Genomic DNA, 57,671 nt, shown 5'->3' with positions numbered 1-57,671 from the left:
CCAATCAGAGACATCCACGCCGTTAACTTGACGAGCTGTCATAAGAAAACTCCCTTTCGGAGGCACTGTCGCCCAGGATCTCATGACCCATCTACCTTGATCATTCACATCGGCGCGACTGTAAACAGTTTGACCATCGCCATGCTGGTGCAATTGGATTGAAGCGCCAGGCAGACCGCCTCTACCAGAGATTGCGGGTGGCGATCCCACTGTTCCACCTTGCTGAGGAAGTTCAATAACAGGTTTGGACAAAGGACTAACGTAACAATAGACAGGAGTCGAATAACCAGAAGCTAGACTGTTCAAAACTTGATCTGCCGTGAGTGGAAAATACTTGGTCGGCAGAGCTACATCCGGCACACACTCCCAATTTCCGTCGACTCCCACCGTGGCAGAGCCGTATAGAATCGCACCGCTGCCGGCTTCATACAGGCGAACTGTAGCCCCAGGAGTGCCCCTACCGGATATCTTTGATCTTGGGGATAGTGAAGAATCGTTTTTTGGAAAGATAATGTCTGGTGCGGCCATGCCCATCACCAAATCGCCAGAATATGTCCACTTGCTCCAGGCAGGCCAAATGTAATAGTCGAGCATAAAATAAAAGCCTGTTCCCGCCGGAATGAGATTCGCGGGGACATCATACGAAAACTCACGACCCGACTGCCCCTTGTTTTGGAGTATCACAGTAGAGCCGATGAGTATTTTCAGCTCCCAGTCATCCGGATTCGCGATACCTGTACGCCCGACAATTTGAAAACCAGGGGAAACCACTCCAGGCTTGGGCTTAATAATATCAGGGCCTTCAAACCACAAAGGAGCGTTCCCTCGTGCGATAGTCAAAAACCCTCTATGCTTGCTTGCCCAAGGTGAGCGGCCTTTAAAAGTACCACTCCCGGTTATTTTAATGCGGGTCTCACTGGCACTTTCTTTTACCAGAATTTCGAATGCAATGATTACAGTCTCAGGCTTATTGACTGTCACTTTAATAACGCCTTCTTCAACCTCCCCATACAGCCGTCCTCCGACCTCATAAAAAGCCTTGGCTAAACTGCCTGGATGCAAACTGTATTTTTCACTCTCGTACTTTGGAACGTAAAGAACAAATCCCCTTTCAGAATTTGCCCCTTGCAATAGAAAATCAGGGTCATCGTCTGAACCAATGAATTCCACTTCTTTAGTCGTGAACTCACCAAACCCCTCGATAGAAGCATTGAGCTCGCCAGTGGTAATTACCTTATATTGCTCGGGCATGTCGTCGGCTTCCTTTGCTGATGCATTGTGTAAAACGAACACGTGAATGCATCAACTTATAAGCTGCGCAATAAAAAACCGTCTACTGTCAGAGTTGACAGTAGACGGCCTCTATCGCTGACAACTGGACGAGCGGTATTGAGCCGATAAAAATTCGGAGCCGGGCTTCAACTCCTTTGTCTGGGACTACTTGGGCTTTAGGCCCCTTCATCTTCGTCGCCGCTGTCTGGCTCGTCAGTGGTCGAGTCATCATCGTCCGAACTACCGCCCTGCCCTTTGTCTCCGCCTTCAGATTCGGATTTGGCGATCATCATGCCTGTTTGAACGGCCTGGCCGCTGGAGGCGTGCTCACCTTGTTCCGGGCACTCTGCCCATGCCGCCGACATGCCGACAGACAGCATCACCAAAACTTTAAGCAACAGCACAATGCGTTGAAAAATGTTCATAGCCGATTCCATCCTTTCTTGGGTGAAGCCTGGGGGGCCTGCGTGGCGCTAAGTGAAATCTAGTTCCGATTGAAGCGGTTCTCCAGATAGGACGCTAACGAATGGACGGAATGCCGTTGGTGGGGAGATTGGTTTGGAATAGGGTTTATGGCGAAAAATTATTTTGAATTTTAAGAAGACTCCCTGTGGGAGCCAGCCTGCTGGCGATGGCAATCTTTCATTCAAAGGATGTGCTGAATGGGGGGGTAGCCATTTCATTAGGGGGCTGTGTCGGGCACAAAAAACCCCGGTGCTTTCGCGACCGGGGCTTTTGGGTTTGCAGCTCAGCGCTTAGTGATGCTCACGCGTCGCGCGGAATTTCACGTCTGGCCAGCGCTCTTCCATCAGCGCCAGGTTGACCCGCGTCGGGGCCAGGTAGGTCAGGTGCCCGCCGCCGTCGAGTGCGAGGTTTTCCACGGCCTTGACCCGGAATTCCTCGAGCTTTTTCTTATCGTCGCAATCGATCCAGCGCGCGGAGTACACGGTGATCGGCTCGTACGAGCACTCGACCTTGTATTCCTCTTTCAAGCGGCTGGCGACCACGTCGAACTGCAGCACACCAACCGCACCAAGGATGATGTCGTTGCTGCGCTCGGGGAAGAACACCTGGGTCGCGCCCTCTTCCGCCAGTTGCTGCAAGCCTTGGCGCAGTTGCTTGGATTTCAATGGATCACGCAGGCGTACGCGACGGAACAGTTCCGGGGCGAAGTGCGGGATGCCGGTGAAGCCCAGGACTTCGCCTTCGGTGAAGGTGTCGCCGATCTGGATGGTGCCGTGGTTGTGCAGGCCGATGATGTCGCCGGCGAAGGCTTCTTCCAGTTGCTCACGCTCGGAGGAGAAGAACGTCAGGGCGTCGCCGATGCGAACGTCCTTACCGGTGCGCACGTGGCGCATCTTCATGCCTTTCTCGTATTTGCCGGAGCAAATACGCATGAACGCGATGCGGTCGCGGTGCTTCGGGTCCATGTTCGCCTGGATCTTGAACACGAAGCCGCTGAATTTCTCTTCGACCGGTTCCACGGTGCGCTCGTTGGCGACACGGGCCAGCGGTTTCGGCGCCCAGTTGACCACGGCGTCGAGCACGTGATCGACACCGAAGTTGCCCAGTGCAGTACCGAAGAACACCGGGGTCAGCTGACCGTCGAGGAATTCCTGCTGGTTGAATTCGTGGCAGGCGCCCTGCACCAGTTCCAGCTGTTCGATGAAGCGGTCGTACTCGTCGCCCAAGTGCGCGCGGGCTTCATCGGAATCGAGCTTCTCGATGATTTTCACATCAGTACGCTCGTGGCCGTGGCCGGCGGTGTACACGATGATGTAGTCGTCGGCGAGGTGGTACACGCCCTTGAAGTCGCGGTAGCAGCCAATCGGCCAGGTGATCGGTGCCGCCTTGATCTTCAGGACCGCTTCGATTTCGTCGAGCAGTTCGATCGGGTCGCGGATGTCACGGTCGAGTTTGTTGATGAAGCTGACAATCGGCGTGTCTCGCAGACGGCAAACGTCCATCAGCGCGATGGTCCGTGGCTCTACACCCTTACCGCCGTCGAGGACCATCAAGGCCGAGTCCACCGCCGTCAGGGTACGGTAGGTATCTTCGGAGAAGTCTTCGTGGCCTGGGGTGTCGAGCAGGTTGATCATGTGATCGCGATACGGGAACTGCATGACCGACGTGGTAATCGAGATACCCCGCTGCTTTTCCATTTCCATCCAGTCGGAGGTGGCATGGCGGTCGGATTTGCGAGACTTCACCGTGCCAGCAACCGCAATCGCCTTGCCCATCAGCAGGAGCTTCTCGGTGATGGTGGTTTTACCGGCATCGGGGTGGGAAATAATGGCGAAAGTGCGGCGTTTCGCGACTTCGGCGGCCTGTTTGGTCATGGGAAATCGCCTGGCGGTGATTCAAAAAAGGGCGGCGAGTATAGCGCAAACCGAGCCTTACAGACCACCGTTCGCCCGTAGCAGCTGCCGAGCTTGCGAGGCTGCGTTCGGCGGCGCAGCCGTCGTAAAACCAGACGCTGCGGTGTATCAGGTAGACGGCGTTTGTAGACTCTACGACGGCTGCGCCGCCGAACGCAGCCTCGCAAGCTCGGCAGCTGCTACAGGGGAAAACGAGCAGCGTGATGGCTAATTGCTGATAAAAAATGGAACCTTTTAAAACCCGCAGGCGTCCACTCCCCTGTTACTGCACTCGTACCAGGCGCTGAAAAATCAGCACGTTAGCCTGGCGAGGCTGCGCTTATGGCTCGATAAGCCGTTCGCCTTCCCCCTGTAGGAGCGAGCTTGCTCGCGATGAACGTCAACGAAAACGCGGGCTGTCTGGATGAACGCGTTGTCTGGACGTTTTTCGCGAGCAGGCTCCTCCTACAGTGGAACGCGCTCGGCTGAGCTGCTTCTCGCGAACACTGTCTTCGGCAGCCAGGAATGGCGTTGCCACACGAAGCAGTGTTCGCCGACAAAGAAAAAAGGAGTCCGCCTGTGGCTATTCGCTATGGCAAAGGGCTGACAGGAGGTGCGGTTGTCGTCGCCCTTCTGGCCCTGCTGGTCCATTGGATCGGCATCAAAACGATCGAACATTACCGCGACGATTTGTTGTTTTACCTTCAGGCTCACCTGTTTCTCGTCCTTGTTTCCATGCTGGCCGCCCTCGTTGTGGGCATCCCCGCCGGCATTTTCCTCAGCCGCCCGACCCGGGTAGACCGCGCTGAGCGCTTCATGCAGATCTTCAACATCGGCAACACCGTGCCGCCGCTCGCCGTACTGGCCATCGCCCTGGGCGTCCTCGGCATCGGCAGCGGCCCCGCGATCTTTGCCCTGTTCCTCGCCTCGTTGTTGCCGATTGTGCGCAACACCTATGAAGGCCTGAAAAACGTTCAGGGCTCGCTCAAGGAAGCGGCCGTTGGCATCGGCATGACGCCGGCACAAGTGCTGTGGCGGGTCGAACTGCCGAACGCAGTGCCGATCATCATCGGCGGCGTGCGCGTGGCGCTAGCGATCAACGTCGGGACGGCGCCGCTGGCGTTCCTGATCGGCGCCAACAGTCTGGGCAGCCTGATTTTCCCCGGCATCGCCCTGAACAATCAGCCGCAACTGCTGCTCGGCGCGGCTTGCACCGCCCTGCTGGCCTTGCTGCTCGACGGCCTGGTGACACTCGCCAGCCGCCTTTGGCTCGAACGTGGCTTGCGCCCGTCTTAAGCCTCGGCGAAGGAAAAATCATGAAAAAAATTAGCTTATTCATTGGCTGCGCCCTGCTGCTGGCAGGATTGGCCCAAGCCGCTGAAAAACCGGTGATCCGCATCGGCGCCCGGGTATTCACCGAGCAAACCCTGCTCGCGGAAATCACCGCCCAATACCTGCGGACCAAGGGTTACGACACCCAGGTGACTGGCGGCCTGGGCAGCAACCTGGCCCGTAGTGCTCAAGAAAGTGGCCAGCTGGACTTGATGTGGGAATACACCGGTGTCTCGCTGGTGGCTTACAACCACATCACTGAAAAACTCGACAGTGCAAAGTCCTACGCCAAGGTGAAAGAAGTCGACGGAAAAAAAGGCCTGATCTGGCTCACACCGTCGAAATTCAGCAACACCTATGCGCTGGCACTGCCGGAAAAAACCGCCAAGGCTTACCCGCAAATCAACACCATCAGTGAACTGAACACGGTGATGCAGGCCGAGCAAAAACAGAATCACCTGGTGGCGCTGGACACTGAGTTCGCCAACCGTTCCGACGGTCTGGACGGCATGGTCGACCTCTACGGCATGAACCTGACCCGCAAGAACATCCGCCAGATGGACGCCGGCCTGGTCTACACCGCCCTGCGCAACAGCCAGGTGTTCGCCGGTCTGGTCTACACCACCGACGGCCGATTGAACGCCTTCAAGCTGAAACTGCTTGAAGACGACAAGCATTACTTCCCGGACTACACCGCCGCGCCGGTGGTGCGTCAGGTCTACCTCGACGCGCATCCGAAACTGGCAGAAGAACTCAAGCCCCTGGCCGAACTGTTCGATGACGCCACCATGCGCCAGCTCAACGCACGGGTCGATGTCGACCACGAAAGCCCTTCCTCCGTTGCCGCCGATTTCCTGCGCCAGCATCCACTCAACTAAAGAGGAAAAGACATGGAATTTCTGAACGCCTTTTCCCATCTCGACTGGCCACTTGTGCTGCACCTGACCTGGCAGCACATCACGCTGGTTGGCATCGCCGTGACCCTGGCGATTCTGGTCGGCGTGCCGCTGGGCATCCTGATGACGCGCTTCCCGACACTCGCCGGTCCGCTGCAGGCCAGCGCCACGGTGCTGCTGACCGTGCCGTCGATTGCGCTGTTCGGCCTGCTGCTGCCGTTCTACTCCAAATTCGGCCAAGGCCTCGGTCCGATGCCGGCGATCACGGCGGTGTTTCTGTACTCGCTGCTGCCGATCATGCGCAACACCTACCTCGCCCTGACCGGCGTTGAACCGGGCATTCGCGAAGCCGCGCGCGGCATCGGCATGACCTTCGGCCAGCGCCTGCGCATGGTCGAACTGCCCATCGCCGTGCCGGTGATTCTCGCCGGCGTGCGCACCGCCGTGGTCATGAACATCGGTGTCATGACCATTGCCGCGACCATCGGCGCCGGTGGCCTCGGTGTACTCATTCTCGCTTCCATCAGCCGCAGCGACATGTCGATGCTGATCGTCGGCGCCGTGCTGGTCAGTCTCCTGGCCATCTTCGCCGACCTGCTTCTGCAATGGCTGCAACGCACGCTGACTCCAAAAGGACTCCTGAAATGATCGAACTTCAAAACCTCAGCAAGACTTTCCAGAGCAACGGCAAAGATGTGAAAGCCGTGGACGCGGTAAGCCTGACCGTCAATGAAGGCGAAATCTGTGTGTTCCTCGGGCCATCGGGTTGCGGCAAAAGCACCACGCTGAAGATGATCAATCGCCTGATCAAGCCGACCTCGGGCAAGATTTTGATCAACGGCGAAGACACCACGGACCTCGATGAAGTGACCCTTCGCCGCAACATCGGGTATGTGATCCAGCAGATCGGTCTGTTCCCGAACATGACCATCGAGGAAAACATCACCATCGTTCCGCGCCTGCTGGGCTGGGACAAACAGAAATGCCACGACCGCGCCCGCGAGTTGATGAGCATGATCAAGCTCGAGCCCAAGCAGTATTTGAATCGCTACCCGCGTGAACTGTCCGGCGGGCAGCAGCAACGGATCGGCGTGATTCGCGCATTGGCGGCCGATGCGCCGCTGCTATTAATGGATGAGCCGTTTGGCGCGGTGGACCCGATCAACCGCGAGATGATCCAGAACGAGTTCTTCGAGATGCAGCGCGCGCTGAACAAGACCGTGATCATGGTGAGCCACGACATCGACGAAGCCATCAAGCTGGGCGACAAGATTGCGATCTTCCGCGCCGGCAAGCTGTTGCAGATCGACCACCCGGACACCCTGCTGGCGCACCCGGCGGACGAGTTTGTCAGCAATTTCGTCGGCCAGGACAGCACCCTCAAACGCCTGTTGCTGGTGAAGGCCGAAGACGCGGCGGACAACGCGCCGTCCGTCAGCCCGGAAACGCCGGTGGCCGAGGCCCTGGAGTCGATGGACGAACTGGATCGCCGTTATGTGGTAGTCACGGATGGCGAGAACAAGGCGCTCGGTTATGTACGACGTCGCGACTTGCACCGTCAGACCGGCACGTGCGCGCAGTATTTGCGTCAGTTCAATGCCACGGCGGCGTATGACGAGCATTTGCGCATCCTGCTGTCGCGGATGTACGAGTTCAACCGCTCGTGGTTGCCGGTGATGGATGCCGAGCGGGTGTTCCTCGGGGAAGTGACGCAGGAATCGATTGCCGAGTATTTGAGCTCCGGCAAGTCCCGTGGCGGCAAGACCAGCATTGTTTCGCCGGCCGAGGCTGTCGTCTGATCAATAAAAGTGGCAATTGAGTCAAACACTGAACCTGTGGCGAGGGAGCTTGCTCCCGCTGGGGCGCGAAGCGGCCCTCTTTTCAAAAAAGAAGGGGACTGCTGCGCAGTCCAGCGGGAGCAAGCTCCCTCGCCACAGAGATTTTTAACAAGCTCATACACCGGAAAAAAATATCAACACCTACGCTTGTAAGGAACCGCCGAAAAGGACTGGCTAAACGACCAAAACCCCGCCCACTCCCACTTTTCGCTGCCATCGTCGCCGATGTTGACGCCATCACAGTTATCTTTGAGTTAGCAGGCAAAAGCGTCGAACGTGCAGGTATTTTTAACACTGCAGAATTCTTCGGGAACATCCTTCTGTCATCTGGGTCGGTTACAACAAGTGATGCCCGCGACGTGCGTCAGACAAGTGCAAAAACGCGACATTTTTTGTTGATCTCAAGCCCCTCACGCCCTAAAGTTCGCGCCGAACGTCCATGCTGGAAACGATCCATCCGGCTCAAGTACTGACGACGAGACAGCAAGGCCAAGGGAAAGCACCGCTCTTCCCATGGCCTTTTTGCTTTCGGCGACATGCCTTGGGAAGTAGGCGAACCAAAGTGGGGATACGGAGGACGTTCATTTGCACCCATTGTTAATTTCAGTTTGCCAGTAGGAGTTCCCAGCATGTCGATCAACGTCGAAGACTATTTCGCGCGCGATACCTTTCAGAAAATGAAGGCGTTCGCCGACAAACAAGAAACCCCGTTCGTGGTGATCGACACCGCGATGATCAGCCAGGCCTATGATGACCTGCGCGCCGGTTTCGAATTCGCCAAGGTCTACTACGCGGTCAAGGCCAACCCGGCTGTCGAAATCATCGACCTGCTCAAAGAGAAAGGCTCGAACTTCGACATCGCCTCGATCTACGAGCTCGACAAAGTGATGAACCAGGGCGTTGGCCCGGATCGCATCAGCTACGGCAACACCATCAAGAAATCCAAGGACATTCGCTACTTCTACGACAAGGGCGTGCGTCTGTATGCCACCGACTCCGAAGCCGACCTGCGCAACATCGCCAAGGCTGCACCGGGTTCGAAAGTTTATGTGCGCATCCTCACCGAAGGCTCGACCACCGCTGACTGGCCGTTGTCGCGCAAATTCGGCTGCCAGACCGACATGGCCATGGACCTGCTGATCCTCGCCCGTGACCTGGGCCTGGTGCCTTACGGCATCTCGTTCCACGTCGGCTCGCAACAGCGCGACATCAGCGTCTGGGACGCAGCGATCGCCAAGGTCAAAGTGATCTTCGAGCGCCTGAAAGAAGAAGACGGCATCCACCTCAAGCTGATCAACATGGGCGGCGGCTTCCCGGCCAACTACATCACCCGCACCAACAGCCTGGAAACCTACGCTGAAGAAATCATCCGTTTCCTCAAGGAAGACTTCGGTGACGACCTGCCGGAAATCATTCTGGAACCCGGCCGTTCGCTGATCGCCAACGCCGGCATCCTGGTCAGTGAAGTCGTGCTGGTTGCGCGCAAATCCCGTACCGCTGTTGAGCGATGGGTGTACACGGATGTGGGCAAGTTCTCCGGTCTGATCGAAACCATGGACGAAGCCATCAAGTTCCCGATCTGGACCGAGAAGAAAGGCGAGATGGAAGAAGTGGTCATCGCCGGCCCGACGTGCGACAGCGCCGACATCATGTACGAAAACTACAAGTACGGTTTGCCGCTGAACCTGGCGATCGGTGATCGTTTGTACTGGTTGTCGACCGGTGCGTACACCACCAGCTACAGCGCCGTTGAATTCAATGGCTTTCCGCCGCTGAAGTCGTTCTACGTGTAATCCGGCTCGCCGTAACAACAAAAGGTCCATGACATGTCATGGACCTTTTTTTATGCCCGGGACCATTGCCGCATTCGGTCAGTCATCGACTTGACCTCACTCATCACATGCTCGATCTGCGCCAAGGCACAGTTCAATTGGGAGAGTTTGATGGTCGGCCTGACGTTTCGTAACTCACGCTCTGCCGTCGACAGAAAATGTTCCAGTGCGAAGAGGAAGTCGCTCAAATTGTGAATGGCTGAACAAGCGTCTGTCTTGATCGTAAACAGCTCGCGCAGATGCTCGTTCGCCAGGGCCTGACGCGCGTGCGCAGACTGATCCAGGCTGACAATACCATTCAAGCCAGGCAGCCCGGATCCGCCGTCCATATACCAGGTTTCAAGTCGGGAATAACGTGCGTGGCACTCACAGACATTCAACGTCAATGAGCGGAAAAACCGCTCAAACACGTTCTCGATATCGTTGTGCAACTCCTTCGGTACCGCCTTGAAGTCCACCAGCGCAGACTGGGCACGACCCAAGCGCAGAGAAAGCTCGAAAGCCAGACCCGCGACATTCTTGGGAGGAAACCAGATCCACCCCTGCGATCGGGACAGGCTGAACAGTTTGTAATTCATGGTACTGATACTGAAAGAGCGGCCGTGTTTGTGCGACAGTTTGGCGATTACACGGCACTCAGAGGTAAACAGCGCGATGGCGTGCAAGTGTTCATCAAAGACTTTACCCAATGCAGAAATATCCGCCTCAAGCCGTTCCAGATAACCGGTGCTGAATGAAGCCAGCACTTTAAGTCGCTCAGCATCAGGGGTTGTCGTCGGCACATGCCCCTGACGCTGCACATTGTCTGAGTGGCTTTTCAGCTGATCCAGCGTGGCGGGAAGTACCCGCAGAAAATTGAAATATTTTTTCAGCGCAACGAAATGCGTTTGCGCAAGCAGAAACTCATACATGGCAAGTAATCCGATGACACTGACGAAGGCCAGCGTAGAAAACCGTCACGTCGGCAAGGGCAGCGATGCTCGATGAAAGCCGCCCCGGCCTCCGCGAAGGGTGGCGTTACGGCATGGACACCGGCTTCAGAAAGCCCAGAAACCGATTCACTTCGTCTATAGCCCGGGCACTGCGCGCTCTGCCATCACCCCCCTGGTTGCCCTCCATGATCGCCAGGAATTGATCGAATGCAACGACAGCCTGCTTGTACTCGCCCACATATCGCTGACGTTGGTCCTCCAGCGCATGAATCAGCTGAATAAACTCGATCTTGCGCACCGCCTGATCAACATCCTTGTCTTTGAGCGCAATCTTTCGCCCCAGCTCATTGACCTTATCCTGAAGCGTATTGCTTTCCTGGACCATGTTGATAAAGGTGATGCCGGCATTGATATCGGCCATGGCCTTCTTCAGTTCGTCGATCGCAAACATCACGATCTGAGCTTGCGGTGGCGCCATGCCCAGTTCTTTGAGCTTATCGATGGTCAACGCAATGTCTTTGCCGATTTTCTCGATGCCGGCCTTTTCAATAGCGCCGATTGCGTCGGACAAAAACGTGAGCTCACGCTGAAGCCTGGCCTGAGTCTCGACCAACGCTTGCTTGGACTCCTTGGCATCGATTTGGTCTTTTTCCAGGCCAGCGATATAGCCCAATGTGGTGCGTCGGTCATACCCGTCGCTGATGTTATCCAGGCGAATACTCACTTTGCTCGCCTCGTTGCGCGTGATGGCGAGCATTTTTTTCAATGCGGCGATGAGATCTTCTTCAATCTCGTCAAACTCCTCGGAACCCTGCACCGCACCGGACAGTTCCTTCTCAAGCGCCACTAACTTACGAACCTTGGACTCCAGGTCCATCTTGCTGTTGAGGCTCGACTCACGCAGATCCCGGGCGGCGGCATTGACATTGCCGAGCAATCGATGGAAACGATCAAACACGCCCGGCAAGTAATTGAGCCGGATAAAAAGGGCTTCGGCCGAGACAGCACTGTCACGCATCGCGTGATGACTGTCCTTCAGGACCTGAAGATTCGGCGCCGGGTAGTTCTGTCTGATAGAAAAAGTTGTCATTCTGGGTTTCGCCCTTCCTTGGTCCTGGTTGTATTCCCGATCGGCTTCCCTGAAGACTTCAATCAAGAGGTCTGCATCTTGGTGGATTTGCACCCAAGGGCCGACGACCTCTCGAAATGACGACATGAAGCGCCTCAAGCTCAGCGCATCGTCGATACCCAACATGGCGGTCGACGACTCCTCGACATACCGATGCATCACATTCCAGACGTGCATGAGATTCTGCGTGGCCATATCAGCGTCGATGGCAATGACCGTCAGATTTTGCAAGCGCTGCTCGACACGCTTCAACGAACCGAGTGTCTGGTTCATATTGCTCAGGACTTCAATATCCTTGTCCTGCGCCGCGTTCAGCTCCTTGCGCACCGCTCGTACGGCCTCCGCTTCCACTCCGTAGTAAACAGCCATTCCCAAGCCAAAAAGATTCAAACCGGCGGCCGAACCCAGCGCTTTGTCGACCAGCGCCTGGTACTGGGTATTTTTTTCTACGATCTCTGCGGCACGCCGGGCGATGACTTCATCGAGTTTCCTGACTTCGGCGGGATAGGCATTGGTTTGAATCAATGCCACTCGCAACTTGATACCCGGAATTACTTTTTCGCGCAGGTCGTAGCCAAACTTGTCCAGATCGGTTTTTATATCCCGAACACTCACCTGATTGGATGCAACTCTATCGAGTATTTTACCCAGATAATATTTCATGTCCGGAATTGTATCGACGTCAAGTTCTATACCGGGAAACTTGCCACCCAGTTCAAGCTGCAACTTTTTCAGTTGCTCCAGAGTTTTGACATTGTGCTTTTCAAGCAATGGACCGGACTTGAGATCGAGGTAAACCTCTTCCATGTCTTCGCCGTAGCGCTGCATGCTAGCGCCGAACAGCTTGAGTTCGGTGCCGGTGATCATGATGCGCTCGCGTAGCGGTGACCAGCGCCGGGCGTGATCACGAGTTTCGACGAACGTCTTCAGAAAATCGGCGGCCCTGAGACCGTCTCCGCCATCCTGGCCGGCACCGAAGCGCAGGTAGTCGTTCACATCCTTCAAGGTATACGGAAGGGCCAAGCCGGCGGCTTCGTACTTGCGCAGATCAATGACCTGGCTTTTTGTCAGCAACAAACCGGTTTCACGCGCCACTTTGTCCGCATCTGCTTTGGATGCATCGGACAGGGTCTTTGGAACTTCGGTTGCAAACCTGGTTATCGTCTCGTAGTCAGCCCCCTGTAAAGAGTGCTCCCACAACGTGTTATTGCTCATAATTACTCCATTAATTACAGGCAGGAATTTAATTTAAATAACTTAAAGCAGATTGTAACGACGCATTCAATTTAATAGCGCCGAACAAAAGACTAAATCAATTGCAAAAACGCTGTCAAAGAAACCCTGGCAGGGATATATATTAAAAGAATACAAACCTGCAAAGCCAACCACTTCATTTTCATATGAAGCGTCGTTCAGGCTTAACCGAAAAGTGTTTGTTCGTGACGCGCATATTCTTCTGCCAAACACTTGAGCGCGGGGTCAGACGCTTCGCGCAAGCGTTGAGCACTGACCTGCAGGAAGCGCTGATTGCCATTGACCATCGCCAGGCGCAACCAGACCAGCCCTTCGTCAAGCCGGCCCTGCTCCACCAATACAGCGCCATGACTGAACTGCCCGCGAAAATCGCCGGCCTCGGCCGAACGTCGATACCACTCACGCGCAGCTTGCGGATCTGCCGGGCAAAACTGCCCTTCTTCCAGGTACCGTCCCAGCAGGTTCATCGATTTCGCATGGCCGAGCCCTGCAGCGAGGCGATAGAGGTCCAGCGCTTGCGACTGGTCCGCGACGACTCCGCGCCCGGTGGCCAGCAGATTGGCATAGTTGTACATCGCCCAATCCAGCCCGGCGTCGGCGGCGATACGATAGTGATGAGCGGCGACTGAAGTATCGGCCTCGCACCCCCAACCATGTTCATGACAGCGGCCGAGCATGTTGCGCGCCATCAGGTGCCCGCCCCGTGCCGCGATTTCGAACCAGCGCAAGGCCAGCGGCTGATCCTGTTCGATGCCCTGCCCATCCAGCAGGATTTGCCCCAGCAAGGCCTGTGCGTCGAGCAGGCCTTCGCGGGCGGCGATCAGGATGGCTTGCGCGGCGCGTGCGGGGCTTTCTTCAAGCATGGCTCTAAGGCGTTCACCGTCGAGGATTTCCTCGCGGCGCAATTGAAAGGTCATACCTCGACCCAGCGACGCAGCAGGTTGTGATAGGTGCCCGTGAGGCGGATCAGCGAAGGATGATCGGGCATGTCCCGGGTCAATTGCTGAATCGCCCCGTCCATCTCGAATAGCAACGCACGCTGGCTGTCCTCACGCACCAGGCTTTGAGTCCAGAAGAACGAGGCGTATCGCGTGCCGCGTGTCACGGCATTGACTTTATGCAGGCTGGTGCCGGGATACAGGACCATGTCGCCGGCGGGCAACTTCACCCGCTGGGTGCCGAAGGTGTCCTGGATTTCCAGTTCACCGCCGTCGTAATCCTCCGGTTCGCTAAAGAACAGCGTTGCCGACAGATCGGTGCGTACGCGCTCAATGCTGCCCTGGGGCTGCCGCACAGCGTTGTCGATATGAAAGTCGAAACTGCCGCCCGCCGTGTAACAGTTCAGCAACGGTGGGAAGACCTTGTGCGGTAACGCCGCCGACATGAACAGTGGGTTCTTCCACAGCCGCTCAAGCATCGCCGCGCCGACTTCCTTGGCCAGCGGATGACCTTCGGGCAGTTGCAGATTGTGCTTGGCTTTGGCCGACTGGTAACCCGCGGTGATCTTGCCATCCGCCCAATCGGCCTGCTCCAGAGCGTCGCGAATGCGCTGCACTTCTTCTTTCGCGAACACGCCGGGAATGTGCAGCAGCATGGGGCAGACACCAGAAAGCAAAGGGGCGCCAATGGTATTGATTCTTATTGTCTGTGTAAAACCCCCATGACGAACGAATCAGCAAAAACCGTAAGGACAAATTGTAAAGAATGTAAATTCAGTGCAAATAGTAAAGTTTCGCAATTGATACACATACCTGTTTACCCTATATTCCGCGGCCTCAAATCCTTGGGGAGGGGAATTCAAATGTCACGTCAACAACCACAATTACCTGTCAGCTCACCGCGATTGCTTGCTTCTGCGATTGGTGTCGCGATTACTGCCGGTTCTGCGGGCCAAATGGTTTTCGCGGCCGAAAAGACCGACGAAAAAGCACCAAGCAACGTGATTTCCCTGGGCGCGACCGCTATCACTGGCGAAGCTCAGGACGCGACGTCCTACAACGTCGAAAAAGCCTCCTCGCCCAAGTACACCGCGCCGCTGGTCGACACGCCGCGCTCGGTCACCGTCATTCCGCAACAGGTCCTCAAGGACACCGGCGCCCTGAACATGCAGGACGCGTTGCGCACCGTTCCAGGCATCACCTTCGGTGCCGGTGAAGGCGGCAACCCACAGGGCGACCGTCCGTTCATTCGCGGCTTCGACGCCCAGGGCGACACCTACCTGGACGGCGTGCGCGACACCGGTTCGCAGAGCCGCGAGATTTTCGCCGTTGAATCGATCGAAGTCAGCAAGGGCCCTAACTCGGCCATCGGCGGCCGTGGCGCTGCCGGCGGTACCATCAACCTGGTGAGCAAAAAGGCCCACCTGGGCGATTCCCTGGACGGTGGTTTCACCTGGGGTTCGGACCAGACCCAGCGTTACACCTTTGACGGCAACTACCAGTTCACCGATACCGCTGCCGGCCGTCTGAACCTGATGAGCCACGAAAGCAACGTCGCCGGTCGTGACAGCGTCGATTACGATCGCTGGGGCGTCGCGCCTTCCCTGGCCTTCGGCCTGGGCACCGACACCCGCGTCAACCTCGACTACTACCATCTGGAAAGCAACGACACGCCAGATTCGGGTATTCCATACACCGTTCCAGCCTCAGGTAAAACGGCCGACCGTACCAAGTCCAACCCGGACAAGCCTTATTCCGGCGGCGACAGCAGCAACTTCTACGGCCTCAACGACCGTGACTTCCGCAAGGGCCGCACCGACACCGCGACCTTCGCCATCGAGCACGACCTGAGCGACGCGCTGACCATCAAGAACACCCTGCGTCACGGCACCAGCATGCAGGATTACATCCTGACCCAGCCAGACGACAGCAAGGGCAACGTCAACAATGGCAGCGTCTGGCGCCGGGCCAACACCCGCGTCAGCAACACTGAAACCACCACCAACCAGACCGACCTGTTTGGTGACGTCTACATCGCCGGGTTCAAGAACAGCTTCTCCACGGGCATCGAGTTGAGCCGCGAAGAAAGCCAAAAATCCTCGTATACCGTCGACACGGACTCCACGCCGGGGACTCCCGTTACAACAAGGGATCCAGGCACCCAATGCACCCCGGCGACGATCGGTGTTCGGAGCGGTTACAACTGCACCTCGCTGTCGAACCCGAACCCGAACGATCCATGGAACGGTTCGATCACCCGCAACTACGCCGGCACCGACACCAAGGCCAACACCTACGCACTGTACGTGTTCGACACCCTGGAGTTGAACGAGCAGTGGCTGGTGAACATGGGCCTGCGCTACGACCACTTCGACACCGACTACAAAACCTACAACGCCGCCGGCACCACCACCGCCAAAGGTGATGACATCAGCGAGTTCGTTACCGGTCAGTTCGGTATCGTCTACAAACCGGCTGAGAACGGCAGCATCTATGCGTCCTACGCAACGTCCGCCACGCCACCCGGCGCTACGCTCGGTGAAGGCATGGATGGCAACCCGTTGGGCGGCACCCCTGATCGCAGCGGCAACCTGCTGAGCAGCGACATGGAGCCGGAAACCACCAAGAACTACGAAATCGGTACCAAGTGGGACTTCTTGAATGATCGCCTGTCCCTGACCGCCGATATCTTCCGCACCGAGAAAGAGAACGCTCGCGTTCAAGTCGACACCACCTCGTACGAAAACGCCGGCAAAACCCGCGTTCAAGGTTTCGAGTTGTCGGCCACCGGCAAGCTGACCGACAAATGGCAAGTGTTCGCCGGCTACGCCTACATGGACAGCGAACAAGTCGATGGCGGCGACCTGCCGGCCAACAAAGCCAACAACGGCAACGAACTGCCTAACACACCGAAGAACAGCGCCAGCCTGTGGACGACTTATCAAGTCACGCCGAAGCTGACCATCGGTGGCGGTGCGTTCTATGTCGACGACGTCTTTGGCAGCGTGGCCAACACCACCATGGTCAATGACTATGTGCGTTACGACGCCATGGCCGCTTACAAGCTGACCAAGAACATCGACCTGCAGCTGAACGTGCAGAACCTGACCGACGTCACCTACTACGACAAGGCGTTCTCGACCCACTTCGCCAACCAGGCGGCAGGCCGTACCGCGTTGCTGAGCACCAACTTCCACTTCTGATCGGCAGCACTTGCTCGCGATGGTCGTCAACGCGGACGTGGTCAATCTGACAGCCCACGTCGGTCTTGAGTTTTTCGCGAGCAAGCTCGCTCCTACAGAAGAAATAGAAGTTTTGATTCAGCGCCAGGCCCCGTTCATTCGTGAACGGGGCTTTTGTGCGTAAAAAAGAATGTTTCTCGACAACCCACGGCATAATGCACGCCGTGATGATAATTTTTGAACGAACAAGGCGAGTGACGTGTTGAAGAAAACCCTGTTCCAGTTGCACTGGTTTTTCGGCATCAGCGCCGGGCTGGTCCTGGCCCTGATGGGCATCACTGGTGCGACGGTATCGTTTCAGGATGAAATCCTGAGCGTACTGAACCCGTCCGTGTTGCAGGTCCAGAAGCAGGTCGCTGGCGTCCTGCCGCCCGCCGAACTGGTCGAGCGCATCGAAGCGGCGTCCGGCAAGAAAGTCTCGATGCTGAGCGTCGAGACCGACAGCGGCAATGCAGCCAAGGTGTTCTTCACCCCGCCACCGGGCGAACGCCGTGGGCAGATGCGCTACTTCGACCCGTACACCGCCGAGTTCATGGGCGATGCCGCCGGGCAGGACTTCTTCGGCTTCATGCTGCAACTGCACCGTTTCCTCGCGATGGGCGACACCGGTCGGCAGATCACCGGCGCCTGCACCCTGATTCTTGTGTTCTTCTGCCTCTCCGGCCTTTACTTGCGCTGGCCACGCCAGTGGAACAGCTGGCGCGCCTGGCTGACCCTGGACTGGAAGAAAAAAGGCCGCAGCTTCAACTGGGATTTGCATTCGGTGGCCGGCACCTGGTGCCTGGTGTTCTACCTCCTGGCGGCACTGACCGGGTTGTCCTGGTCCTATGAGTGGTACAACAAGGGCCTGACCCGCCTGCTGTCAGACGCGCCGCAAAACGAACGCGTTCGCGGTGGTCGCGGCCCTGCGCCAAGCGGCCCGGCACCGACCGCCGATTACGCGGCAATGTGGAGCAGCATCTACAGCGCAGCGGGTCCGGCACTCAGCGCCTACAACATCCGCATGCCGCCCGTGGCGGGCCAGCCGGCCACCGTGTACTACCTGTTGAACACCTCGCCCCACGACCGGGCGCTGAACCAGATCACCCTCGATCCGGCGACCGGCATCGTCAAACAGCATGACCGGTACAGCGACAAAAGCTTCAAGGCGCAATTGCTGACCAGCATTTATGCGCTGCACGTGGGCAGTTATTTCGGGGTTGTCGGGCGAATCATCCTGACCGTCACCGCGCTGACGATGCCGCTGTTTTTTGTCACCGGTTGGTTGCTGTATCTGGATCGTCGTCGCAAGAAAAAGCAGATCAAGGATGCGCGCAAAGGCCTTTCGCAACCGGGCAGTCATACTCCGGCGTGGCTGATCGGTTTCGCCAGCCAGAGCGGCTTTGCCGAGCAGCTGGCCTGGCAGACCGCCGGGCAATTGCAGGCCGCCGGTTTGCCGGTGAAAGTCCAGCCGCTGGCGAATGTCAGCGAGCAGGACCTGCGCGATTCCAGCAACGCGCTGTTTGTGGTCAGTACCTTCGGCGACGGCGAAGCACCGGACAGCGCTCGCGGGTTCGAACGTAAAGTGCTGGGCCGGGCCTTGAGCTTCGACAGCCTGAACTATGCGGTGCTGGGTCTGGGTGACCGGCAATATCAGCACTTCTGTGGGTTTGCCCGTCGCTTGCACAGCTGGCTGGGCGAGCATGGCGGCAAGACCTTGTTTGCACCCGTAGAGGTCGACAGCGGCGACCCTTACGCCTTGCGCCACTGGCAACAGCAACTCGGTTTGTTGACCGGGCAGGCCCCCGTCGATACCTGGCAAGCACCCAGCTACGAAAACTGGACGCTGACCCGCCGCGAATTGCTCAACCCGGACAGCAGCGGTTCGCCGGTGTACCTGCTGGGCCTGACCGCGCCCACTGCCCGTAGCTGGCTGGCGGGCGATCTGGTCGAAGTGTTGCCGCGCAATTGCCCGTGGGCCATCGAGCATTTCCTTGATGGCCTGGGCATCGACGGGCGGGCCACGGTGATTGTCGAGGACCTGCCGCAACCGCTGGAGCACGCGCTTGCCAGCCGCCAAATGCCCGAAAACCGCGCGCATCTGGTCGGCCTGCATGCCCAGGCGTTGATTGATGCGTTGGTGCCGCTGGCCATGCGCGAATACTCGATCGCTTCGATTGCTGCCGATGGCATTCTCGAACTGATCGTGCGCCAGGAATTGCATGCCGACGGCCGCCTCGGTGTCGGCTCCGGCTGGCTGACCGAACATGCCCCTCTGGGAAGTGCCATCAGCCTGCGGGTTCGACGCAACAGCGGTTTCCACCTGCCGACCGAACCCGTGCCGATGATTCTGCTGGGCAACGGCACCGGGCTGGCCGGGCTGCGTAGCCTGCTCAAGGCGCGGATTGCCGATGGGCAACAGCGGCATTGGCTGCTGTTTGGCGAGCGCAATCGTGAGCACGATTACCTGTGTCGCGATGAGCTTGAGGAATGGCGGACGTCCGGGGACCTGGAGCGACTGGACCTGGCGTTCTCGCGGGATCAGGCCGAGAAGATCTATGTGCAGGATCGCTTGCGTGAATCGGCGGACGAGTTGAAAAAATGGCTGGCCGACGGTGCGGTGATTTACATCTGCGGCAGCTTGCAAGGAATGGCATCAGGAGTGGACCACGTGCTCAACGAGCTGCTTGGCATTGAAGCCGTTGACCGCCTGATCGAACAAGGCCGCTACCGCCGCGACGTCTACTGACGCACTGCATTACCTGTAGGAGCGAGCTCGCTCGCGATGGACCTGAGAACGCCACGGGGTGCCAGACTCCCCGCGTTCTCGTTGGCGACCATCGCGAGCAGGCTCGCTCCTACAGGGTTTTAGGTGTCCGCAGGTTGCAGCTTCTGCTCAAAAACACTCACCCCATCCAGGTCCCGCAACACCACGCTCAGCGCCCCCGTCTGCCCGTCAATGTTCACTTCGCCAAAAAACTGAAAACCGGCAAACGGCGAGGTGTTTGGTTCACAGCCCATCAATAAATAGGAAATTTCAGCGCCGCAATTGGGAAACTTCCTAAGGCCAGTGCCTACGCGACCCCGGTAGTTTCACTACAAAGATCGCGGCGTAAACACGCCGGCAAACATAACCAGGAAGGTTGCCCCATGAAATATGAATTGAAGTTTCAGATCTACGGAATTGATGAGGACAGCGACCTGGCTGTATTCGAAATCGATTTACCCCCGCCCGTCACCACGGATGTCCTGATGCCGATAATGGCTTGGCATGAGGGAGAGCATGCAATGGCGAGCCAGCTTCTAACCGCCAGGCAGATTTCGGCAATTGAACGTCTCGCAATGATCAAATTCCCCAGGAACCTGAGGCTGTATATCAGCAGTTATTTGTGAACTCGACATTTGTGACACCACAAACCCTGTGAGAGCCCGCGATGAACGACCTTGGCCGGTCGGGGTGTGCCGGATTCGCGTACAAGACAACTGTTTGATCGTGTTGCCGCTGACGACTTCGCGGGCAAGCCCGCGATGACGATCTAACATTCAACAACGATGCTGACCAAGAGACCGCTTTTGCTCGGCACCTACAGGTTTTTGCGTCAGGCGTTGACGGGCTCGACTGCCAACTCGACCACCTCAGGCCTTTTGAGTACCGCATACGCCACCGCCGTCAGCAAACTCCCCGCCACAATCGCCAGCAGATACAACAACGCATGGTTGATCGCATTCGGGATCGCCAACACAAACAAACCGCCGTGGGGCGCCATCAACTTGCAGCCGAAATACATCGACAGCGCACCGGTCAGCGCACCACCGGCGATGCTCGCCGGAATCACCCGCAGCGGGTCCTTCGCGGCAAACGGGATCGCGCCTTCGGAAATAAAACACAGCCCCAGCACCAACGCCGCTTTACCGGCTTCGCGCTCGGTCTGGGCGAACTTGCGCCGCGCGATAAACGTGGCAATGCCCAAGCCAATCGGCGGCACCATGCCGGCCGCCATGGTCGCCGCCATCGGCGCATAACTCTGGGACGCCAGCAGCCCGACCGAAAACGCATAGGCCGCTTTGTTGATCGGCCCGCCCAGGTCGACACACATCATCCCGCCCAACAACACGCCCAGCAGAATCGCGTTGGTGGTACCCATGCTGTCGAGGAAGTGCGTGAGCCCTGCGAGCATCCCGGCCACTGGTTTGCCGACCACGTAAATCATCACCAGCCCGGTGAACAGACTCGCCAGCAACGGGATGATCAGGATCGGCTTCAGCGCTTCAAGGCTTTGCGGTAAACGGGCATAACGATTGATCGCCTGTGCGGCGTAACCGGCGATAAAACCGGCAATGATCCCGCCGATAAAACCAGCGCCCAGGGTGCTGGCCAGCAGGCCGCCGATCATCCCCGGCGCCAGGCCTGGGCGGTCGGCGATCGAGTAGGCAATGTAGCCCGCCAGCAGCGGCACCATCAGCTTGAACGCGGTCTCGCCACCGATCTGCATCAGCGCGGCGGCCAGGGTGCCCGGTTCTTTGAAGGCGGTAATCCCGAACACGAACGACAACGCAATCATCAAGCCGCCCGCCACCACCATCGGCAACATGAACGACACGCCGGTCAGCAGGTGTTTGTAGACGCCGGTTTTCTCCTGCTTGGCCGGGCCTTTCGCGCCGGTGGCGGCACTTTCCTGTTGACCTTCGGCCAGCGCTTTGTTCAGCGTCGCCTCGGCTTGTTTCAAGGCGATCCCGGTGCCGCAACGATAGATTTTCTTGCCCGCGAAACGGTCGGTCGCGACCTCGATATCGCAGGCCAACAAGACCACGTCAGCCTCGGCGATCGCCTGCGCACTCAACGGATTTCGCGCGCCCACCGAGCCCTGGGTTTCGATTTGCAGATCGTAGCCCAGGCGCTTGGCCGCTTGCTGCAAGGCTTCAGCGGCCATGAACGTGTGAGCAACGCCGGTCGGGCACGCGGTGATCGCCACCAGGCGCGGAGTGTTTTGAACGACGGCTTCCGCTACAGGCGCGACGTAGACTTCGGCCTCCTGCGCGCCTCGTCGCAATACCGCCTCGACATCCTGCAAGGCTTGCGCCGGCGTGCTGCGAAAAACCCGTTTACCGACGAATCGCGACAGATCCACCGGTGCGCTGGTCACCAGCAACACCCATTCGGCCGCCTCGATCGTGGCCGCCGACAATTGACGTTCCGGGTGCGCGGCATCGGTGACTTCAACGCTGGTGCTCCAGCCCTGACGCTGGGCTGCCGCGTCGAGCAAACGTGCGCACAGCACACTGGTGACCATGCCGTTCGGGCAAGCCGTAACAATGGCTAACTTCATGACAACCCCTCTTATTGTTCTGTCAGGGCGCGCACGCGCACACCCTGTTCGAGCCGCGCCAACTGCGTGGCGTCGCCCATGCCAAAGCCAATCTGGGTGACCGCCATCGCGGCAATCGCCGTGGCGGTTCGCAAGGTCTGTTCAGGCGTGTCGGCGCTGAGTAAACCGTGGAGCATCCCGGCCAGCAATGAATCCCCGGCACCGACCGTGCTGGCGACGCTGACCTTGGGCGGCGTGGCGTGCAGGGCAGAGCCGACGCTGAACCAGTTCACGCCGTCCGCTCCGTGGGAAATCACCACGTGCTCGATGCCCTGAGCGTGCAACTGGCTCGCGGCTTCGGCTTGAGCAGCCACTGAGATCACGTCGCAGCCCAGCGCATCCGCCAGCTCTTCGGTGTTGGGTTTGATCAGCCAGGGACCGGCCTTGAGCGCTGCGCGCAACGCTTCGCCGCTGGTGTCGAGGGCGACGTTCAACCCGAGGTTTTTCAAGCGAAGGACCAATCCTTTCAACCATTGGGGACTGATACCCTGGGGCAGGCTACCTGCCACGACAACCGCGTCATGCCCCGGCGCAATCCGGTCCAGCCGATCCAGCAGCGCTTGTTGCGCCGCCTCGTTGACCAGCGGCCCCGGGCCGTTGATGTCGGTGATGCGCCCATCGCTTTCCGCGAGTTTGATGTTGCTGCGGGTCTCGCCGGGAACGCGGATGAACGCATCGGTAAAACCGCGTTTGGCGAACAGGGTTTCGAACGCTTGGGGATTGTCTTCGCCGAGGAATCCGCTCACGGTCAGTTGATGCCCCAGGTCGGCAAGCACCTGAGCGACGTTCACGCCCTTGCCGGCGGCATGGGTGTGCATCGCGTCGCTACGGTTGACCTGGCCGGGCTCAAGGCGCGGCAACTGCACTGTCAGGTCCAGCGCCGGGTTGAGGGTCAGGGTTAAAATCCTGGCCATTACAAAGCCTCCACTAATGCGCGCACTTCATTCGCGCTGCCCACGGCCAGCGCCTGTTGGGCCAGGGTCTGGGCCTGATCAAGGCTCAGCTCGCGGATCCGGGCCTTGACCTCGGCAATGCTGCGCCCCGATACGCTGAGCTCATCCACGCCAAGACCGACCAGCACTGGCACCGCCAGCGGGTCCGCCGCCAGCTCACCGCACACGCCGACCCATTTGCCGTTGGCATGCGCCGCGCGCACGGTGATGTCGATCAATTGCAGGACCGCTGGGTGCAAGCCGTCAGCCTGCGCCGACAACGTGGGATGTCCACGGTCGATGGCCAAGGTGTATTGCGTGAGGTCGTTGGTGCCGACGCTGAAGAAATCGACCTCCTTGGCCAGCACCGGTGCGAGCAAGGCCGCCGATGGCACTTCAATCATGATTCCCAGTTGCAGGTCCGCCACCGGGATTTCCAGGCGCAGGCGTTCGGTCATGTCCCGCGCCTGACGCCACTCTTCGACGCAGCCGACCATGGGAAACATGATCCGCAGCGGGCGGTTGTCGGCAGCGCGCAGCAAGGCGCGCAACTGCGCTTCCATGATCGCCGGGCGCTGCAGGGTCAGGCGAATGCCCCGCACGCCAAGGAACGGGTTTTCTTCTTTGGCGATGGGCCAATACGGCAGCGGTTTGTCGCCGCCGACGTCAAGGGTACGCACCACCAGCGGCCGCCCCGCCAGACCATCGAGCACGCGACGGTATTCCGCTTCCTGAGTGGCCTCATCCGGTGCTTGCGAATGCGCCATGAAAATCAGCTCGGTGCGCAGCAGCCCAATGCCTTCGGCGCCCTGCTCCACTGCGCTGATGACCCCCGCGCTTTCGCCGATATTGGCGAACACCTCCACGGCGTGACCGTCGGTGGTCAGTGCCGGTTGATGACGTTGTTCGGCGGCGGCTTTGAGGCGTTGCTCGCGGGTGTCGCGTTCTGCGGTGGCGCGCTGCAACGTCGCGGCGTCGGCGTCCACGTGCAAGCGACCACGCTGGCCATCGAGCAACAACGGCGTGCCCGGTGCCAGCAGCAACACCGCCGCGCCGGCACCGACCAGCGCCGGAATACCGAGGGCGCGGGCGACGATGGCGCTGTGTGCCGTAGCGCCACCCCGGGCGGTGAGAATGCCGGCGACACGGGCCGGATCGAGACGGGCAACGTCGGATGGACCGACTTCATCCATCACCAGGATGTACGGTTGATCGGGTTCACTCGGGGTGACGACGCCGCAGAGTTGCGCCAGCACTCGACGACCGATGTCGCGCAAGTCGGCAGCACGTTCCGCGAGCAAGGCGTCCTGCAAGGATTCCTGTTGCTTGGCCGCCGCTTCAATCACCGCCATCCACGCCGCTTCGGCGCTTTCACCTTGCTTGAGTCGGGTCTCGACCTCATCGGTCAATTCCGGGTCGTCGAGCATCTCTTGATGGGTGATGAAAATCTCGCGAATCGCCTTGGATTTGCTGCGCTCGATCAGGCCCTGGATGTCGCGACGCACGTCGGCCAAGGCTTGCTTGAGACGCTCGCGCTCAATGGCAGCGGACTCACCGCGCAGCGGGTATTCGATGGTTTGCAGCACCTGGATGTGCGCCGGGCCGATGGCGATGCCCGGGGCAGCGGCGATGGCTTGAACCAGGCTGCCGGATGCCGGCGCAAGCAGCACTTCGGCCACGTCGCTGATCACTTCGCGTTGTTGGCTCACGGCCGGCAAGGGTTCCACTTCCTCACCCAGGCCTTCTTCGATGGCAGCCAACAGGGCCGGCAACGCATCGGCGGCGATGCCTGGCTCGGCAATGAACTCCAGCACCTGGCCACGACGGGCGCCAAGGCTGAGCAACTTGCTCAAACTCTTCACCGACACGGCGCTGTCCTGGCCATCGACGATGCGCACGCGAATCTCGCCCTCGAAACTCTTCGCCAGTTGCGCGAGGATTTTCGCCGGGCGGGCATGCAAACCGTGAGCGTTGGCCAGGGCGATGCGAGCGCTCGGCCAGTCCGCCGGCAGCTCACCGCCCAACACTTCGAGTACTTTGCGGCTGCTGGTGGCGCGGCCCAATTCATGGCCGCGACCCTCGATCAGCAACGCGCACAGGCGTTCGAGCAAGGCCTGATGCGCCTCGCCCAGACTGGCCAGGCAAAACAGGCCACTGAGGGGCTGGCCGAGATAACGCATCGGTTTGTCCGGGGTGACAAACGCCAGGCCCGGACGTTTAACCGTTTGCTCACTGTGCAGCCACCACAAGCCATCGCCCAGGGGCAGCGCTTCGACCTGTTGCAGCACGGCGGAGAAACCGTTGCTCACGCAATCGGCCTGACGCAACAAACGCGCACCGCGCCAGACAAGTTCTTCAAAGTCGTCGGCGGAGACGCCAAGGCCGATCATTTGCGCGTCCAGCGCCAGTTCTTGCGGCGCGCCTTGCAGCAATTTCAGCAAGGCTTCGGCAGAACTGGCACGACGCAGTGCCTGGCCAAGATCGGTCTCGCCGAGGGCGCGAGTCAACAATTGCAGCAGACGCAAGTGTTCATCGGATTTGGCCGCAATACCGATCGCCAGGTAGACGATCTGGCCGTTGCCCCAATCCACGCCTTCCGGAAATTGCATTAACCGCACACCGGTGGAAAACACCTGATCGCGGGTTTCCGGGGTGCCGTGGGGAATGGCAATACCTTGACCGAGAAAGGTCGAGCCCTGGGCTTCGCGAGCCTGCAAGCCGGCCAGATAACCCTCGGCCACCAGGCCATCGGCGACCAGATGCCGAGCCAGCAATTGCAGCGCTGCGGACTTATCCACAGCCGACTGGCCCATGGATATCTGCTCTATGGTGAGCTCGAGCATGCTTTCTCCTTTTTGGCGTCTGTTGGCGCCAGGTATTGTTTTGAATTGAGTCAGCTTAGGCGCTTAATCATCACATTTGGCGGTTTCACGGCAGAACCAGCCAAAGGCGCCTATAACGTAGAAAATACGCCTGCTGAAACGTTTAATCTAGAATGCTTGGCACGTTACTCGATTATGTCCCATCCTTGAAGCCCAACTTGTCGGATACGTTGCTGCATGGGTCGCCGGCCTGAATCGGGTAGGATTGAGGAAAATGTCGGCTGAAAATCAAGGAACTCCCGAGTTGAAACTCAGTGATATCGCCCAATTGGCCGGTGTGTCCGTGACCACCGCCAGCTATGTCATCAATGGCAAGGCCGAACAGCAACGCATCAGCAGTGCCACCGTTGAGCGCGTACGTGCGGTGGTCGAACAACATGGCTTCACGCCCAACCCGCAAGCCGCCGGCCTGCGCAGTCGGCACACCCGCACCCTGGGTTTCATTCTGCCGGATCTGGAAAACCCCAGTTACGCGCGGATCGCCAAATTGCTGGAACAAGGCGCCCGGGCCCGGGGTTATCAACTGCTGATCGCCAGCTCCGACGATGCACCGGACAGCGAACGCCAATTGCTGCAGCTGTTCCGTGCCCGACGTTGCGATGCGCTGATCGTTGCCAGTTGCCTGCCCGCCGGCGATGAAAGCTATCGTCAGTTGCAGGCCAAGGGCATTCCGATCATCGCCATCGACCGGGTCATGGAGCCTGAGCATTTCTGCTCCGTCATCAGCGACGACCGCGAGGCCAGCCTGCAACTGACCCGCAGTCTACTGGACCCGCTGCCCAAGCAGATCGTGCTGATCGGTGCCCGCCCTGAATTGAGCATCAGCCAGGAACGGGCCGCCGGATTCAAGGAAGCCCTGGCCGGGTTCAAGGGCGAAGTGCTGATTGAGCACGGCGAGTCGTTCAGCCGAGAGTGCGGCAAACAGTTGATGGACGAACTCCTGCAGCGTCTGGGCCATTTGCCGGAAGCCCTGGTGACCACGTCCTACGTGCTGCTTCAGGGCGTGTTCGATGCCTTGCACGATTACCCGCTGAAGAACCGCCCGATTCGCCTCGGTACCTTCGGCGACACGCAACTGCTGGATTTCCTGCCCTTGCCGGTCAATGCCATGGCGCAGCAGCATCAACTGATCGCCGATAAAGCCCTGGCACTGGCGCTGGCCGCCATCGAGCAATCCGATTACCAGCCCGGCGTACAGGCCATCCCGCGCACCTTCAAGCAGCGCATCCGCCAGGACTGAACCGTGAAGCTGATTGACACCCACACTCATCTGGATTTTCCGGATTTCGACGAGGATCGCGCGGCGCTGCTGGCCGAAAGCCGCGCCCTTGGCGTAAAGCGGATGGTGGTGTTGGGGGTTTATCAGGGCAATTGGCAGCGGGTCTGGGATCTGGTGACAAGCGATCCCGACCTGCATGCTGCGTTCGGTTTGCACCCGGTGTATCTGGATGACCATCGGCCCGAAGACTTACGCGAACTCGGCGAATGGCTGACCCGGCTGGCCGGCCATCGACAGTTGTGTGCGGTGGGTGAGATCGGTCTGGATTACTTCATCGAAACCCTGGACCGCGAGCGCCAGCAGATGCTGTTCGACGCCCAGTTGCAATTGGCGGTGGACTTCAATCTGCCGGCGCTGATTCATGTGCGGCGCAGCCATGCGGCGGTGATCGCCACGCTCAAGCGCTTTCGGTTGAAACGTGCGGGGATCATCCATGCTTTCGCCGGCAGCAAGGAAGAGGCCCGCGAGTACATCAAACTCGGTTTCAAACTCGGCCTCGGCGGCGCCGCGACCTGGCCCCAGGCCCTGCGCATGCACCGCGTACTCGCCGAGTTGCCACTGGATTCGGTGGTCTTGGAAACCGACTCACCGGACATGGCGCCCGCCATGTTCCCCGGGCAACGCAACAGCCCGGCCCACTTGCCGGCAATCTGCTCGGCGCTGGCCGGCATCATGGCCATCAACCCCGAGCAATTGGCGGCTGCCAGTACCGCCAATGCCTGTGAGCTGTTTGACTGGTAATCAGTCGGTGTGAGCCTTGGCGGCTTCAAGAATCAACGTCATGTGTTGCCGATGCCGGGCAAATCGAACGACCAGAAAATAAATCAGAATCGCCACCAGTGAGAAATTCAGCTGCTCGATCACGCTGAGCATGCCCAACCACTCCATCACTAACGCCACCAGCAGCGTGGTGCACACCATCACCAACGTGCTCGCCCGCAGCATGGCCAGCGAATCAATCGACTTGAAGCGCTTGATCTGTTTCGGATCGTTCAGTTGCAAGGCTTTGTGGCAGTGGGAACAGGCAAACGCTTCATTGATCGAAATGGCATTGAGTTGCCACGATTCGAGTGCAAGCGTATTTCCGCAATGTGCACAATGCCCCAGGATTCCATTCGTTGCAGCAGACATTACCGAGCCTCCTCAGGGCAGGTCAGGGATATGGATCTTCCTTCATTGAAGTCCAATTGCCAAAGGACTGAGGAAAACAGGAAATCGCCTACGTGAAAAGGGGATTTGTACTACAGATTGCATTACGAACCTGTAGGATCGAGTAGGCTCGCTCCTACAGTGACTCAGACCCGGAACGCGCTGATCAGCTGCTTGAGCTCCACCACCTGAGCCGACAACGCACGGCTGGCATCCTCGGTCTGGTGTGCACCTTCGGCAGTGCGCTCGCCCGCGCGGTTGATCTCGACAATGTTCTGGTCAATGTCGTGAGCCACGGCGGTCTGCTGCTCCACCGCAGCGGCGATCTGCTGGTTCTGGTCGACGATCATGCCGACGGCACCCAGAATATTTTCCAGCGCTTGCTGGACCTTTTCCGACTGCCCGACGGTGCCGTTGGCCACCTGATGGCTGATGCCCATCGCCTTGACCGCCGCGCCGACACCGCCATGGAGCTTGGCGATCATTTGCTCGATTTCTTCGGTGGACTGCTGGGTGCGCTTGGCCAGGGTCCGGACCTCGTCCGCCACCACCGCAAAACCACGCCCTTGCTCGCCCGCTCGCGCCGCTTCGATCGCCGCGTTGAGGGCCAACAGGTTGGTCTGTTCGGCGATGCTCTTGATCACCTCCAGCACCCGGCTGATGGACTGGCTGTCAGTTGCCAATTGGTTGATCACCAGCACCGACTGATCGATTTCACTGGCCAATTGCGCGATGCTGCCCTGTTGCGATTCCACCAGCCCACGGCCGCTGATGGTCTCGTCGTTGACGCTATGGGCGCTGCTGACCGCTGCCGCGGCACTGCGCGCCACCTCAAGGGAAGTGGCCGACATCTGGTTCATGGCCGTCGCCACCTGCTCGATCTGGGAACGCTGCCCCGCCACGGCCTGGTTGCTCTGCGCGGAAACGTTCTCCACCTGCCCGGCCTGGCGCTCCACTTCGCCGACGGTCTGCCCCACCCGCTCGATCAGGTCATGGATTTTCTTCACGGTGCCGTTGAACACTTCGCCCAGTTCACCCAGTTCATCGCGACTGTTTGCGTTGAAAGTCACGGTCATGTCGCCAGCCGCCACCTTGTCCATCATCGCGCCAAGGCGTTTGAGGGTTGTGCGGGTCGAGGCGTAGAAGGCGCCGTAGAGGTAGAAGATCAACACAAACACCACCGACAGCGCCACGGCCTGCAAAATCATGTGGGTGCGGTTCTGGTCCAGCCGCTGCTGCAACTGCGTGCCGAGAAACTTCAAGGCGGCGTCATTGAGCTGGTAAGTCCGGTCCATCAGGCCCGTGACCTGATCGTAAAAACCCTGCCACGGCGCATCGAGCGTGTCCGCCATCACCACCTGTTCTTCGAACAGTTCACTGGCCTTCTTCAACGACACCTTGCTGTTGTCGGCCAGCGCCGACAGGGCTTCCCGCGCCGCTTTGCTCGAGCCCAATGCGTCCTGCAATTTCAGCCCGTATTCGCCCTGCAGCTTTTCGATTTGTGCCAACAGTTCATCGAAACGGGTACTGGATGCCGAGTTGAGAAAGCCCTGTCCCAGGGAAAAGGAGCCCATCGCCCGACCTTCGCCCAGCAGCTGGGTGACCGGCGGGGTGACGTTGGTGATGAGTTCGCTCAGCTGACGCATGTCGCTCTGAGTGTCGCGACTGAGCCCTGCCTGGCTGGCGACGATCTGGCTGAAAATCTGCGCATTGCCGAGCAATTTGACGATCATCCCGCTTTTGCTTTGCAGGGAGTTTTCCGCTTGCTGGGCCTTGAAAGCGGCGATCATTTCATCGCGTTTGGTATTGAAAACAGCGATTTGCTCCGGATCCGTGGTCATGGCCGTCAGCCCTTGAAGCCTGGCCAGCACACTTTGCCCCACACTACTGATCTGCGTCTCGACATTACCCGCCTTGCCGGACTGCCCCAGGGTGACGTTGATCTGCACCAGGTTGTTCAGGGTTTCCAGGTCGCGCCGCAACGACAGGCTGCTGCCCAGGAGGTCAAGGCTCTGCAATTCGACCTGAGTGCCCTGAAATTCACGATAGGAATCGCGCACCAGATAGAAGTTGGTAACCAGCATCGGCACCAGGAACAGAACGCTGATCAGGCTGAACTTCATACCAAAGCTCAGGCGATTCATTAGCGCAACGGCGGGATAGAGCAAGCTCTTCACTGGAAGTCTCCCTTGGATTTCTTATTTTTATTGGCAGGCGCGGGTCGAGAGCAGATAGCCACTATTCGGCGCTAACTCTGTATAACTTAAATCGGCGGGAGGTTTTGTAACTTAAGGTTAACGACGCGAGGTTGTTGACTCATCTTGTGGCGAGGGAGCTTGCTCCCGCTCGACTGCGGAGCAGGCGCAAATCAATCGAACGGTATGTCCGTGACGCCATTTGGGGGCGCTTCGCACCCCAGCGGGAGCAAGCTCCCTCGCCACAAAGTTAGTGCAAATCAGATGGCGGGCGAGCTAGGGAAGCACGGTCCACAACGCAAACCCGGCGTACCAGAGCACGGCCGCTCGCAGCAGCAGTTCCCAGATCCGGTCCAGGTTGTTGATGCCATCAGGCCCGACCACCGGCGCCGGGATTTCACCGGCCACCAGCCCGACCTTTTCGATCAATTGAGCGGCGCTGATGTTCCAGTTGAGCAGTTCGTGCAACATCACCCGGCCAACTGCAACAAAGTTGCCCACCAACGCAAAACTCGCCGCCAGCAGTCGCACCGGCACCCAATCGAACGCATGACGCAGTTGTGCGGCGCGCTCGACCACGGCGCGATTCTGTCCGTGCTCTTCGGCCAGGGCCAACAGGCGATAGCTCAACGCCGCCACCGGCCCCAGCAGGAAGTACCAGAAAATCACGGCGAAAAAGCTTTGGTAGGCCTCCCAGAGTAAGTGCCCTTCGACGCGTTCCAGCAGTTGTTCACCGCTTTCGGCGCAGATACCCAAATCACGGTTTGCCACATGGGCGGCGGCTTGCAGGTCTTCCCGGCGCCAGGCATCGCGAAAAGGACCGAGGCCGGCCAACAGATCACCGCGACCCAGACTGTAAATCACCACCAGCAAATGCACCGGCAACGCCAGCAGTCCGTAGGCAACCGGGTCGAGCACCACCAGCAGCAATCCCAGCAACGCCACCGGCAACAGCACCAGAACTACCAGGACCAGCCATGGACGCTGCGCCAGGCGCGGGCTGGACTCAAGTTTGTGCAGCTCGCGCACCCAACCGCCGTCACGTTGAACCCGATGGCGCAGGCCCGAGAACTTCTCGATCCAGACCGCCAACAGCAACACCAGAAAACTCATTGTTGTTCCTCTTTTGCCAGGGCGGCGCGATAACGTGCCCAGTCGAACGCCGGTCCCGGGTCGGTTTTGCGCCCCGGAGCGATGTCGCTATGCCCGCAGATGCGCTGAGCGGTGATGGCCGTGAAGGTGCCTTGCAACTGCCGGGTCAAAGCCGTCAACGCTTGATACTGCGCGTCGGTGAACGGCAGATCATCGGTGCCCTCAAGCTCGATGCCCACGGAAAAATCGTTACAGGTTTCCCGCCCCTCGAAATTCGAGACGCCGGCATGCCAGGCACGCTCAAGACAGGAGACAAACTGAGTGACGGCACCGTCACGCTCGATCAGAAAATGTGCAGAAACCCGCAGGTCCGCAATCCCTTCAAAGTAGGGATGCTCCGTGACATCCAGACGATTCTGGAAAAACTCCTGCACTTTTCCAGTGGCAAACTGCGCCGGCGGCAGGCTGATGTTGTGGATCACCAGCAGGGAAATTTCGCCGCCGGGGCGCGCATTGAAGTTGGGTGACGGGCATATGCTCACGCCCTGACACCATCCGCTCGCGGGGTCCAACTGCATACAGATTCCTTCAACGACCACTGTGTAGGTGCTCAGTATGCCGTGATAGACCCTCGGGGCGCGATCACTTGCCGTGATTGAGGCGCCGCAAGTTGTCGATCACCGACTCCAGTGCCCGATCGAACAGCAGTGTATCGTCGAGGGCGCGCACCGCACCCCGGCGAAACTCCAGGGCCAGCCCCGTGCGGCTGCGTTCCAGCACTTTCATCCCGGTGCGGTCGACGAAAATATATTTGCCCGTGGCGTCGATAATCGCCGCCAGCTTGCAACGCAGGGTATTTTCCTCGTCTTCCTGAAATTCCACCCAGCGGCCCACGCGCAACTGATCGACCTGCAGCAAACACTGGTCATCTTCCGGCAAACGCGCCTCGACCGGACCTTCGTCGGCGGTTCGCAAGACGACTTCTTTCTGCACTTCGATCATCACCGGTTCGTTGCCAGATGGCTCAGCCATCGGCCCCGGGCGTTCGAACAACTGAACGTGCAAACTTTCCAGCTCACTGAAAAATTCACCCGTGGCGAACGGATCGAACGCTGAGCTGATCAACCCATCACGCAATGACTTGAGCAACCCCGGCACCAGTGCCAACAGGCGCAAACTCGCGTCGGGTTCATCATGGCGCTGCACGCTCCAGATCAATTGCTCCATGGTGTGCACATCTGCGCGCCACTCGGCCGAATGGTCGCCGTGTTTAAGGCAGGTCAACAGCAACACTTTGCTCCAGGCCTCCTGAACAAACACCGCGACACCTTGCGGCAGGACTTTGCCCAGCAATGCCTGATTCAACGCCTGTTCGACCCGTTTCCGGGCCAGCTCAGTCCTGGCGCGACCTTCTTCGGCGTCACGGGTTCGTTGCTCCAGCAACTCGCTACGACGTCGCTCGTCGCTGGTGAAGGCGAGAAAATCTGCGAGCAATTCGGAAAAAATCGCCGGGTCGTCGACAAAGTCGTTCAACAGGCGCTGCACCACCTGCTCGATGCGCAGGTACAGGCTGTCGCGCTCATGGTCATCGCACTCGCCCCAACCCACGGCGGCAGCGGCTATCTCATTGAGCAGACGCCGGGCGGGGTGATTGCTGCGGCTAAAGAAGCTCTTGTCCAGCACCGCGACTTTCAGCATCGGAATCTGCAATCGACCGATCAACGCCTTGAGCGAGTCCGGCAGGTTGCGATCATCAAGGATGCATTCGAAAAGCATGGCGATCAGGTTGATCACGTCTTCGTCAGCCACGCCGACAACCCGCGACTTGCCGCTTTTGACACTGCCCCGTGCCAGCAACTGTTCCAGCTGATTTCGCAGATCTAAATCGTCCTGAGCCGCCGGGGCGGGCACGTATTGCTGCAAGTGCGAGAGCAGGCGCAACAGGTCGCGGGTGGATATCGGCTGGGCCAGGGTACTGGCTTCGGGCGTCGGTGCAACGCTGCCGCGCACGCGCACAAGCAATTCCTGTAATGCAGCGAAAACCTCATGCACGCCGTCGTCGGCCCGGGTTGCGGTTGCGCCGGTTCGCGCCGTATCGGCCGGGACGCTGGAGGCAACACGGCCGTTGGTCCTGCGTGCCGGCACAGGCTTGAGGTCGGGCAGCACACCGGTGGCGATCAGCAGCTGATTGGCTTCGCCGTAAAGCTGATCGGCATTGCTGAGCACATAACGTTCGAACAACTTGAGAATGATCAGCTTGACCTTGATCTCCATCCCCAGGTTCCTGCCGGCCCGCAAGAAGTACTCGCAAAGCATTGCCGGCCCCAAGGGATTGCGTTGATCGGCCAGCGGCTTGCCCAGCAGTGCGCTGAATCGCGCCTTCAGCTGATCAAGGGCAAAACCGTCGCGGTTCAGCACTTTGCCGACCATGGCTTCCACCGCCACACTGCGCTCCAGATCATCATCGGAGGATGGCGCTTGGGCGTGGACGACCAACGCCTGATGTAAGTCTGCGGGTGTGATGTCATTGGGAGTGAGGCTGACAAACGCCTCGAAAAAGTGCTCGAGAAAAACCCGCTCGATGCTTTTGCGCTTGAGGCGCAAGTCGCGCATGGCTTCGAAAAAGAGATGTTGCTCTTCACCATTGCGTGCCCGGTCAGCCATTTCGAACAGAGTATCGTCGGCATTATCGAACAGCTCCTGCAAACCCCGCCGGAGCTGTTGGGCAGCCTTGTCGCGAACCTGAAGCAGAATCACAGGCAGGCGGGCGAGCGGCGAGTGAATCGCTCTGTCGGTAGCCGCCTTGTGCAAAGGCACTACATTCCCGTCATTGTGCATCCAGCCTCCTGAAACGGTCCGTCTTCAGTTCGTAAAGCAAAGAACGTCAAAGTCATGACGTCAAACATAAGGCGAATTATCTTGTAAAAAGTGCCTCTTGTACCAGCAGACTCTGCTCTCCCCTTGAAATAGGCGCTTGCGAATGGCTGAGTCCAGCGGGACTTTGCCCCGGGGAATCGACCAAATGCAGGCATCGGAACGATCCGGACCGCTCTGATGCCTTGGGTTGGTCCGCGCCATGGCCCTATAATCGGACCACTTTGTTTGTGGAGTCCGTTATGCCGAATCTACGTCTCGCCGATCTGACCGCCGAAATCGAAGCCAACGTGCGCCGTGCGTTACTCGAAGACGTCGGCAGCGGCGACATCACCGCGCAGCTGATCCCGGCCGAACGTCTGGCCAAAGCCACCATCATCACCCGCGACGCCGCTGTCATCTCCGGCACCGCCTGGGTCGATACCGTGTTTCGGCAACTGGACCCACGCGTCGCCGTGCACTGGCAGGTGCGGGACGGCGAACGGGTGAAACCCAATCAGGCGCTGTTTCATCTCGAAGGCCCGGCACGCTCGCTCCTGACCGGTGAGCGCTCGGCACTGAATTTCCTGCAATTGCTTTCCGGCGTGGCCACGCGCGCGCAATACCTGGCGGATTTTGTTGCCCAGACGCAGGTCAAGTTGCTCGACACTCGCAAAACCCTTCCGGGCTTGCGCCTGGCCCAGAAATACGCCGTGACCTGCGGCGGTTGCCACAATCACCGCATCGGCCTGTATGACGCCTTCCTGATCAAGGAAAACCATATCGCGGCCTGTGGCGGCATCCCTGAGGCGATCGCGGCCGCGCACAAGATTGCTCCGGGCAAACCGGTCGAGATTGAAGTGGAAAGCCTGGCGGAGCTGAAAGAGGCGCTGGCAGCCGGTGCCGACATCATCATGCTCGACGAACTGAGCCTGGATGACATGCGCGAAGCCGTTCGCCTGAACGCAGGCAAAGCGAAACTGGAGGCCAGCGGCGGTATCAACGAAAGTACGCTGCTGCCGATTGCGGAAACCGGGGTGGATTACATTTCGATCGGTGCAATGACCAAGGACGTGAAGGCAGTGGACCTGTCGATGCGGTTGAGCCTCTGATCACACGAACGCGCAATGAAAAACGCCAGCCTCTTTGAGGCTGGCGTTTTTGTCAGACCACCAGATTGTTCATCTCGCAGTACTCTTCCCAGTCGACGCCGAGGACCTCGGCCGCCTCTTTGTGCAATTCCAGGCGCTTGGCCTCAAATTCTTCCGGGGTCGAGGTGTACTTGAGCGTCAGCTCCCACGACTGCAGGCCCTGGGATTCGGCTTCGTCCTCGAATGCCCACTGGATCTGGTCTTTCTGATCATCGGCACTCAGGTCCTTGATCTCTTCAGCGAGCTGGGGCGAATCCAGCAAGTACTTTTTCAGCGCTTCTTCGTGTCTGGCTTCTTGGGTCAATTCTTTAACGGTCATGGCGTTCTCTTTGATCTGGGGAATGGAAGATGGATCTGGATCATCAAGGATCTCTCTGACGCAAAAAAACCGTTTGAAACCTGGTTTATCTGGCCTTCAGAACCATTCGGGATCATCTGAAAACAAGGTGTTGCTGGTGCCCGAGACAGGAATTGAACCTGCGACCTTCGCGTTACGAGTGCGCTGCTCTACCAACTGAGCTACACGGGCGGTGGGCTAAACCTAGCACTGACTTTAGGGTCAGGCAACTTCACAAGTCGTCTCAATTTCTTGCAGGCAAAAAAATACCCCGCAGCTTTCACTGCGGGGCATTTCTACAACGTTGAAGCGGTCAGACGGGGCGGGTGATTAAACGCCCGAAGCCTTGGCTGCTGCTACGTCTTTGATGGACAGCTTGATACGGCCGCGGTTGTCCACGTCCAGTACCAGAACTTCCACTTCCTGGCCTTCTTTCAGGATGTCGGTCACTTTCTCAACGCGAGCGTCGCTCAGCATCGAGATGTGAACCAGACCGTCCTTGCCCGGCAGGATGTTGACGAATGCGCCGAAGTCGACGATGCGCTCAACCTTACCGACGTAGATCTTGCCGATTTCAGCCTCAGCGGTGATGCCCAGAACGCGCTGACGTGCTGCTTCAGCCGCTTCCTTGGTTTCGCCGAAGATCTTGATCGAACCGTCGTCTTCGATGTCGATCGAAGCCTTGGTTTCTTCACAGATCGCACGAATGGTCGCGCCGCCTTTACCGATGACATCACGGATTTTGTCGGTGTCGATTTTCATCGCGATCATGGTCGGAGCGTTTTCCGACAGCTCGGTACGCGACTGGCCAATGATCTGGTTCATCTGACCGAGGATGTTCAGGCGCGCTTCCAGGGCTTGGCCCAGAGCGATCTCCATGATTTCTTCGGTGATGCCTTTGATCTTGATGTCCATCTGCAGCGCGGTAACACCTTTGGCGGTACCGGCTACTTTGAAGTCCATGTCGCCGAGGTGGTCTTCGTCACCCAGGATGTCGGTCAGGATGGCGAACTTCTCGCCTTCTTTAACCAGACCCATGGCGATACCGGCAACCGGTGCCTTCATCGGAACACCAGCGTCCATCAGGGCCAGGGAAGCACCGCAAACGGAAGCCATCGAGCTCGAACCGTTGGATTCGGTGATTTCCGATACCACACGGATGGTGTACGGGAACACGTCAGCGGCAGGCAGCATGGCGGAAATCGAGCGACGGGCCAGACGGCCGTGACCGATTTCGCGACGACCAGCGCCACCCATGCGACCACACTCACCTACCGAGAACGGAGGGAAGTTGTAGTGCAGCATGAACGGGTCTTTTTTCTCGCCTTCCAGGGTGTCCAGCAGTTGTGCATCACGGGCAGTACCCAGTGTTGCAACGACCAGAGCCTGGGTTTCGCCACGGGTGAACAGCGCCGAACCGTGGGTCTTTGGCAGAACGCCGACTTCGATGTTCAACGGACGTACGGTCTTGGTGTCGCGTCCGTCGATACGTGGCTTGCCGTTCACGATGTTTTCGCGAACGGTGCGGTATTCGATTTCACCGAAAGCAGCTTTGACTTCGCTGGAAGAAGGCTGGCCTTCTTCACCGGAGAGCTTGGCCACAACCTGGTCTTTCAGTTCGCCCAGACGAGCGTAACGGTCAGCCTTGATGGTGATGGTGTAAGCCTGGGAGATCGCGTCGCCGAACTCGGCACGGATAGCGCCCAGCAGAGCAGTGGCTTCTGGCTGTGGAGCCCAGGTCCAGGTCGGCTTGGCAGCTTCGGCAGCCAGTTCTTTAACGGCGTTGATCACCACCTGGAACTCGTCGTGAGCAAACAGTACAGCGCCCAGCATCTGGTCTTCGGTCAGCTCTTTGGCTTCCGATTCAACCATCAACACGGCTTCCGAAGTACCGGCAACGACCATGTCCAGGCTCGAAGCTTTCTGTTGTTCGTAAGTCGGGTTCAGCAGGTAGCCGGTGCTTTCGTGGAACGCAACGCGGGCAGCGCCGATCGGGCCATCGAAAGGAATGCCGGAGATTGCCAGGGCAGCCGAGGTACCGATCATCGCAGCGATGTCCGGATCGGTCTTCTTGCTGGTGGAAACGACGGTGCAGACAACCTGCACTTCGTTCATGAAGCCTTCTGGGAACAGCGGACGGATCGGGCGGTCGATCAGTCGGGAAGTCAGGGTTTCTTTCTCGGAAGGACGGCCTTCGCGCTTGAAGAAACCGCCAGGGATCTTACCGGCAGCGTAAGTCTTTTCCTGGTAGTGAACGGACAGAGGGAAGAAGCCCTTGCCTGGATCGGCTTGTTTGGCACCGACTACGGTCACCAATACGCTGACGTCGTCGTCAACGGTGACCAATACTGCGCCGGAGGCCTGACGGGCGATACGGCCAGTCTCGAGGGTAACGGTCGACTGACCGAACTGGAATTTTTTGATTACCGGGTTCACGGTGTCCTACCTTCTTTTGTGGCTCTTGGGGAACTTGTCTTCTTGCGAAATTCTTGGGCAATGTCGGGAATCGGCCCAACGCCTGTCCAGGGTAAAACGGTGTATCCAGATAAAACTTGAGGCTGGGAGCCTGCCATGCGCCAGCGGGAAACCCACTGACGCGCGGCAAACAACCAACCTCTAGCGCAATCGCTTATTAGCGACGCAGACCCAGGCGACCGATCAGAGTCTGATAACGACCCAGATCCTTGCCTTTCAGGTAGTCCAGCAGCTTACGGCGCTGGTTTACCATGCGGATCAGACCACGACGGGAGTGGTGATCTTTACCGTTGGCCTTGAAGTGACCTTGCAGCTTGTTGATGTTGTGGGTCAGCAGTGCAACTTGCACTTCTGGCGAACCAGTGTCACCAACAGCTTGCTGGTAGTCAGCTACGATTTGAGCTTTTTCTTGAACGTCGAGAGCCATGAGGCAATCCTTTTATCAGGAAACTGTTTCAGAAAAACAGTTTCAACAGGCCAGGGACAAATCCCTGTATCTAAAAATGAGTAGTGACCGTGCCTGTTAACAGCCACCCTCGTTCGGTCATTCTGACCGAATCAGTCTACGCGGCGCGATGCGCCCGTCTTCGCTCACTTCACCGATACCGATGAAGCGACCGTTATGATCCTGTACGCGTACCATGCCAAACTTCGGCGCATCCGGGGCTCGTACCGGTTGGCCGTTTAGCCAGTAGAACGAGCTGTGCTCCGAGAACTGCAACAGTGGCCAATCCAGCAAGCCGCTGTCCGATGGCATCAGGAAGCGGTCGACCGCTTCGTTGCCGCCTTCGGCATGTACCGCTTCCAACTCTTCCAGAGTGACCGTCTGGGCCAGCGTGAAAGGCCCGGCCTGGGTACGTCGCAATTCAGCAACGTAAGCGCCACAACCGAGTTGCTCACCGATATCCTCCACCAGGGTGCGGATATAGGTGCCTTTACTGCAATCCACCGCAAGCCGCGCAGTATCACCTTCGAAGGCCAGCAATTCCAAGCGCGCAATAGTAACAGAACGCGGTTCGCGCTCCACTACTTCGCCTGCACGGGCCAGCTTGTACAGCGGTTGGCCATCACGCTTGAGCGCCGAGTACATCGGCGGTATCTGACTGATTTGCCCACGAAATTTCGGCAATACCGCTTCGACATCGGCGCGACCAACGGTCACCGGACGCTCCTGCAAAACCTCGCCCTCGGCATCCGCCGTGGTGGTGGTCTTGCCCAGTTGCGCCAGGGTTTCATAAGCCTTGTCGGAGTCGAGCAGGTATTGCGAAAACTTGGTGGCCTCACCGAAGCACAACGGCAGTACACCGGAGGCCAGCGGGTCGAGACTGCCGGTGTGCCCGGCTTTCTCGGCGTTCAGCAACCAGCGAACCTTCTGCAACGCCGCGTTGGAGGTGAACCCCAACGGCTTGTCGAGCAGGATGATGCCGCTGACGTTACGACGGATACGTTTGACCTGAGCCACCGATTTACTCCTTGGTGTCTTCGGCTTCTGCCGCAACCGGATGCTGATTGTCTTCAGCCACCGCACGCTCGATCAGGGCCGACAGGTGCGCACCACGCACGACGCTTTCGTCGTAGTGGAAGTGCAACTGCGGAACGCTGCGCAACTTCATTTCACGGGCCAACTGCATACGCAGGAAGCCGGCGGCGGAGTTGAGCACCTTGATGCTTTGCGCGATGTCTTCGGCGTTGTCCTGACCCATCACGGTGATGAAAATCTTGGCGTGACCAACGTCACGGCTGACTTCAACAGCGGTAATGGTGACCAGGCCGACGCGCGGGTCTTTGACTTCACGACGGATCAGCTGTGCCAGCTCACGCTGCATCTGATCGCCGATACGTTGGGTACGGCTGTATTCTTTTGCCATGTCTTGTTACCTGTTACTGCCCCACGGTGAAACCCGAGGGGTCTGAAAGCGGCAAACGCCCGGCCTGACAAAAGCCAGACCGGGCGTTGCGTTTAGAGTCCTGACGCTGTGCCGCGCATCTGCATGCGGTGGCTCACCGTGGCCCTTGAAGTGCGCGAGTTAGAGGCTGCGAGCAACCTGAACCTTCTCGAAAACTTCGATCTTGTCACCGACTTTGACGTCGTTGTAGCTCTTGACGCCGATACCGCATTCCATGCCGGCACGTACTTCGGAAGCGTCATCCTTGAAGCGGCGCAGGGATTCCAGCTCGCCTTCGAAGATAACGATGTCTTCACGCAGTACACGGATTGGACGGTTACGGTGAACAACACCTTCGAGCACCATGCAACCGGCGATCGCGCCAAACTTCGGCGAACGGAACACATCACGCACTTCAGCGATACCCAGGATGTTCTCGCGAACATCGCTGCCCAGCATACCGGTGAGGGCTTTCTTGACGTCTTCGATGATGTCGTAGATCACGTTGTAGTAACGCATATCCAGGCCTTCCTGCTCGACGATCTTGCGAGCGCCAGCATCGGCACGCACGTTGAAGCCGAACAGTACAGCGTTGGAGGCCAGTGCCAGGTTAGCGTCGGACTCGGTGATACCACCAACGCCGCCGCCCACAACACGCACTTGCACTTCGTCGTTACCCAGGCCGTTCAAGGCACCGTTCAACGCTTCCAGCGAACCACGGACGTCGGATTTGAGGACGATGTTGAGCGTCTTCTTCTCTTCCTGACCCATGTTTTCGAAGATATTTTCAAGCTTGCCGGCGTGAGCACGGGCCAGTTTGACTTCGCGGAACTTGCCTTGACGGAACAGAGCCACTTCACGGGCTTTCTTCTCGTCGGCAACCACGCTCATCTCGTCGCCAGCATCCGGGGTACCGTCCAGGCCGAGGATCTCGACAGGGATGGATGGACCGGCTTCCTTGATTGGCTTGCCGTTCTCGTCGAGCATGGCACGTACACGGCCATAGTTCGAACCGACCAGGACCATGTCGCCTTGGCGCAGGGTACCGTCTTGAACCAGAACGGTTGCAACCGGGCCACGACCTTTGTCGAGACGCGATTCAACCACAACACCGCGACCTGGGGCCGATGGGGTTGCTTTCAGTTCCAGAACTTCAGCTTGCAGCAGGACAGCTTCGAGCAACTCGTCCACACCCGTACCGACTTTCGCCGAAACCGATACGAACGGGGTGTCGCCGCCCCACTCTTCCGAGGTCACGCCGTGAACCGACAGTTCGCTACGGATGCGATCGAGATCGGCGCCCGGCTTGTCGATTTTGTTCACTGCAACAACCAGCGGAACACCAGCAGCTTTTGCGTGCTGAACAGCTTCAACGGTCTGCGGCATCACGCCGTCGTCCGCTGCAACTACCAGAATCACGATGTCGGTCGCCTTGGCACCACGGGCACGCATCGCGGTAAACGCGGCGTGACCAGGGGTGTCGAGGAAAGTGACCATGCCGCGATCAGTTTCAACGTGGTAAGCACCGATGTGCTGGGTGATACCGCCGGCTTCGCCAGCCGCTACCTTGGCACGACGGATGTAGTCGAGCAGGGACGTCTTACCGTGGTCAACGTGGCCCATTACGGTCACGACTGGTGCACGGGAGAACGACTCACCTTCAAACTTCAGGGACTCGGCCAGGGAATCTTCCAGGGCGGTGTCGCTGACCAGGGTCACTTTGTGGCCCAGTTCTTCAGCCACCAGCTGGGCAGTTTCCTGGTCCAGTACCTGGTTGATGGTCGCCGGTGTACCCAGTTTGAACATGAACTTGATGATTTCAGCAGCCTTGACCGACATCTGCTGAGCGAGATCGCCAACAGTGATGGTCTCGCCGATCTTCACTTCGCGCACTACAGGGCCGGTCGGGCTCTGGAAACCGTGAGCGTTGCGTTTCTTCAGCTTGGCCTTGCCGCGACCACCACGACGGAAGCCATCGCTTTCTTCGTCGGTAGTACGTGGCGCAACCCGTGGAGCAGGCGCTTTCTCTTTGACCGAAGCACGATGCGGAGCGTTTTTGCGCTCGCCATCGCCACCACCGCTGCGACGATTGTTATCGTCGGCACGTGGTTTATCCGGGCGGCGCTGTTCGTTCTGCTTGCGAGCGTCGGCAGCAGGTGCTGGGGCAGCAGCCACAACCGGAGCGCTTTCACGCACTGGTTCAGCAACCGCAGCAGGCGCTGCGACAGCGTCAGTAGTAGCGGTTTGCGCAGCAGCAGGCTGGCGACGCGCTTCTTCTTCGGCGCGACGCTTGGCTTCTTCTTCAGCCTTCTGACGGGCAGCATTTTCTACTGCGCGACGTTCATCCAGTTCGCGTTTGCGCTCGGCTTCGATTTCTTCCGGGCTGCGTTGTACGAAGACTTTCTTCTTGCGTACTTCAACGCTGATGCTTTTGCTGCCAGCAACACGCAGGGTGCTGGTGGTTTTACGCTGCAGCGTGATCTTGCGTGGTTCTTCCACTTTCGCCTTGTGGCTGCTTTTCAAGTGAGTCAGCAACGATTGCTTCTCACTGTCAGTCACACTTTCTTCGGCGGCGGTGTGCGGCAGACCTGCCTCACGCATCTGCTGCAACAGGCGCTCTACCGGTGTTTTGACCTCATCGGCCAGTTGTTTCACCGTGACTTGCGTCATGCACTTCTCTCCTCAGGCCGCGCCTAATTACTCGAACCAGTGGGCTCGGGCGGCCATGATCAACTTGCCGGCACGATCATCGTCAATGCCGTCGATGTCGAGCAGGTCGTCAATAGACTGCTCGGCCAGGTCTTCGCGGGTAATTACGCCGCGCACCGCCAGTTCCATCGCCAAATCCTTGTCCATACCCTCAAGCGAGAGCAGGTCTTCGGCCGGATGGGCGTCTGCCAGCTTTTCCTCAGTAGCGATGGCTTTGGTCAACAAACGATCCTTGGCACGAGCACGAAGCTCGTTGACGGTTTCTTCGTCAAAGCCGTCGATGTTGAGCATTTCTTCCAACGGTACGTAGGCAATCTCTTCCAGGCTGGTAAAGCCTTCATCTACCAGCACCTGTGCCAGGTCTTCGTCGACTTCCAGCTCGTCGATGAAGTTGCGCAGGATGTCGCCGGTTTCTGCTTGCTGCTTAGCCTGGATGTCCGATTCGGTCATCACGTTCAGGGTCCAGCCAGTCAACTGGCTAGCCAGACGTACGTTCTGACCACCGCGACCGATGGCCTGAGCCAGATTGTCTGCGCCAACGGCGATGTCCATTGCATGGGCATCTTCGTCAACGATAATTGCCGCCACTTCAGCCGGCGACATTGCATTGATCACGAACTGAGCCGGGTTGTCGTCCCACAGGACGATGTCCACACGCTCACCGCCCAACTCGCCCGACACTGCCTGGACGCGCGAACCGCGCATACCGATGCAAGCGCCTTGCGGATCAATGCGTTTGTCTTTGGAACGAACGGCGATCTTGGCGCGCGAACCCGGGTCGCGGGACGCAGCCATGACTTCGATCAGGCCTTCAGCGATTTCCGGCACTTCGATGCGGAACAACTCGATCAGCATTTCCGGCGCGGTACGCGACAGGATCAGCTGCGGGCCGCGGTTCTCGGTGCGGATTTCCTTGAGCAGCGCACGCAGACGCACGCCAACCCGGAAGGTTTCGCGAGAAATGATGTCTTCCCGAGCCAGCAACGCTTCAGCGTTGTTGCCCAGGTCTACGATCACGTTGTCGCGAGTCACTTTTTTCACGGTGCCGGAGATGATTTCCCCCAGGCGCTCGCGGTAGGCATCAACGACTTGAGCGCGCTCGGCTTCGCGAACTTTCTGCACGATGACTTGCTTGGCAGTCTGTGCAGCGATGCGGCCGAACTCGATGGATTCGATTTTTTCTTCGACTACATCGCCAACCTGGGCACCAGGATGCGTTTCGGCAACCTTGCTTGGCCAGGTTTCGATGGCCGGATCGTCCAGATCTGCTTCTTCGACGACCGTCCAGCGACGGAATGTCTCGTAAGCACCGGTGTGGCGATTGATTTCCACACGCAGATCGACTTCGTCCTCGAAACGTTTTTTGGTAGCAGTGGCCAGAGCCAGCTCCAGCGCTTCAAAAATCACGTTTGCCGGTACGCCCTTTTCATTGGATACCGACTCAACAACCAGCAGTACTTCTTTGCTCATCGTACGCCTCGCCTTTCGCAAGCCATTGGATCCGCGGGATCCGCGTCTCAGTCAAAACTGGGAATAATGTTGGCCTTGTCGATCATATCGATCGGCAACAGGAACTCGTGGTCTTCAACCTGCACCACGACGTCCTGCTCTTCTACACCGCGCAGAAGGCCCTGAAAGTTGCGTCGTCCTTCAAAAGGCGAGCGCAGCTTGATCTTCACTTGTTCACCGGCAAATTTTGCAAACTGCTCAATAGTGAACAGCGGGCGTTCCATGCCAGGCGAGGAAACTTCAAGGGTGTATTCAACGGAGATTGGATCTTCAACATCCAGAACACCGCTGATCTGACGGCTGACGATGGCACAATCGTCCACCAGCACTCCGCCTTCTTTATCAATATAAACGCGCAACATTGAGTGGCGACCTTGAGCCGAAAACTCAATACCCCAGCATTCATAGCCTAGGGCCACGACCACCGGGGCCAGCAAGGCCTGCAACTCTTCTAGCTTGCTCGACACCTGAACCCCCTCGTGCATGTATGTGCATGCTGTGCAAAATAAAAAAATGGGCGAAACGCCCATCCTTGAAACGCCGTTGAATAGCGGCGTTGAAAGTGTCCAGCTAACAAAAAGCCCCTTAAAAGGGGCTCCTTAAACTGGTTGCGGGGGCCGGATTTGAACCGACGACCTTCGGGTTATGAGCCCGACGAGCTACCAGACTGCTCCACCCCGCGACAAAGCTGGGGCGGAAGTATACGACCGATCCCTGACAGGGTCAATGTAACCTTCCACCTACAAGAAAGCCCGCAACAGCGGGCTCTCCTGATAATTGGTACCGAGAAGGGGACTCGAACCCCTACACCCTATGGGCACAACCACCTCAAGGTTGCGTGTCTACCAATTCCACCACCTCGGCAATACTACGTTTGAAACCCTTCTTACTTTTGCTCTTGAGCTGGAGGTACGTCAGTCGCTGGAGTAGCCGACTTTTGCTCTTGAAGCACCGGTACATCATCAGAAGCCGGTTGTTGCTTTGGAACTTCCAACACTGCCGGGTTTGGCAAACCTACTTGAGTCAGCTGGTGAGCCTTCTCTTTAGCAAAGTAACCTAACCCTAAGCTGGTTATGAAGAAACCGGCGGCAAGTATAGCAGTAAACTTACTAAGAAAGGTAGAGGAACCTTGGCTTCCGAACACAGTATTTGAAGCACCTGCTCCGAAAGACGCGCCAGCATCCGCACCTTTACCCTGCTGCAGCAATACCAGAGCAACTACGCCCAATGCGCCCAGCAGATGAAAAACGACTACGACTGTTTCCAGCATTTTTTCAGTTTCCCGCGGCGCGACAAATCGCACCGAACTCATCTGCATTCAGGGAAGCTCCACCAATGAGCCCCCCATCGATATCCGGCATGCCGAACAGTTCGACCGCATTGGCCGCCTTCACGCTGCCGCCGTATAGAAGCCGCACACCTTGTGCGACCTCAGAATTCTTTTCCGCCAACTGACCGCGGATGGCTGCATGCACATCCTGCGCTTGTTGCGGTGAAGCAGTCAGCCCGGTGCCAATAGCCCAGACCGGCTCGTAAGCGATTACTGCCTTTGCAAATACATCAACACCCAGCTTCTCTATGATACTGCCCAGCTGACGCGAGACAACCTCAAGAGTTTTACCGGCTTCGCGCTGCTCAAGGGTTTCCCCTATGCACAACACCGGAATCAAGCCGCATGCCTGTGCCGCTGCGAACTTGCGAATCAGCACTTCGTCCTGCTCGCCGATAATCTGGCGGCGTTCGGAGTGCCCAACAAGCACCAGGGAACAACCTGCATCCACCAACTGACTCGGCGCAACTTCACCAGTCAATGCACCTTGCATGGCTTCCACCGCAGAGTTCTGCGCGCCGACCTGAATCGACTTTCCTTTCAAGCCATCAATCACTTGATTGATATGCAGGCTAGGCGGGAATACCGCTACATCAACACCGCTCGGCAAGGCCAAATGACTAAGGCCGTTGATCAGCTCAGCGACGCTGGCGCGGGTACCGTGCATCTTCCAGTTACCAGCTACCATAGGGCGACGCATGCTGTACCTCGTCGGTCAAAGTGGGCGCAGATGTTACCCAACACAATCATGGCTGGCAAGCCGAATTCAGACAGAAACTTCAGCAACGAGTTTTGCCAGCTCTTCGGCGTAACCACGAACCTGTGTTTCGTCCTCGCCTTCGACCATGACGCGCACCAAAGGCTCGGTCCCGGACTTGCGCAGCAACACGCGACCGCGACCGGCCATAGCCTTGGTCACACGCTCACTGGCCTCTTTGACGGACGGGTGATCGAGCGGGCTCGCACCACCGGCAAAGCGCACATTGATCAATACCTGAGGGCACTTGCGCAACGCTTGACGCGCCTGCGCCATACCTTGAGAACGAGTCTTCAGCGCCATCAGCACTTGCAGTGCCGCAATGATCGCATCGCCAGTCGTGGTGTAATGGAAGCAGACGATGTGCCCCGAGTTTTCGCCACCGACCACCCAGTTACGCTCCAGCAGCTCCGCGATCACATAACGGTCGCCGACATTGGCGCGCACAAATGGAATCGACAGATCCGCCAGGGCCAACTCAAGCCCCAGGTTACTCATGAGCGTGCCCACCACGCCGCCCTGCAATTTGCCACGCTCGTGCAGATCGCGAGCAATGATGAACAACAGCTCGTCACCATCGACGACAGCGCCGGTGTGATCGACCATCAGCACCCGGTCGCCATCACCATCGAAAGCGATACCCAGGTCGGCATGCTCAGCCAACACGGCAGCCTGCAACTGACCCATATGGGTCGAGCCGCAATTTTCGTTGATGTTCAGGCCATTCGGCGCCGCGGACAGCACGACAACATCAGCGCCCAGCTCGCGAAAAACGCTTGGGGCGACCTTGTAGACTGCGCCATGGGCGCAATCGATCACGATTTTCAAACCGGCAAAGCTGGTGCCTGTCGGCACGCTGCTCTTGCAAAATTCTATGTAGCGACCCGACGCGTCGTTGATTCGCGAAACCTTGCCGATCTTGCTCGACTCAACCACGGTCATTGGCGTGTCGAGCAATTCTTCGATCATCAACTCGATTTCATCAGGAAGCTTGGTGCCCTTCCCGGAGAAAAACTTGATGCCATTGTCGTCATGCGGATTGTGCGAAGCACTGATCACGATGCCGGCTTCGGCATGGAATGTACGCGTAAGATAGGCGATGGCCGGCGTCGGCATTGGACCCAGGAGCATCACGTCAGCGCCCGCCGACGTCAGTCCGGCCTCAAGCGCCGATTCGAACATGTAACCGGAAATCCGCGTGTCCTTGCCAACGAGCACCTTGCAGGCGCCCATTTTGCGGAACGCCATGCCTGCTGCCCAACCGAGCTTGAGCATGAAGTCAGGAGTAATCGGGTATTCGCCAACCCGACCACGAATGCCGTCAGTACCAAAGTATTTCCTAGTCATAAGTGCTCCATCATTCTTATTCGGCTGATTCCACTGCGGCAATCATCCGCACTACATCAACTGTTTCGGCAACATCATGGACGCGCAATATACGCGCCCCCTTGGACGATGCCAGCGCTGCGAGCGCAAGACCGCCATAGAGCCGTTCTCCGACCGGACGACTCAGCGCCTGGCCAATCATGCTCTTGCGCGACACCCCAACCAACAAGGGCCGCCCCAAGGCATGCAACGCCTCCATGTGCTTGAACAAGCTTAGATTGTGCTGCAACGTTTTGGCGAAGCCGAAGCCCGGATCAAGAATGATCCGTTCAGCTGGAATCCCCACAGAAGCGCATTGAGCCATGCGCTCGGCGAGAAACTCGCCCACCTCTTCGGTAACGTTCCGGTACTGCGGATTGTCCTGCATGTCACCCGGCTCACCGAGCATATGCATCAGGCAGACCGGCAGGCCGGTAGCCGCAGCGGCATCCGGAGCGCCATCGCGCCGCAGCGCACGAACATCATTAATCAGCCCCGCCCCGAGTCGCGCGGTTTCGCGCATAACTGCCGGGGTAGATGTATCAACCGAGATGATCACATCCAGTTCACGATGAATGCGCTCGACGATGGGCGCTACGCGTTCCAGCTCCTCCAGTGGCGAAACCGCCCTGGCGCCAGGTCGGGTCGACTCGCCACCAACATCGATAAGCGTCGCGCCGGCCGCCACCATAGCTTCAGCGTGGCGCAAGGCCGCGTCGAGCTGACTGAACTGGCCACCATCGGAAAAAGAATCGGGAGTGACATTGAGAATACCCATGACATGCGTCTGGGCCAAATCAAGAACCCGGTTGCCGCAAGGCAACCGGGTCGAGGACAGTACAGAAGTCATTTCAAACCTTAAACGTCAGCAGCTGGACCGCCGATCGGTGCTTCCGGACGCTCATCCTGCACGACCGGAGGTGTTCCGGAAGTGCCGGTACCGCCCGACCAGTCACGCGGCTCACGAGGCGCACGCCCCGCCATGATGTCGTCGATCTGATCAGCATCGATCGTTTCGTACTTCATCAATGCATCAGCCATGGCGTCGAGCTTGTCACGGTTATCCGTGAGGATCTGTTTGGCCGTGCCGTAGCACTGGTCAATGATGCTGCGCACTTCGGAGTCGATCAGCTTGGCGGTCTCGCCCGAGAAGCTTGCACTTTGACCACCGCCGCCGCGACCGAGGAACACTTCACCCTCTTCTTCGGCGTACATCAACGGACCGAGTTTCTCCGACAAGCCCCACTTGGTCACCATGTTCCGTGCAATCTGACTGGCACGCATGATGTCGTTGGACGCACCGGTGGTCACACCATCGAAGCCCAGGGTCATTTCTTCAGCGATACGGCCGCCGTACAGCGAGCAGATCTGACTGATCAACGCGCGCTTGGACAGGCTGTAGCGATCTTCTTCGGGCAGGAACATGGTCACACCCAGCGCACGACCGCGCGGAATGATCGACACCTTGTAGACCGGATCATGCTCGGGCACGACGCGCCCAACGATAGCGTGGCCTGCTTCGTGATAAGCGGTGTTCTGCTTTTCTTTCTCGGACATGACCATGGATTTGCGCTCGGCGCCCATCATGATCTTGTCTTTCGCCAATTCGAACTCTTTCATCTCGACGATGCGCTTGCCTGCACGAGCGGCAAACAACGACGCCTCGTTTACCAGGTTGGCCAGATCGGCACCGGAGAAGCCTGGGGTACCACGAGCGATCACCGCCGGGGCAACGTCGTCACCCATTGGCACTTTGCGCATGTGGACCTTGAGAATCTGCTCGCGACCACGAATGTCCGGCAGACCGACCACGACCTGACGGTCGAAACGACCTGGACGCAGCAACGCAGGGTCCAGTACGTCCGGACGGTTGGTTGCAGCGATGACGATGATGCCATCATTCATTTCGAAGCCGTCCATCTCTACCAGCAACTGGTTGAGAGTCTGCTCGCGCTCATCGTGACCACCGCCCATGCCGGCACCACGATGGCGACCAACGGCGTCGATTTCATCGATGAAGATGATGCAGGGGGCGTGTTTCTTGGCCTGTTCAAACATATCGCGAACACGGCTGGCACCGACACCGACAAACATTTCGACGAAATCGGAACCGGAAATGGTGAAGAACGGCACTTTCGCTTCGCCAGCAATCGCCTTGGCCAGCAAGGTTTTACCGGTACCCGGAGGTCCGACCATCAGCACGCCGCGTGGAATGCGACCGCCCAGACGCTGGAACTTGCCCGGATCGCGGAGGAACTCAACCAGCTCGCCCACTTCTTCCTTGGCTTCGTCGCAACCGGCAACGTCAGCCAACGTAGTTTTCACCTGATCCTCGGAGAGCAGGCGTGCCTTGCTCTTGCCGAAGCTCATCGGCCCGCCCTTGCCGCCCGCACCGCCCTGCATCTGCCGCATGAAGAACATGAAGACGGCGATGATCACCAGGATCGGAAAGCTTGCGACCAGGAGTTGAGTCCAGATGCTTTGCTGCTCAGGCTGCTTGCCTTCGACCACTACATGGTTGTCCACGAGGTCGCCGATCAGACCGTTGTCCTGGATTGCCGGACGAATGGTCTTGAAGCTGTCGCCATCGTTGCGTTTGCCGGTAATCACGTAGCCGTCAACCGCTACGCGTTCGACCTTGCCATCCTTGACCTGCTGGATGAAGTCGGAATAGTTGAGGGTCTGCGGCTCGTTAGGACTGGAGAAGTTGTTCATCACTGTCACCAGGACAGCCGCGATGATCAACCACAGGATCAGATTCTTTGCCATATCGTTCAATTAACTACCCTCTGAAGCAAGCTCCGCTAATGGCGCGCGCTTCGCATGATATTCACCGGCCTAACTTACTACATTACGTACGGCTCTGGCAGGCGCCGTCTGTAACCCTTTGTGAAACACTTTCTACACAATATTCGCTAAAGCTCACGGGGCGAAATACTAAAAACCTATCGCCCCGCCAAAAAACCTCGTTTTACTCATTACCGCCGCGGTAGCCCCAAGCCAGCATGTATTGCTCACGGGAACTGCCACGGGAAGAGTCCGGCTTGATCATCTGGACCTTGTCGAATTTTTTACGGGCGTCCTTCACGTAAGCATCAAACCCTTCACCCTGAAACACCTTGATCACGAAATTACCACCCGGCTTGAGTATCCGAGCCGCCAGATCAAGCGCCAGTTCACATAGAAACATGGCTTTCGGCATGTCCACTTCAGGCGTACCACTCATATTGGGGGCCATATCGGAAATCACAAGGTCCACCTGCGAATTACCCACGGCTTCAAGGATCTGAGCGAGCACTGCGTCCTCGGTGAAGTCACCCTGGATGAAAGTCACGTCCGGAATGCTGTCCATTTCCAGGATGTCCGAGGCGATCAGGCGTCCCTGACCACCGATCAGCCGACTGGTGACCTGCGACCAGCCGCCGGGCGCCGCGCCCAGGTCGACAACGCTCATACCCGGACGGATCAGCTTGTATTTCTCCTGGACCTCCAGAAGCTTGTAACTCGCACGCGAGCGATAACCATCCTTCTGCGCCTGCTTCACATAGGGATCGTTGACATGTCTTTTCAGCCAACCAAGGCTTGTCTTGGAACGCGCCATTGGGCACCTCGTTGATAAGGGTCGTGATTAGTTGGGCGGATCCACGAGCCCTCGGGTAAAATGGCCGCCATTTTACAGAATCCAGACGAAAGGGTCAGATTATGCCGCTCACTCAAGAGCAGAAGAAACAGTACAAATCCATTGGCCACCATCTGAAACCGGTTTTGATTGTGGCTGACAACGGTTTGACTGAAGGTGTGTTAGCCGAACTTGAACGTGCTTTGGCGGATCACGAGCTGATCAAAATCAAGCTCAACATCCTCGATCGCGAATCACGCCTGGCGTCCATTGCAGAACTCTGCAAGGTCGGCAAAGCGGACCTGGTTCAGGTCATCGGCAAGATGGCACTGATTTACCGCAAGAACTTCAGCGTCAACAAGCAGCTGTCGAACGTCCATCGCTTCAAGTGATGGCAAGGGTCAAGGGTGTGCTTCGCGCACCCTGCCGCTCCACCCCGGTACCGGCTGCATCACCAGCACCAGCCCGGAAAAGCCCAGAACAAGATAACTGAACACCTGCCAACGCTCCGCATCCGGCCAAAACATACGCATCGCGAAGAACATCGCACACGCATACAGCGCCATCAACAGCAGTTGCCCACGAATATCGCGCCATAGACTGGCAAGGCCGTCGGCCTGAACCAGCACCAAAGCCTGGAATATCACACACGCCGTGGCGAAACCCACCACCAGCGCATTCATCATGCCTGCAATTTCGTCGATCAGCAGCGGCGCCAGGCCGATCTGGCCCAGCGCCGGCAACAGACCGATATGTAACAGCCACAGGCCACCCACCCATAACATCTGGGTCAGCTGCCAAAGCAAGGCGCCCGCACGTAGCGGGCGCCTTCTTTCAGATGTGGCGGACTTCGACAATCTCGTACTCGATCACGCCGCTTGGCGTTTTCACGGCAACCACGTCACCCTCTTCCTTGGCAATCAAAGCACGGGCCAGTGGCGATCCTACGGAAATCTTGCCGAGTTTGAAGTCAGCTTCATCCTCACCCACGATGTGGTAAGTGACGCGCTCATCCGTCTCGACGTTGGCGATTTCAACGGTGGTGCCGAAAATCACTTTGCCGGTGTGAGGGATGGACGTGACGTCGATGATGACCTGATTCTGAATCCGGCCCTCGATGTCACGAATCCGCGCCTCGACCATACCTTGCTGCTCGCGAGCAGCGTGGTATTCGGCGTTTTCCTTCAAGTCACCCAGTTCGCGGGCCGTACCGATGTCCTGGCTGAGCTTCGGGCGGACGACCTTGGTCAGGTGAGCGTGTTCCTCTTCCAGGGCTTTAGCGCCCTGGACAGTCATTGGGTACTTGATCATGCCTTCAACCCTGCGTGTAGATCCTGCAAGCGGCGTACGGTCTTCTCGGGACCGAACTTCAGCGCTTCGCAGATGGCTTCGCCAGCAGCAATCGTGGTGGTGCAGTAGATTTTGTGCTGCAAGGCATTGCGACGAATAGAGTACGAGTCAGCGATCGACTGACGACCTTCGGTGGTGTTGATGATCAGCGTGACTTCGTCATTCTTGATCATGTCGACCACGTGCGGACGACCTTCGGTCACCTTGTTCACACGGCGCACTTTCAGGCCTGCAGCCTCGATCAGCTTGGCAGTACCGGCAGTCGCAACCACTTCGAAGCCCAAGTTGATCAGATCACGAGCTACGCCTGCAACCAGTGGCTTGTCGTCGTCACGCACGCTGATGAACGCAGTACCGCCGGTCGGCAGCACTTCGCTGGCGCCCATCTGAGCCTTGGCGAACGCTTCGCCGAAGGTGTCGCCCACGCCCATCACTTCACCGGTGGACTTCATCTCTGGGCCCAGGATCGGGTCCACACCAGGGAATTTGGCGAATGGGAAAACCGCCTCTTTCACGCTGTAGAAGTTAGGAATGATTTCCTTGGTGAAGCCGATTTCTTTCAGGGTTTTACCTGCCATCACGCGAGCCGCGATCATGGCTAGGGAAACACCGATGCACTTCGACACGAACGGTACGGTACGGGAAGCGCGCGGGTTGACTTCGATGACGTAGATGTCTTCGCCTTGCAGCGCCAACTGAACGTTCATCAGGCCGACAACGCCCAGCTCCAGGGCCATTTTCTTGACCTGTTCGCGCATCTCGTCCTGGATGTGTACAGGCAGCGAGTACGGAGGCAGGGAGCACGCCGAGTCACCGGAGTGAACGCCAGCCTGCTCGATGTGCTGCATGATCGCGCCGATCACCACGTCGGTGCCGTCGCAGACCGCATCCACGTCCATTTCGATGGCGCAGTTGAGGAAGTGGTCAAGCAGCACCGGGCTGTCGTTGGACACTTTCACCGCGTCACGCAGGTAGCGCTTGAGCTCTTCTTCTTCGTAGACGATTTCCATCGCGCGACCGCCCAGTACGTAGGACGGGCGAACCACCAGCGGGTAACCGATCTTGGCAGCGGCACGAATCGCTTCGTCTTCGCTGCGAACGGTAGCATTCGGCGGCTGACGCAGGTTCAGACGCTCAACCATTTGCTGGAAACGCTCACGGTCTTCGGCACGGTCGATGGCATCAGGGCTGGTGCCGATGATCGGCACGCCGGCCTCTTCAAGGGCGCGAGCCAGTTTCAGCGGGGTTTGGCCGCCGTACTGGACGATCACGCCTTTGGGCTTCTCGACCCGGCAGATTTCCAGCACGTCTTCCAGGGTCACTGGTTCGAAGTACAGGCGATCAGAGGTGTCGTAGTCGGTGGAAACGGTTTCCGGGTTGCAGTTGACCATGATGGTCTCGTAACCGTCTTCGCGCAGGGCCAGTGCCGCGTGTACGCAGCAATAGTCGAACTCGATGCCCTGGCCGATACGGTTTGGACCGCCGCCGAGGATCATGATCTTGTCGCGGCCCGACGGCGCGGCTTCGCACTCTTCCTCGTAAGTCGAGTACATGTAGGCGGTGTCGGTGGCGAACTCGGCCGCGCAGGTGTCAACGCGCTTGTAGACCGGGAAGATCTCCAGCTTGTGACGGTGGCGACGCAGAGCCTTCTCGGTCACGCCCAGCAGCTTGGCCAGACGCATGTCGGAGAAGCCTTTGCGCTTGAGCTTGAACATCAGGTCGCGGTCGATGCTGGCCAGACCCAGGGTCTTGACCTTCTCTTCTTCCTTGATCAGATCTTCGATCTGCACCAGGAACCACGGATCGATCATGTTCATGCCGAAGATGTCTTCGACCGACAGGCCGGCGCGGAAAGCGTCAGCCACGTACCAGATGCGCTCGGCGCCCGGCACGGTCAGTTCGCGCTTGAGGATGCTCATGCTTTCCGGGTTGCTCAGGTCGAGCTTCTCGTCCAGACCGCAAACGCCCACTTCCAGACCGCGCAGGGCTTTCTGCAGGGACTCCTGGAAGGTCCGGCCGATGGCCATGACCTCACCAACCGACTTCATTTGAGTGGTCAGGCGGGCGTCGGCTTTCGGGAATTTCTCGAAGGCGAAACGTGGCAGCTTGGTGACGACGTAGTCGATCGACGGCTCGAAGGACGCCGGAGTAGCGCCGCCGGTGATTTCGTTCTGCAGTTCGTCAAGGGTGTAGCCGATCGCCAGCTTGGCAGCGATACGCGCAATCGGGAAACCGGTAGCTTTCGAGGCCAGGGCCGACGAACGGGATACCCGCGGGTTCATCTCGATGACCACCATACGACCTGTGTCCGGGCAGATGCCGAACTGGACGTTGGAACCACCGGTTTCCACGCCGATCTCGCGCAGTACCGCCAGAGAGGCGTTACGCATGATCTGGTATTCCTTGTCCGTCAGGGTCTGTGCCGGCGCAACGGTGATCGAGTCACCGGTGTGCACGCCCATCGGGTCAAAGTTTTCAATGGAGCAGACGATGATGCAGTTGTCCTTCTTATCGCGGACAACCTCCATCTCGTACTCTTTCCAGCCGATCAGGGATTCGTCGATCAGCAGCTCTTTGGTCGGCGACAGGTCCAGACCACGAGCGCAGATTTCTTCGAACTCTTCACGGTTGTAAGCAATACCGCCACCGGTGCCGCCCATGGTGAAGGACGGACGGATGATGCACGGGAAGCCAAGCTTCTCGAGCACGGCGTTGGCTTCTTCCATGCTGTGGGCGATGCCCGAACGCGGGCAGTCCAGGCCGATGGATTTCATCGCCTTGTCGAAGCGCGAACGGTCTTCAGCCTTGTCGATGGTGTCAGCGTTGGCGCCGATCATCTCTACGCCGAACTTCTCCAGAACGCCTTCGCGCTCCAGGTCCAGTGCGCAGTTCAGAGCGGTCTGGCCACCCATGGTTGGCAGTAGCGCGTCCGGACGCTCTTTCTCGATGATCTTGGCAACGGTCTGCCACTTGATCGGTTCGATGTAGGTGGCGTCGGCCATGTCCGGGTCGGTCATGATGGTCGCTGGGTTGGAGTTCACCAGGATGACGCGGTAACCCTCTTCGCGCAGGGCTTTGCAGGCCTGGGCGCCGGAGTAGTCGAATTCGCAAGCCTGGCCGATAACGATCGGGCCAGCGCCGAGAATCAGGATGCTTTTAATGTCTGTACGTTTTGGCATGGGTTTGTCACTCAAATCCGCAGGTCAGTCGGCAAGCCGTCTTGTTCAATCTTTGAAGCCTTGAGGGGGCCGCCGGTGTCGGGACCGCCCTCAAGCTTTGCTGCATCAAGGCGAGCGATCAGCGTCGCTTGGCCATCTCGTTGATGAAGCGATCAAACAATGGCGCTACGTCGTTCGGGCCAGGGCTGGCTTCCGGGTGACCCTGGAAGCTGAAGGCGCTCTTGTCGGTACGCTCGATGCCTTGCAGGGTGCCGTCGAACAGCGATTTGTGAATCGCACGAACGTTGGCAGGCAAGGTGGTTTCGTCTACCGCAAAACCGTGGTTCTGGCTGGTGATCATCACCACACCGCTGTCCAGGTCCTGGACCGGGTGGTTGGCACCGTGGTGGCCGTGGCCCATTTTCAGGGTCTTGGCGCCGGAAGCCAGGGCCAGCAGTTGGTGACCGAGGCAGATGCCGAACACCGGGACCTCGGTTTCCAGCACGTCCTTGATCGCCTGAATCGCGTAGTCGCAAGGCTCCGGATCACCAGGGCCGTTGGACAGGAACACACCGTCCGGCTTCATCGCCAGCACATCGGCGGCTGGCGTCTGTGCCGGCACCACGGTCACGCGGCAACCGCGCTCGACCAGCATGCGCAGGATGTTCAGCTTGACGCCGTAGTCGTAGGCAACCACGTGGTACGGCAGCTCGGAGGCTTCGATGGTCGCGTGGCTGTCGGTTTTCAGGTCCCAGACAGTCGAGCGCCACTCGTATTGCTCTTTAGTGCTGACGACTTTTGCCAGGTCCATGCCTTTGAGGCCCGGGAAACCCTGGGCGGCGGCGATGGCGGCTTCTTCGGAGATGTTGTCACCGGCCATGATGCAGCCGTTCTGTGCGCCTTTCTCACGCAGGATGCGTGTCAGGCGGCGGGTGTCGATACCGGCAATGGCCACAACGTTGTTGGCTTTGAGGTAGTCGGACAGGGACATCGTGTTACGCCAGTTGCTCGCAACCAGGGGCAGGTCACGGATGACCAGGCCGGCGGACCATACGCGGTCGGACTCGGCGTCTTCCGGCGTGGTGCCGGTGTTGCCGATGTGCGGGTAAGTCAGGGTAACGATCTGTTGGGCGTAGGAAGGATCGGTAAGGATTTCCTGATAGCCGGTCATGGCGGTGTTGAACACCACCTCTCCAACGGTTTGACCGTCGGCTCCAATTGCTTCGCCGCGAAAAATGCTGCCATCAGCAAGGGCGAGTATGGCTGGCTTAGTCAA

Annotated in this window: 45 protein-coding genes, 3 tRNA genes and 2 pseudogenes (1 of these 50 cut by a window edge); 12 read left to right on the top strand and 38 right to left on the bottom strand. The window is 58.4% G+C overall.

Annotated features, from left to right (window positions below):
• From EJA72_RS09360 to EJA72_RS09350, 3 genes are all read right to left on the bottom strand, one after another.
• Nucleotides 1-1,251: the 5' portion of a hypothetical protein gene (locus EJA72_RS09360; protein WP_157711187.1), read on the bottom strand. It extends 30 nt beyond the left edge of the window; the window shows 1,251 of its 1,281 coding nt (coding positions 1-1,251); its start codon is at nt 1,249-1,251; its stop codon lies off the left edge, out of view.
• A gap of 197 nt (nt 1,252-1,448) precedes the next feature.
• Entirely contained in the window at nt 1,449-1,697 is a 249-nt protein-coding gene (locus EJA72_RS09355; protein WP_157711186.1) for a hypothetical protein, read from the bottom strand.
• A 330-nt stretch (nt 1,698-2,027) separates the two neighbouring features.
• Complete coding sequence (locus EJA72_RS09350; RefSeq protein WP_157711185.1) at nt 2,028-3,611, bottom strand: peptide chain release factor 3; 1,584 nt, start codon at nt 3,609-3,611, stop codon at nt 2,028-2,030.
• 597 nt (nt 3,612-4,208) lie between these two features.
• On the opposite strand from EJA72_RS09350, the gene EJA72_RS09345 reads away from it, so the two are divergent.
• The 5 genes from EJA72_RS09345 (at nt 4,209) to EJA72_RS09325 (ending at nt 9,488) form a co-directional block, all read left to right on the top strand.
• A complete protein-coding gene (locus EJA72_RS09345) occupies nt 4,209-4,925 on the top strand; it encodes an ABC transporter permease (protein ID WP_178129214.1) in 717 nt (238 codons plus the stop codon).
• Between the two features lie 20 nt (nt 4,926-4,945).
• A complete protein-coding gene (locus EJA72_RS09340) occupies nt 4,946-5,839 on the top strand; it encodes a glycine betaine ABC transporter substrate-binding protein (RefSeq protein ID WP_157711183.1) in 894 nt (297 codons plus the stop codon).
• Between the two features lie 12 nt (nt 5,840-5,851).
• The gene (locus tag EJA72_RS09335; protein WP_007942812.1) at nt 5,852-6,505 is read left to right on the top strand and encodes an ABC transporter permease; all 654 of its coding nucleotides are present in this window, start codon (nt 5,852-5,854) and stop codon (nt 6,503-6,505) included.
• On the top strand, nt 6,502-7,656 hold the full coding sequence (locus tag EJA72_RS09330) for a betaine/proline/choline family ABC transporter ATP-binding protein (protein ID WP_157711182.1): 1,155 nt from the start codon (nt 6,502-6,504) through the stop codon (nt 7,654-7,656). The genes EJA72_RS09335 and EJA72_RS09330 overlap by 4 nt, the downstream gene beginning before the upstream one ends.
• 668 nt (nt 7,657-8,324) lie before the next feature.
• On the top strand, nt 8,325-9,488 hold the full coding sequence (locus EJA72_RS09325; protein ID WP_123355945.1) for a type III PLP-dependent enzyme: 1,164 nt from the start codon (nt 8,325-8,327) through the stop codon (nt 9,486-9,488).
• A gap of 50 nt (nt 9,489-9,538) precedes the next feature.
• Here the strand turns inward: EJA72_RS09325 and EJA72_RS09320 are convergent, their stop codons facing one another.
• From EJA72_RS09320 to EJA72_RS09305, 4 genes are all read right to left on the bottom strand, one after another.
• Nucleotides 9,539-10,438, bottom strand: coding sequence for a hypothetical protein (locus EJA72_RS09320; protein WP_157711181.1), 900 nt, complete (start codon nt 10,436-10,438; stop codon nt 9,539-9,541).
• A 106-nt stretch (nt 10,439-10,544) separates the two neighbouring features.
• Nucleotides 10,545-12,803 (bottom strand): alpha-xenorhabdolysin family binary toxin subunit A, encoded by a 2,259-nt coding sequence (locus tag EJA72_RS09315; protein ID WP_157711180.1) that lies wholly within the window; start codon nt 12,801-12,803, stop codon nt 10,545-10,547.
• Nucleotides 12,804-13,006: 203 nt separating this feature from the next.
• The gene (locus EJA72_RS09310) at nt 13,007-13,759 is read right to left on the bottom strand and encodes a tetratricopeptide repeat protein (protein WP_157711179.1); all 753 of its coding nucleotides are present in this window, start codon (nt 13,757-13,759) and stop codon (nt 13,007-13,009) included.
• Nucleotides 13,756-14,436 (bottom strand): Fe2+-dependent dioxygenase, encoded by a 681-nt coding sequence (locus tag EJA72_RS09305; protein WP_157711178.1) that lies wholly within the window; start codon nt 14,434-14,436, stop codon nt 13,756-13,758. The genes EJA72_RS09310 and EJA72_RS09305 overlap by 4 nt, the downstream gene beginning before the upstream one ends.
• 207 nt (nt 14,437-14,643) lie before the next feature.
• On the opposite strand from EJA72_RS09305, the gene EJA72_RS09300 reads away from it, so the two are divergent.
• Together EJA72_RS09300 and EJA72_RS09295 are read left to right on the top strand one after the other, a co-directional pair.
• The gene (locus EJA72_RS09300) at nt 14,644-16,983 is read left to right on the top strand and encodes a TonB-dependent siderophore receptor (RefSeq protein ID WP_157711177.1); all 2,340 of its coding nucleotides are present in this window, start codon (nt 14,644-14,646) and stop codon (nt 16,981-16,983) included.
• Nucleotides 16,984-17,221: 238 nt separating this feature from the next.
• Nucleotides 17,222-19,750 carry a sulfite reductase flavoprotein subunit alpha gene (locus EJA72_RS09295; protein WP_178129212.1) on the top strand — a complete coding sequence of 843 codons (2,529 nt, stop codon included), beginning with the start codon at nt 17,222-17,224 and terminating at the stop codon, nt 19,748-19,750.
• Nucleotides 19,751-19,869: 119 nt separating this feature from the next.
• Here EJA72_RS09295 and EJA72_RS29645 read toward each other — a convergent pair.
• A pseudogene (locus EJA72_RS29645) lies at nt 19,870-20,010 on the bottom strand (hypothetical protein); the annotation flags it as partial.
• A 141-nt stretch (nt 20,011-20,151) separates the two neighbouring features.
• Here EJA72_RS29645 and EJA72_RS09285 point away from each other — a divergent pair.
• Complete coding sequence (locus EJA72_RS09285; RefSeq protein WP_157711175.1) at nt 20,152-20,394, top strand: hypothetical protein; 243 nt, start codon at nt 20,152-20,154, stop codon at nt 20,392-20,394.
• 206 nt (nt 20,395-20,600) lie between these two features.
• On the opposite strand, the gene EJA72_RS09280 is transcribed toward EJA72_RS09285, so the two are convergent.
• The 3 genes from EJA72_RS09280 to ptsP are packed head-to-tail and all read right to left on the bottom strand — an operon-like array spanning nt 20,601 to nt 26,142.
• Nucleotides 20,601-22,328 carry a PTS fructose-like transporter subunit IIB gene (locus EJA72_RS09280; RefSeq protein WP_157711174.1) on the bottom strand — a complete coding sequence of 576 codons (1,728 nt, stop codon included), beginning with the start codon at nt 22,326-22,328 and terminating at the stop codon, nt 20,601-20,603.
• Between the two features lie 11 nt (nt 22,329-22,339).
• On the bottom strand, nt 22,340-23,281 hold the full coding sequence (gene pfkB, locus EJA72_RS09275; RefSeq protein ID WP_157711173.1) for a 1-phosphofructokinase: 942 nt from the start codon (nt 23,279-23,281) through the stop codon (nt 22,340-22,342).
• Nucleotides 23,281-26,142 carry a phosphoenolpyruvate--protein phosphotransferase gene (gene ptsP / locus EJA72_RS09270; protein ID WP_157711172.1) on the bottom strand — a complete coding sequence of 954 codons (2,862 nt, stop codon included), beginning with the start codon at nt 26,140-26,142 and terminating at the stop codon, nt 23,281-23,283. The genes pfkB and ptsP overlap by 1 nt, the downstream gene beginning before the upstream one ends.
• A 283-nt stretch (nt 26,143-26,425) precedes the next feature.
• Between ptsP and cra the strand changes: the two genes are divergently transcribed.
• Nucleotides 26,426-27,421 (top strand): catabolite repressor/activator, encoded by a 996-nt coding sequence (gene cra / locus EJA72_RS09265; protein ID WP_157711201.1) that lies wholly within the window; start codon nt 26,426-26,428, stop codon nt 27,419-27,421.
• A gap of 3 nt (nt 27,422-27,424) precedes the next feature.
• Nucleotides 27,425-28,201 (top strand): TatD family hydrolase, encoded by a 777-nt coding sequence (locus EJA72_RS09260; protein ID WP_178129210.1) that lies wholly within the window; start codon nt 27,425-27,427, stop codon nt 28,199-28,201.
• Here EJA72_RS09260 and EJA72_RS09255 read toward each other — a convergent pair whose 3' ends face one another.
• The 6 genes and pseudogenes from EJA72_RS09255 to EJA72_RS09235 form a co-directional block, all read right to left on the bottom strand.
• Nucleotides 28,202-28,591, bottom strand: coding sequence for a hypothetical protein (locus EJA72_RS09255; protein ID WP_157711171.1), 390 nt, complete (start codon nt 28,589-28,591; stop codon nt 28,202-28,204).
• A 164-nt stretch (nt 28,592-28,755) separates the two neighbouring features.
• Complete coding sequence (locus EJA72_RS29640) at nt 28,756-29,460, bottom strand: methyl-accepting chemotaxis protein (RefSeq protein ID WP_372240693.1); 705 nt, start codon at nt 29,458-29,460, stop codon at nt 28,756-28,758.
• 153 nt (nt 29,461-29,613) lie between these two features.
• Nucleotides 29,614-29,817 (bottom strand): annotated as a pseudogene (locus EJA72_RS29635) (HAMP domain-containing protein); the annotation flags it as partial.
• 1,263 nt (nt 29,818-31,080) lie between these two features.
• Complete coding sequence (gene ampE / locus EJA72_RS09245) at nt 31,081-31,917, bottom strand: regulatory signaling modulator protein AmpE (protein WP_157711170.1); 837 nt, start codon at nt 31,915-31,917, stop codon at nt 31,081-31,083.
• Nucleotides 31,914-32,474, bottom strand: coding sequence for a 1,6-anhydro-N-acetylmuramyl-L-alanine amidase AmpD (gene ampD / locus EJA72_RS09240; RefSeq protein ID WP_157711169.1), 561 nt, complete (start codon nt 32,472-32,474; stop codon nt 31,914-31,916). The genes ampE and ampD overlap by 4 nt, the downstream gene beginning before the upstream one ends.
• A gap of 64 nt (nt 32,475-32,538) precedes the next feature.
• A complete protein-coding gene (locus EJA72_RS09235) occupies nt 32,539-34,734 on the bottom strand; it encodes a DUF1631 domain-containing protein (protein WP_157711168.1) in 2,196 nt (731 codons plus the stop codon).
• Nucleotides 34,735-35,012: 278 nt separating this feature from the next.
• Here EJA72_RS09235 and nadC point away from each other — a divergent pair, with 278 nt between their 5' ends.
• Nucleotides 35,013-35,861, top strand: a complete 849-nt coding sequence (gene nadC, locus EJA72_RS09230; RefSeq protein ID WP_157711167.1) for a carboxylating nicotinate-nucleotide diphosphorylase — start codon at nt 35,013-35,015, stop codon at nt 35,859-35,861.
• Nucleotides 35,862-35,913: 52 nt separating this feature from the next.
• Here nadC and EJA72_RS09225 read toward each other — a convergent pair whose 3' ends face one another.
• The 17 genes from EJA72_RS09225 to rlmE form a co-directional block, all read right to left on the bottom strand.
• The gene (locus tag EJA72_RS09225) at nt 35,914-36,219 is read right to left on the bottom strand and encodes a DUF6388 family protein (protein WP_157711166.1); all 306 of its coding nucleotides are present in this window, start codon (nt 36,217-36,219) and stop codon (nt 35,914-35,916) included.
• A gap of 134 nt (nt 36,220-36,353) precedes the next feature.
• Nucleotides 36,354-36,429, bottom strand: a tRNA-Thr gene (locus EJA72_RS09220).
• Between the two features lie 138 nt (nt 36,430-36,567).
• A complete protein-coding gene (pnp, locus tag EJA72_RS09215; protein WP_178129205.1) occupies nt 36,568-38,673 on the bottom strand; it encodes a polyribonucleotide nucleotidyltransferase in 2,106 nt (701 codons plus the stop codon).
• Nucleotides 38,674-38,869: 196 nt separating this feature from the next.
• On the bottom strand, nt 38,870-39,139 hold the full coding sequence (gene rpsO, locus EJA72_RS09210; protein ID WP_003177875.1) for a 30S ribosomal protein S15: 270 nt from the start codon (nt 39,137-39,139) through the stop codon (nt 38,870-38,872).
• A gap of 117 nt (nt 39,140-39,256) precedes the next feature.
• Nucleotides 39,257-40,174: a tRNA pseudouridine(55) synthase TruB gene (gene truB, locus EJA72_RS09205; RefSeq protein ID WP_178129203.1), complete on the bottom strand. Its 918-nt coding sequence runs from the start codon at nt 40,172-40,174 to the stop codon at nt 39,257-39,259.
• Between the two features lie 4 nt (nt 40,175-40,178).
• The gene (gene rbfA, locus EJA72_RS09200) at nt 40,179-40,580 is read right to left on the bottom strand and encodes a 30S ribosome-binding factor RbfA (RefSeq protein WP_008149016.1); all 402 of its coding nucleotides are present in this window, start codon (nt 40,578-40,580) and stop codon (nt 40,179-40,181) included.
• A 159-nt stretch (nt 40,581-40,739) separates the two neighbouring features.
• On the bottom strand, nt 40,740-43,268 hold the full coding sequence (infB, locus tag EJA72_RS09195; protein ID WP_157711164.1) for a translation initiation factor IF-2: 2,529 nt from the start codon (nt 43,266-43,268) through the stop codon (nt 40,740-40,742).
• A gap of 27 nt (nt 43,269-43,295) precedes the next feature.
• The gene (gene nusA / locus EJA72_RS09190; RefSeq protein WP_008024459.1) at nt 43,296-44,777 is read right to left on the bottom strand and encodes a transcription termination factor NusA; all 1,482 of its coding nucleotides are present in this window, start codon (nt 44,775-44,777) and stop codon (nt 43,296-43,298) included.
• A 47-nt stretch (nt 44,778-44,824) separates the two neighbouring features.
• Nucleotides 44,825-45,283 carry a ribosome maturation factor RimP gene (rimP, locus tag EJA72_RS09185; RefSeq protein WP_038843818.1) on the bottom strand — a complete coding sequence of 153 codons (459 nt, stop codon included), beginning with the start codon at nt 45,281-45,283 and terminating at the stop codon, nt 44,825-44,827.
• 138 nt (nt 45,284-45,421) lie between these two features.
• Nucleotides 45,422-45,498: transfer RNA gene (locus tag EJA72_RS09180), tRNA-Met, on the bottom strand.
• A 96-nt stretch (nt 45,499-45,594) separates the two neighbouring features.
• Nucleotides 45,595-45,680, bottom strand: a tRNA-Leu gene (locus tag EJA72_RS09175).
• Nucleotides 45,681-45,702: 22 nt separating this feature from the next.
• A complete protein-coding gene (secG, locus tag EJA72_RS09170) occupies nt 45,703-46,086 on the bottom strand; it encodes a preprotein translocase subunit SecG (RefSeq protein WP_017336473.1) in 384 nt (127 codons plus the stop codon).
• Between the two features lie 4 nt (nt 46,087-46,090).
• The gene (gene tpiA, locus EJA72_RS09165) at nt 46,091-46,846 is read right to left on the bottom strand and encodes a triose-phosphate isomerase (protein WP_157711163.1); all 756 of its coding nucleotides are present in this window, start codon (nt 46,844-46,846) and stop codon (nt 46,091-46,093) included.
• A gap of 66 nt (nt 46,847-46,912) precedes the next feature.
• Nucleotides 46,913-48,250: a phosphoglucosamine mutase gene (gene glmM, locus EJA72_RS09160; RefSeq protein WP_157711162.1), complete on the bottom strand. Its 1,338-nt coding sequence runs from the start codon at nt 48,248-48,250 to the stop codon at nt 46,913-46,915.
• Nucleotides 48,251-48,266: 16 nt separating this feature from the next.
• Entirely contained in the window at nt 48,267-49,118 is an 852-nt protein-coding gene (folP, locus tag EJA72_RS09155) for a dihydropteroate synthase (protein ID WP_157711161.1), read from the bottom strand.
• An 8-nt stretch (nt 49,119-49,126) separates the two neighbouring features.
• Nucleotides 49,127-51,037 (bottom strand): ATP-dependent zinc metalloprotease FtsH, encoded by a 1,911-nt coding sequence (ftsH, locus tag EJA72_RS09150; RefSeq protein ID WP_157711160.1) that lies wholly within the window; start codon nt 51,035-51,037, stop codon nt 49,127-49,129.
• Between the two features lie 202 nt (nt 51,038-51,239).
• A complete protein-coding gene (gene rlmE, locus EJA72_RS09145; RefSeq protein ID WP_157711159.1) occupies nt 51,240-51,869 on the bottom strand; it encodes a 23S rRNA (uridine(2552)-2'-O)-methyltransferase RlmE in 630 nt (209 codons plus the stop codon).
• Between the two features lie 101 nt (nt 51,870-51,970).
• Between rlmE and EJA72_RS09140 the strand changes: the two genes are divergently transcribed.
• Nucleotides 51,971-52,279 carry a YhbY family RNA-binding protein gene (locus EJA72_RS09140; RefSeq protein ID WP_007942889.1) on the top strand — a complete coding sequence of 103 codons (309 nt, stop codon included), beginning with the start codon at nt 51,971-51,973 and terminating at the stop codon, nt 52,277-52,279.
• A gap of 9 nt (nt 52,280-52,288) precedes the next feature.
• Here EJA72_RS09140 and EJA72_RS09135 read toward each other — a convergent pair whose 3' ends face one another.
• The 4 genes from EJA72_RS09135 to carA form a co-directional block, all read right to left on the bottom strand.
• Entirely contained in the window at nt 52,289-52,693 is a 405-nt protein-coding gene (locus EJA72_RS09135; protein WP_157711158.1) for an MFS transporter, read from the bottom strand.
• Nucleotides 52,694-52,721: 28 nt separating this feature from the next.
• The gene (gene greA / locus EJA72_RS09130; RefSeq protein ID WP_157711157.1) at nt 52,722-53,198 is read right to left on the bottom strand and encodes a transcription elongation factor GreA; all 477 of its coding nucleotides are present in this window, start codon (nt 53,196-53,198) and stop codon (nt 52,722-52,724) included.
• Entirely contained in the window at nt 53,195-56,416 is a 3,222-nt protein-coding gene (gene carB / locus EJA72_RS09125) for a carbamoyl-phosphate synthase large subunit (protein ID WP_157711156.1), read from the bottom strand. Before carB ends, greA begins: the two co-directional genes overlap by 4 nt.
• A 118-nt stretch (nt 56,417-56,534) precedes the next feature.
• The gene (gene carA, locus EJA72_RS09120) at nt 56,535-57,671 is read right to left on the bottom strand and encodes a glutamine-hydrolyzing carbamoyl-phosphate synthase small subunit (protein WP_157711155.1); all 1,137 of its coding nucleotides are present in this window, start codon (nt 57,669-57,671) and stop codon (nt 56,535-56,537) included.

The organism is Pseudomonas sp. PB120, assembly GCF_009761815.1.
Taxonomy (GTDB): domain Bacteria; phylum Pseudomonadota; class Gammaproteobacteria; order Pseudomonadales; family Pseudomonadaceae; genus Aquipseudomonas.
The sequence above is the reverse complement of the archived record's forward strand: the minus strand, read 5'-3'. Positions and strand labels throughout refer to the sequence as shown.

Excerpts from the sequence above, each read along its gene's own strand:
- EJA72_RS09355 (WP_157711186.1), bottom strand. The coding sequence starts at position 1,697 with ATGAACATTTTTCAACGCATTGTGCTGTTGCTTAAAGTTTTGGTGATG.
- EJA72_RS09325 (WP_123355945.1), top strand. The coding sequence starts at position 8,325 with ATGTCGATCAACGTCGAAGACTATTTCGCGCGCGATACCTTTCAGAAA.
- rlmE (WP_157711159.1), bottom strand. The coding sequence starts at position 51,869 with ATGGCGCGTTCCAAGACAAGCCTTGGTTGGCTGAAAAGACATGTCAAC.
- EJA72_RS09280 (WP_157711174.1), bottom strand. The coding sequence starts at position 22,328 with ATGAAGTTAGCCATTGTTACGGCTTGCCCGAACGGCATGGTCACCAGT.
- carB (WP_157711156.1), bottom strand. The coding sequence starts at position 56,416 with ATGCCAAAACGTACAGACATTAAAAGCATCCTGATTCTCGGCGCTGGC.
- secG (WP_017336473.1), bottom strand. The coding sequence starts at position 46,086 with ATGCTGGAAACAGTCGTAGTCGTTTTTCATCTGCTGGGCGCATTGGGC.
- glmM (WP_157711162.1), bottom strand. The coding sequence starts at position 48,250 with ATGACTAGGAAATACTTTGGTACTGACGGCATTCGTGGTCGGGTTGGC.
- EJA72_RS09225 (WP_157711166.1), bottom strand. The coding sequence starts at position 36,219 with ATGACCGTTAAAGAATTGACCCAAGAAGCCAGACACGAAGAAGCGCTG.
- greA (WP_157711157.1), bottom strand. The coding sequence starts at position 53,198 with ATGATCAAGTACCCAATGACTGTCCAGGGCGCTAAAGCCCTGGAAGAG.
- nadC (WP_157711167.1), top strand. The coding sequence starts at position 35,013 with ATGCCGAATCTACGTCTCGCCGATCTGACCGCCGAAATCGAAGCCAAC.
- EJA72_RS09320 (WP_157711181.1), bottom strand. The coding sequence starts at position 10,438 with ATGTATGAGTTTCTGCTTGCGCAAACGCATTTCGTTGCGCTGAAAAAA.
- EJA72_RS09140 (WP_007942889.1), top strand. The coding sequence starts at position 51,971 with ATGCCGCTCACTCAAGAGCAGAAGAAACAGTACAAATCCATTGGCCAC.
- EJA72_RS09340 (WP_157711183.1), top strand. The coding sequence starts at position 4,946 with ATGAAAAAAATTAGCTTATTCATTGGCTGCGCCCTGCTGCTGGCAGGA.
- EJA72_RS09335 (WP_007942812.1), top strand. The coding sequence starts at position 5,852 with ATGGAATTTCTGAACGCCTTTTCCCATCTCGACTGGCCACTTGTGCTG.
- ftsH (WP_157711160.1), bottom strand. The coding sequence starts at position 51,037 with ATGGCAAAGAATCTGATCCTGTGGTTGATCATCGCGGCTGTCCTGGTG.
- ptsP (WP_157711172.1), bottom strand. The coding sequence starts at position 26,142 with ATGCTCGAGCTCACCATAGAGCAGATATCCATGGGCCAGTCGGCTGTG.
- pfkB (WP_157711173.1), bottom strand. The coding sequence starts at position 23,281 with ATGGCCAGGATTTTAACCCTGACCCTCAACCCGGCGCTGGACCTGACA.
- EJA72_RS09255 (WP_157711171.1), bottom strand. The coding sequence starts at position 28,591 with ATGTCTGCTGCAACGAATGGAATCCTGGGGCATTGTGCACATTGCGGA.
- folP (WP_157711161.1), bottom strand. The coding sequence starts at position 49,118 with ATGACTTCTGTACTGTCCTCGACCCGGTTGCCTTGCGGCAACCGGGTT.
- EJA72_RS09300 (WP_157711177.1), top strand. The coding sequence starts at position 14,644 with ATGTCACGTCAACAACCACAATTACCTGTCAGCTCACCGCGATTGCTT.
- infB (WP_157711164.1), bottom strand. The coding sequence starts at position 43,268 with ATGACGCAAGTCACGGTGAAACAACTGGCCGATGAGGTCAAAACACCG.
- ampD (WP_157711169.1), bottom strand. The coding sequence starts at position 32,474 with ATGCAGTTGGACCCCGCGAGCGGATGGTGTCAGGGCGTGAGCATATGC.
- EJA72_RS09350 (WP_157711185.1), bottom strand. The coding sequence starts at position 3,611 with ATGACCAAACAGGCCGCCGAAGTCGCGAAACGCCGCACTTTCGCCATT.
- rpsO (WP_003177875.1), bottom strand. The coding sequence starts at position 39,139 with ATGGCTCTCGACGTTCAAGAAAAAGCTCAAATCGTAGCTGACTACCAG.
- EJA72_RS09315 (WP_157711180.1), bottom strand. The coding sequence starts at position 12,803 with ATGAGCAATAACACGTTGTGGGAGCACTCTTTACAGGGGGCTGACTAC.
- EJA72_RS09310 (WP_157711179.1), bottom strand. The coding sequence starts at position 13,759 with ATGACCTTTCAATTGCGCCGCGAGGAAATCCTCGACGGTGAACGCCTT.
- tpiA (WP_157711163.1), bottom strand. The coding sequence starts at position 46,846 with ATGCGTCGCCCTATGGTAGCTGGTAACTGGAAGATGCACGGTACCCGC.
- EJA72_RS09285 (WP_157711175.1), top strand. The coding sequence starts at position 20,152 with ATGAAATATGAATTGAAGTTTCAGATCTACGGAATTGATGAGGACAGC.
- EJA72_RS09235 (WP_157711168.1), bottom strand. The coding sequence starts at position 34,734 with ATGCACAATGACGGGAATGTAGTGCCTTTGCACAAGGCGGCTACCGAC.
- ampE (WP_157711170.1), bottom strand. The coding sequence starts at position 31,917 with ATGAGTTTTCTGGTGTTGCTGTTGGCGGTCTGGATCGAGAAGTTCTCG.
- EJA72_RS09305 (WP_157711178.1), bottom strand. The coding sequence starts at position 14,436 with ATGCTGCTGCACATTCCCGGCGTGTTCGCGAAAGAAGAAGTGCAGCGC.
- rbfA (WP_008149016.1), bottom strand. The coding sequence starts at position 40,580 with ATGGCAAAAGAATACAGCCGTACCCAACGTATCGGCGATCAGATGCAG.
- nusA (WP_008024459.1), bottom strand. The coding sequence starts at position 44,777 with ATGAGCAAAGAAGTACTGCTGGTTGTTGAGTCGGTATCCAATGAAAAG.
- EJA72_RS09330 (WP_157711182.1), top strand. The coding sequence starts at position 6,502 with ATGATCGAACTTCAAAACCTCAGCAAGACTTTCCAGAGCAACGGCAAA.
- EJA72_RS29640 (WP_372240693.1), bottom strand. The coding sequence starts at position 29,460 with ATGTCGGCCACTTCCCTTGAGGTGGCGCGCAGTGCCGCGGCAGCGGTC.